General features: G+C 41.5%; 46 protein-coding genes (1 of these 46 running past the window's edge). 17 read left to right on the top strand and 29 right to left on the bottom strand.

Annotation, left to right across the window (positions count from 1 at the left end):
• From CWB85_RS13610 to CWB85_RS13600, 3 genes are all read right to left on the bottom strand, one after another.
• Positions 1–1,188, bottom strand: partial view of a TonB-dependent receptor gene (locus CWB85_RS13610; protein ID WP_138555182.1) — the start only. The gene continues 1,812 nt to the left of window position 1, outside the view; the window shows 1,188 of its 3,000 coding nt (coding positions 1–1,188); its start codon is at positions 1,186–1,188; its stop codon lies off the left edge, out of view.
• Between the two features lie 156 nt (positions 1,189–1,344).
• Positions 1,345–1,674 (bottom strand): Bor/Iss family lipoprotein, encoded by a 330-nt coding sequence (locus CWB85_RS13605; protein ID WP_138555181.1) that lies wholly within the window; start codon positions 1,672–1,674, stop codon positions 1,345–1,347.
• The gene (locus CWB85_RS13600; protein WP_016710186.1) at positions 1,671–1,985 is read right to left on the bottom strand and encodes a Bor family protein; all 315 of its coding nucleotides are present in this window, start codon (positions 1,983–1,985) and stop codon (positions 1,671–1,673) included. Before CWB85_RS13600 ends, CWB85_RS13605 begins: the two co-directional genes overlap by 4 nt.
• A gap of 194 nt (positions 1,986–2,179) precedes the next feature.
• Here CWB85_RS13600 and CWB85_RS13595 point away from each other — a divergent pair, with 194 nt between their 5' ends.
• Together CWB85_RS13595 and CWB85_RS13590 are read left to right on the top strand one after the other, a co-directional pair.
• Complete coding sequence (locus CWB85_RS13595; protein WP_138555180.1) at positions 2,180–3,055, top strand: endonuclease/exonuclease/phosphatase family protein; 876 nt, start codon at positions 2,180–2,182, stop codon at positions 3,053–3,055.
• Positions 3,036–3,410 (top strand): YfeK family protein, encoded by a 375-nt coding sequence (locus tag CWB85_RS13590; protein ID WP_016710184.1) that lies wholly within the window; start codon positions 3,036–3,038, stop codon positions 3,408–3,410. Before CWB85_RS13595 ends, CWB85_RS13590 begins: the two co-directional genes overlap by 20 nt.
• Before the next feature lie 37 nt (positions 3,411–3,447).
• Here CWB85_RS13590 and CWB85_RS13585 read toward each other — a convergent pair whose 3' ends face one another.
• The 3 genes from CWB85_RS13585 to CWB85_RS13575 all read right to left on the bottom strand — a co-directional run bounded on the left by CWB85_RS13585 (position 3,448) and on the right by CWB85_RS13575 (position 8,563).
• On the bottom strand, positions 3,448–7,026 hold the full coding sequence (locus CWB85_RS13585; protein WP_138555179.1) for an ABC transporter permease/M1 family aminopeptidase: 3,579 nt from the start codon (positions 7,024–7,026) through the stop codon (positions 3,448–3,450).
• Positions 7,027–7,035: 9 nt separating this feature from the next.
• Positions 7,036–7,917, bottom strand: a complete 882-nt coding sequence (locus tag CWB85_RS13580) for an ABC transporter ATP-binding protein (RefSeq protein WP_138555178.1) — start codon at positions 7,915–7,917, stop codon at positions 7,036–7,038.
• 193 nt (positions 7,918–8,110) lie between these two features.
• Positions 8,111–8,563: a hypothetical protein gene (locus CWB85_RS13575; protein WP_016710181.1), complete on the bottom strand. Its 453-nt coding sequence runs from the start codon at positions 8,561–8,563 to the stop codon at positions 8,111–8,113.
• A 180-nt stretch (positions 8,564–8,743) separates the two neighbouring features.
• Here CWB85_RS13575 and CWB85_RS13570 point away from each other — a divergent pair, with 180 nt between their 5' ends.
• Complete coding sequence (locus CWB85_RS13570) at positions 8,744–9,421, top strand: nitroreductase family protein (protein WP_016710180.1); 678 nt, start codon at positions 8,744–8,746, stop codon at positions 9,419–9,421.
• Here the strand turns inward: CWB85_RS13570 and CWB85_RS13565 are convergent.
• Positions 9,414–9,722: an ArsR/SmtB family transcription factor gene (locus CWB85_RS13565; RefSeq protein WP_138555177.1), complete on the bottom strand. Its 309-nt coding sequence runs from the start codon at positions 9,720–9,722 to the stop codon at positions 9,414–9,416. The two genes, CWB85_RS13570 and CWB85_RS13565, sit on opposite strands and share 8 nt — an antisense overlap.
• Positions 9,723–9,819: 97 nt before the next feature.
• Here CWB85_RS13565 and CWB85_RS13560 point away from each other — a divergent pair, with 97 nt between their 5' ends.
• The 3 genes from CWB85_RS13560 to CWB85_RS13550 all read left to right on the top strand — a co-directional run bounded on the left by CWB85_RS13560 (position 9,820) and on the right by CWB85_RS13550 (position 12,213).
• Positions 9,820–10,008, top strand: coding sequence for a YgaP family membrane protein (locus CWB85_RS13560; protein ID WP_064668485.1), 189 nt, complete (start codon positions 9,820–9,822; stop codon positions 10,006–10,008).
• Positions 10,008–10,352 carry a rhodanese-like domain-containing protein gene (locus CWB85_RS13555; protein WP_016710175.1) on the top strand — a complete coding sequence of 115 codons (345 nt, stop codon included), beginning with the start codon at positions 10,008–10,010 and terminating at the stop codon, positions 10,350–10,352. The genes CWB85_RS13560 and CWB85_RS13555 overlap by 1 nt, the downstream gene beginning before the upstream one ends.
• A 79-nt stretch (positions 10,353–10,431) precedes the next feature.
• A complete protein-coding gene (locus tag CWB85_RS13550) occupies positions 10,432–12,213 on the top strand; it encodes an alkaline phosphatase D family protein (RefSeq protein ID WP_138555176.1) in 1,782 nt (593 codons plus the stop codon).
• A 295-nt stretch (positions 12,214–12,508) separates the two neighbouring features.
• Here the strand turns inward: CWB85_RS13550 and CWB85_RS13545 are convergent, their stop codons facing one another.
• The 5 genes from CWB85_RS13545 to CWB85_RS13525 all read right to left on the bottom strand — a co-directional run bounded on the left by CWB85_RS13545 (position 12,509) and on the right by CWB85_RS13525 (position 21,420).
• Positions 12,509–13,051: a PH domain-containing protein gene (locus CWB85_RS13545; RefSeq protein ID WP_138555175.1), complete on the bottom strand. Its 543-nt coding sequence runs from the start codon at positions 13,049–13,051 to the stop codon at positions 12,509–12,511.
• A gap of 124 nt (positions 13,052–13,175) precedes the next feature.
• Positions 13,176–17,486 carry a pullulanase-type alpha-1,6-glucosidase gene (pulA, locus tag CWB85_RS13540; RefSeq protein ID WP_138555174.1) on the bottom strand — a complete coding sequence of 1,437 codons (4,311 nt, stop codon included), beginning with the start codon at positions 17,484–17,486 and terminating at the stop codon, positions 13,176–13,178.
• Positions 17,487–17,507: 21 nt separating this feature from the next.
• Complete coding sequence (locus CWB85_RS13535; protein WP_138555173.1) at positions 17,508–20,390, bottom strand: TonB-dependent receptor; 2,883 nt, start codon at positions 20,388–20,390, stop codon at positions 17,508–17,510.
• Positions 20,391–20,827: 437 nt separating this feature from the next.
• Positions 20,828–21,010, bottom strand: coding sequence for a hypothetical protein (locus CWB85_RS13530; RefSeq protein WP_016710167.1), 183 nt, complete (start codon positions 21,008–21,010; stop codon positions 20,828–20,830).
• An 11-nt stretch (positions 21,011–21,021) separates the two neighbouring features.
• A complete protein-coding gene (locus CWB85_RS13525; protein ID WP_016710165.1) occupies positions 21,022–21,420 on the bottom strand; it encodes a DUF3224 domain-containing protein in 399 nt (132 codons plus the stop codon).
• Positions 21,421–21,509: 89 nt separating this feature from the next.
• On the opposite strand from CWB85_RS13525, the gene CWB85_RS13520 reads away from it, so the two are divergent.
• The gene (locus CWB85_RS13520) at positions 21,510–23,291 is read left to right on the top strand and encodes an ABC transporter transmembrane domain-containing protein (RefSeq protein ID WP_138555172.1); all 1,782 of its coding nucleotides are present in this window, start codon (positions 21,510–21,512) and stop codon (positions 23,289–23,291) included.
• 73 nt (positions 23,292–23,364) lie between these two features.
• Here CWB85_RS13520 and CWB85_RS13515 read toward each other — a convergent pair whose 3' ends face one another.
• Positions 23,365–23,997, bottom strand: a complete 633-nt coding sequence (locus CWB85_RS13515; protein WP_138555171.1) for a YiaD family glycine zipper/OmpA-like lipoprotein — start codon at positions 23,995–23,997, stop codon at positions 23,365–23,367.
• Positions 23,998–24,233: 236 nt separating this feature from the next.
• Between CWB85_RS13515 and chrA the strand changes: the two genes are divergently transcribed.
• The gene (gene chrA / locus CWB85_RS13510) at positions 24,234–25,382 is read left to right on the top strand and encodes a chromate efflux transporter (RefSeq protein ID WP_016710162.1); all 1,149 of its coding nucleotides are present in this window, start codon (positions 24,234–24,236) and stop codon (positions 25,380–25,382) included.
• On the opposite strand, the gene CWB85_RS13505 is transcribed toward chrA, so the two are convergent.
• The 4 genes from CWB85_RS13505 to speA all read right to left on the bottom strand — a co-directional run bounded on the left by CWB85_RS13505 (position 25,345) and on the right by speA (position 30,363).
• Positions 25,345–26,553, bottom strand: coding sequence for a mechanosensitive ion channel family protein (locus CWB85_RS13505; RefSeq protein WP_050901605.1), 1,209 nt, complete (start codon positions 26,551–26,553; stop codon positions 25,345–25,347). The genes chrA and CWB85_RS13505 overlap by 38 nt on opposite strands.
• A gap of 47 nt (positions 26,554–26,600) precedes the next feature.
• The gene (gene yihG / locus CWB85_RS13500) at positions 26,601–27,524 is read right to left on the bottom strand and encodes a 1-acylglycerol-3-phosphate O-acyltransferase, YihG family (protein WP_016710160.1); all 924 of its coding nucleotides are present in this window, start codon (positions 27,522–27,524) and stop codon (positions 26,601–26,603) included.
• A gap of 19 nt (positions 27,525–27,543) precedes the next feature.
• Positions 27,544–28,422, bottom strand: a complete 879-nt coding sequence (yihG, locus tag CWB85_RS13495; RefSeq protein WP_016710159.1) for a 1-acylglycerol-3-phosphate O-acyltransferase, YihG family — start codon at positions 28,420–28,422, stop codon at positions 27,544–27,546.
• Between the two features lie 63 nt (positions 28,423–28,485).
• The gene (speA, locus tag CWB85_RS13490; protein ID WP_138555170.1) at positions 28,486–30,363 is read right to left on the bottom strand and encodes a biosynthetic arginine decarboxylase; all 1,878 of its coding nucleotides are present in this window, start codon (positions 30,361–30,363) and stop codon (positions 28,486–28,488) included.
• A gap of 202 nt (positions 30,364–30,565) precedes the next feature.
• On the opposite strand from speA, the gene speE reads away from it, so the two are divergent.
• On the top strand, positions 30,566–31,429 hold the full coding sequence (gene speE, locus CWB85_RS13485) for a polyamine aminopropyltransferase (RefSeq protein WP_016710157.1): 864 nt from the start codon (positions 30,566–30,568) through the stop codon (positions 31,427–31,429).
• 70 nt (positions 31,430–31,499) lie between these two features.
• Here the strand turns inward: speE and CWB85_RS13480 are convergent, their stop codons facing one another.
• The 3 genes from CWB85_RS13480 to CWB85_RS13470 all read right to left on the bottom strand — a co-directional run bounded on the left by CWB85_RS13480 (position 31,500) and on the right by CWB85_RS13470 (position 35,015).
• Positions 31,500–33,101 (bottom strand): methyl-accepting chemotaxis protein, encoded by a 1,602-nt coding sequence (locus CWB85_RS13480; RefSeq protein ID WP_016710156.1) that lies wholly within the window; start codon positions 33,099–33,101, stop codon positions 31,500–31,502.
• A gap of 68 nt (positions 33,102–33,169) precedes the next feature.
• Positions 33,170–34,399, bottom strand: coding sequence for a hypothetical protein (locus CWB85_RS13475; RefSeq protein WP_138555169.1), 1,230 nt, complete (start codon positions 34,397–34,399; stop codon positions 33,170–33,172).
• Positions 34,386–35,015 (bottom strand): methylamine utilization protein, encoded by a 630-nt coding sequence (locus CWB85_RS13470; RefSeq protein ID WP_016710154.1) that lies wholly within the window; start codon positions 35,013–35,015, stop codon positions 34,386–34,388. Before CWB85_RS13470 ends, CWB85_RS13475 begins: the two co-directional genes overlap by 14 nt.
• A 188-nt stretch (positions 35,016–35,203) precedes the next feature.
• Here CWB85_RS13470 and CWB85_RS13465 point away from each other — a divergent pair, with 188 nt between their 5' ends.
• A complete protein-coding gene (locus CWB85_RS13465; protein ID WP_138555168.1) occupies positions 35,204–37,246 on the top strand; it encodes a glycoside hydrolase family 97 protein in 2,043 nt (680 codons plus the stop codon).
• A gap of 51 nt (positions 37,247–37,297) precedes the next feature.
• Here the strand turns inward: CWB85_RS13465 and envZ are convergent, their stop codons facing one another.
• Together envZ and ompR are read right to left on the bottom strand one after the other, a co-directional pair.
• Positions 37,298–38,593, bottom strand: coding sequence for a two-component system sensor histidine kinase EnvZ (gene envZ, locus CWB85_RS13460; protein WP_016710152.1), 1,296 nt, complete (start codon positions 38,591–38,593; stop codon positions 37,298–37,300).
• A 6-nt stretch (positions 38,594–38,599) separates the two neighbouring features.
• Positions 38,600–39,319, bottom strand: coding sequence for an osmolarity response regulator transcription factor OmpR (gene ompR, locus CWB85_RS13455; protein WP_029216262.1), 720 nt, complete (start codon positions 39,317–39,319; stop codon positions 38,600–38,602).
• A gap of 196 nt (positions 39,320–39,515) precedes the next feature.
• Here ompR and greB point away from each other — a divergent pair, with 196 nt between their 5' ends.
• The 4 genes from greB to CWB85_RS13435 all read left to right on the top strand — a co-directional run bounded on the left by greB (position 39,516) and on the right by CWB85_RS13435 (position 43,577).
• Positions 39,516–39,992: a transcription elongation factor GreB gene (greB, locus tag CWB85_RS13450; protein ID WP_138555167.1), complete on the top strand. Its 477-nt coding sequence runs from the start codon at positions 39,516–39,518 to the stop codon at positions 39,990–39,992.
• 147 nt (positions 39,993–40,139) lie between these two features.
• A complete protein-coding gene (locus tag CWB85_RS13445; protein WP_138555166.1) occupies positions 40,140–40,451 on the top strand; it encodes a hypothetical protein in 312 nt (103 codons plus the stop codon).
• Positions 40,452–40,500: 49 nt separating this feature from the next.
• The gene (locus CWB85_RS13440) at positions 40,501–41,082 is read left to right on the top strand and encodes a CBS domain-containing protein (protein ID WP_016710148.1); all 582 of its coding nucleotides are present in this window, start codon (positions 40,501–40,503) and stop codon (positions 41,080–41,082) included.
• A gap of 164 nt (positions 41,083–41,246) precedes the next feature.
• Positions 41,247–43,577: a Tex family protein gene (locus tag CWB85_RS13435; RefSeq protein ID WP_138555165.1), complete on the top strand. Its 2,331-nt coding sequence runs from the start codon at positions 41,247–41,249 to the stop codon at positions 43,575–43,577.
• Between the two features lie 56 nt (positions 43,578–43,633).
• Here CWB85_RS13435 and CWB85_RS13430 read toward each other — a convergent pair whose 3' ends face one another.
• From CWB85_RS13430 to bioH, 6 genes are all read right to left on the bottom strand, one after another.
• The gene (locus CWB85_RS13430) at positions 43,634–44,416 is read right to left on the bottom strand and encodes an outer membrane beta-barrel protein (protein WP_016710146.1); all 783 of its coding nucleotides are present in this window, start codon (positions 44,414–44,416) and stop codon (positions 43,634–43,636) included.
• A 68-nt stretch (positions 44,417–44,484) separates the two neighbouring features.
• A complete protein-coding gene (locus CWB85_RS13425; protein WP_016710145.1) occupies positions 44,485–45,213 on the bottom strand; it encodes an outer membrane beta-barrel protein in 729 nt (242 codons plus the stop codon).
• A 141-nt stretch (positions 45,214–45,354) separates the two neighbouring features.
• On the bottom strand, positions 45,355–50,901 hold the full coding sequence (locus tag CWB85_RS22975) for a S8 family serine peptidase (RefSeq protein ID WP_138555164.1): 5,547 nt from the start codon (positions 50,899–50,901) through the stop codon (positions 45,355–45,357).
• Positions 50,902–51,319: 418 nt separating this feature from the next.
• The gene (locus CWB85_RS13415) at positions 51,320–52,180 is read right to left on the bottom strand and encodes a putative metalloprotease CJM1_0395 family protein (protein ID WP_138555163.1); all 861 of its coding nucleotides are present in this window, start codon (positions 52,178–52,180) and stop codon (positions 51,320–51,322) included.
• 6 nt (positions 52,181–52,186) lie between these two features.
• The gene (locus tag CWB85_RS13410; protein WP_016710141.1) at positions 52,187–52,495 is read right to left on the bottom strand and encodes a hypothetical protein; all 309 of its coding nucleotides are present in this window, start codon (positions 52,493–52,495) and stop codon (positions 52,187–52,189) included.
• Positions 52,496–52,595: 100 nt separating this feature from the next.
• Positions 52,596–53,333, bottom strand: coding sequence for a pimeloyl-ACP methyl ester esterase BioH (gene bioH, locus CWB85_RS13405; RefSeq protein ID WP_138555162.1), 738 nt, complete (start codon positions 53,331–53,333; stop codon positions 52,596–52,598).
• 58 nt (positions 53,334–53,391) lie between these two features.
• Between bioH and CWB85_RS13400 the strand changes: the two genes are divergently transcribed.
• Positions 53,392–54,099, top strand: a complete 708-nt coding sequence (locus tag CWB85_RS13400) for a ComF family protein (RefSeq protein ID WP_138555161.1) — start codon at positions 53,392–53,394, stop codon at positions 54,097–54,099.
• Here CWB85_RS13400 and CWB85_RS13395 read toward each other — a convergent pair.
• Entirely contained in the window at positions 54,096–56,648 is a 2,553-nt protein-coding gene (locus tag CWB85_RS13395; RefSeq protein WP_016710138.1) for a M14 metallopeptidase family protein, read from the bottom strand. The genes CWB85_RS13400 and CWB85_RS13395 overlap by 4 nt on opposite strands.
• A gap of 144 nt (positions 56,649–56,792) precedes the next feature.
• Between CWB85_RS13395 and nfuA the strand changes: the two genes are divergently transcribed.
• Entirely contained in the window at positions 56,793–57,368 is a 576-nt protein-coding gene (gene nfuA / locus CWB85_RS13390) for a Fe-S biogenesis protein NfuA (protein WP_138555160.1), read from the top strand.
• Between the two features lie 12 nt (positions 57,369–57,380).
• Positions 57,381–57,653 (top strand): hypothetical protein, encoded by a 273-nt coding sequence (locus tag CWB85_RS13385; protein ID WP_138555159.1) that lies wholly within the window; start codon positions 57,381–57,383, stop codon positions 57,651–57,653.
• Positions 57,654–57,671 lie beyond the last annotated feature (18 nt).

The raw sequence follows: 57,671 nt of genomic DNA, 5'->3' as shown, positions 1-57,671 counted from the left end.
CACTTCATAACCTGGTCGTTGACGGTGCGCTAGAGAACGCGGATTCATTTTAGTAATATTGAACTCTTGGTCATTAGGCTGATTATAAAACTCTGATTTTTTTGTTCCACTAAAGTAGTTACCCTTATTGCGATATGCATAGGCGGCGAGTAATTCATAGTTATCTTGACGCGTAGCTAGCGCCAAACGATAGGCGTAGTCTTCACCTGACAAAGGATTTTTTTCCTTATCACTACTCATTTCCTGCCATAATGACGGATCTCCATAAGCAAAATTTGGCGTCATTTGCGGGAAACCTTCTACTTCTTTGTAATCTTGCCCGGTGAATAAAGTTGGCAACTTAGGATCAACGGCGTTATTACTACTCTCAACAACAATGCCACCGCCAAAAGACTCGCCTTCAAGTAGCACATCGGTTGCCGCAATTGTACTGATCAACACCCCACCACCAACAGAAGTATGCGCATTTGGAGTAAGTGAAGGGCCTTTTATTGCTTTAATGCTGCCAATTAAATTTGGATCAACATAATTACGGTTTGAAACGCCTCGATAACCTCGCCATACTGTTATTGCCTGCTCTGTCCCATCGATTGATAATGGCACTCGCCCTGGACCTTGTACGCCACGAATACTTGGGTCAACACCACCACCATTTCGTGCATCGCCGCTGTATATATTGAGCATACCTTTGAATAAATCAGCAGCATCCTTCCCTTTGTATCTTTCGATTTCATCTATTGACGTATATACCGTTGATATATCATCATCATATACAGCATGCTTACCTGCTTCGTCTCTCGTAATACCATGCTCACTGTGCCCCGCTACATTAATTGTATTTAATGTCATACCGTTGGCACTTGTTAAAATACGATAAGAACCATCAGCTTGAATAACACTATAAAGCCCGCTATTCGCGAGTAACATATTTAATGCTTGTGCTGAATTGTAGCTACCTTGGAGTAAAGGGCTTTGACGGTTTTGAGATAAACTCGCGTCTAAATGCAGCTCTATACCAGCAATAGTTGCAAGCTTATTTAAGCTATCATCTAATTTTCCTGCTGGGATATTAAAAGAAAATACATCCGTTGTGGCTGCGTATGAGATTATAGGTGCTGCTAAAGTAGCTACTCCTAGATGAGCGCTGAGTAATAGCGTGAGTAATTTAGGCTTTGATAAAAACTGCATGTCGGCTTCCTTTCGTTTTAATTGTGTATCAACTAAGCGATACACCGAATGAAAGTGACAAATCCTCAATATAGTTCTATTTATTTTTGCATTGTTTATATTTTAGAAAACAGGTCACAAGCAACATTATTAACTGCGTGTAACCTATTCAACTACTTAACGTACGACCATAGGCACCTTTGCACAGCTAACTTCAACTGTTTTAGGATACCAAATAGGGCCTACTTCATTTACAACCAGCTCGGCTAAGCCATTAGTAAACGATTTGTATGTGTGGACACTTTGCCACTGCGTATCTGGGCAAATAGCTGATAAATCAACTGCGTCGGAGCCCTCATAAAGAGCGGCGGCAAAGTTGTGATGCCACTGCTCACTTTTATGATTATTAGCTAAATCATCATATTCACCATTATCAAAGTGAATATTTGTGCAACCCGTTAAAATCATCATGAATATACACATTATTAAAAAGCTTAAGCTCTTCATATTTCAGCTCCTTTAACTTGTTGTTCATTACACCACACGCTAATGGTATGGGGAGCATAAATGCCTAATGTTACTAATCCTAACGCGCCGTCGGTAAATGTTTGCTGAGACTGCATTTGCACTACAGCTTGCTCGCCACAGACTTTTTTCACATCAACACGTTGCTCACCAACCAGTCCCCACATAAAAAATGGCCGACTATCTTGATAAGTCGGTTTTGAGTTTAGTTTAGCTATTTTTTGTGGTTGAATTGTTACGGCCGAACAACCTGCAAGCACTAAAAATAACAAACCAGCTATAAATATTCGCATTACTTCATCCTAATTAATTTATTGATACGAAGTGTAAAATAAATGCGTACTAAAAAAAGTAAGAAACTGTATTGAAAATGTAGACAGCAAGCAGTATTCACTAGCTTGGCAAGCTCTTATAGGAACTTTATCGTATTTATGGTGCCTAATATGTAGATAACACTCTTTTTAGCCACATTGCTTTAAGGTAATTGATGCAGATAAAATCACTTTTTCTTGTTACTTGTGTTACTTCTGTAATTGTTTTGCTAAGCATCACAGCTTTGGCCAGCACACCACAATCAGATGAAGACAAGGGCTTTACTGAAACAGCACATACACCCACGCAATGCGCCCAACAGCTTCATGCCAGCAGGCAACAAACATATAGTAAAAAATACATTATCCCTGAACAGCTTAACCTGCTGAGTTGGAATATTTATAAAGCGCAAAATAAAGGGCTTTATCAAGATCTGGCACAGTTAAATGAGCAGGCCGATATGGTGTTGCTGCAAGAGGCGATTGCAGATTCACAACTAAGTACACTCAAACCATACTGGCGCTTTTCACCCGGTTACAAAAGTGGCGTTCAACAATCAGGCGTGATGACATTAAGCCGCTGGCCTGCAACCGTGCATTGTACATTTACTCATACTGAGCCTTGGTTACGCAGCCCTAAAGCAACCAATATCGTTGAATATGCAATGGCAGGTCAACAACGCTTATTAAGTGTAAATTTGCATGGCATAAATTTCACGCTAGGTACTGAGAACTACCAACAACAAATCGAGGCTGCCGTACAAGTGATGCAGCAACACCAAGGGCCGATTATTTTTGCAGGTGATCTCAATGCATGGAGCGATGCGAGACAAGCTGTGGTGGTAAATGCTTTAAGCAAACTCGGGTTATCTGAAACGCTCTACCTAGACGATAAACGCACTAAAGCGTTTGGCTTAGCCCTTGATCAAGTGTGGACTCGTGGTGTAACCATCAGCACAACTCGCGTACCGCAATATCAAAGTTCGGACCACAACCCAATACAGGTAACACTTCACCTAGACGAGGCTGAAAATGAAACATCTATCCCGTAATATACACATTCTTATCGGCTGTCTTTTACTCTGTATTAGTCAGCTAAGTATTGCCGCAAGCGCAGAACAAGAAGTGAATCACTTAATTAGTTTTATTGAGCAAAGTCAGGCCACCTTTATTCGTAATGGCGATGAACATACCAGCACAGAAGCCGCTGAACACTTAGCCATGAAATACCGCAGAGCCGGGCGCTATGCAAAAACAGCTGATGATTTTATTGACAACCTTGCCAGTAAAAGCTCATGGAGTGGTAAGCCTTACACTGTGATCCTAGCTAATGGCACTACAGTTACCGCCAATAAGTGGTTAACCGATGAATTAACACGTTTTAGAAATACAACAAAGCCGCAATAAGTGCGGCCTTGTTGTTTTTAAAAACCAGTCAACTAACCTAAAACTTAGCTAGGTTATCAACACTGTCTTTATCAATTAACTTAACAAAGGGATCAACCCCCGCGAATAGCGGCTTTTCTTTCACCTTTAATTCAATTGTATTGGTGCCTGTTACAAGCCGATGCTTTTGTGAATAAATCACAAAGTCTTCTGCTAGTAGGTTTTCAGGATCATCGTTGAATAATGCAATATCAATCATTTCATCAAGTGGCTGGTCTGTTTCTTCCCCTTGACCATCAGCACGCTTTTTAGCAGCTTCAACAGTGAGTGTTACCGTATATAAACCGTCACTATCAACCTCATCAGATACTTTCGCTTCTTTCATGGTGAGCTCATATAAAGTGATATACATAAACTGATCATCAATAAACGCTTGCTCTGCGGGAGTCGCATCACGCTTTAAATAGCTAAGTAAATCAAGCGTAGTAGGATAAGGATTATTTTGATACTTAAAGTCACTAACAAACTCTTTTAAGATACGATTCAAACGTTCCTCACCAAACAGATCATGCATGGCCATCATCACCACTGAACCTTTTTGGTAATAAATATGCGCTTGAGTTTCTACTTTATACAACGGCATTTCTTGATACGCTTCAACCGAGCGACCTTGTAAATACTTATCAAGCTCATACTTTAAGAATTTACGTAGCTTTTGCTCCCCGTATTTTTTCTTAAGCACCATAATTGCGCTGTATTGCGATAGGCTTTCTGACAATACCGCTGCACCTTGTACATTAGCGCCGGTAACCTGATGCCCCCACCACTGGTGCGCCACTTCATGCGCTGTAACATAATACGGCACATCAATCTTACTGCTATCTCGGTTATCAGTAATAAAACCAATTTGCTCAGAATAAGGTACGGTATTTGCAAAACTTTGTGCAAATGACTGATAGCCAGGGAACTCAATAATACGCATTTGCTTATGTTGATAAGGACCAAATTCAGCAGAAAAATAATCAATTGAATCAGTAACCGACTCAATCATACGATCTACGTTCCACGGATGGTCTTGATGGTAATAAACTTCAACATTGACTCCGTTATGCGTTATTTTTTTAGACTCTAAACGAGCAGATAAAATGGCATAAAAGTTTATTATTGGTGAATCCATTTCATAACGGAACGTACGTCGCCCATCAGTCACGGTTTCACTTTTTAAATAACCAGGGGCAATTGCAAATTGCGACTCATCGGTAGTAATGGTTGCAGCAAAGTTGATAAAACCGCCATTCGCGCCAAACATGCTTTGCTTATAATACTGAGTGTCTTCAAGTTTATTAGCGCGCTGTAACTCAGGTAAGCCTCGTTTACGGCGCTCATGTTTATCCGTTAATTGATAACTGTCGTTATAACCAAAGCGTGGGAATAAGCGCCAATTATCAATAAAGGTACCATTAGCAACAAGCTTAGTATCTGTAATGTTATCCGCAAAACCTTGGTGGCTGCGCTCAACTGAAATCTCACCTTTGCGCACTTCACCAGGCATTAACGGCTGGGTAAATTCAAACCACGCTGAATTATAGTCAGGTAATTGTTCAACAATTTCGCCACCGGCAATTTTAACGCCCCACTGTGGGCTGCTATCCGGTTTACTTACCAAAAAGCGCTTAATCGCTTGGTCACTGGTATTGGTAATAAGTACATTGGCTGTGGCGAGCATTTTACGTTGCTGCGGATATATCTCCACATTAAGTTCAACATCAGTGATTATCGGCAGTGGATCATTTTCATACTGTACAAACTTCTGCTCATATTCAACTTGCAAGTTTTCTAACTGATCTTCTGTGTAAAAATCATTCAGCACTCGTGTGTTGTAATAAATTTGTGCACCTGCAGCGACAAATACCACTAAGCCAAGCACGGTTATAGCCTGCCCTTTGCGACCTAAATTATACTGTAACTGCGCCAAACGATTGCGTAAGCTTTGCGACGGACCACGGTGCCACAATGCAAGCCCAATAACGGCTAGCACCACACTCAAACCACCCCAATAAAGTGTGTACCATGCCACCCCAGTTAAGTAATGACCATAGCCATTAATATCAGAATAAGGAGCTGGACTTGACTGAGCGAAATGAAACATATTATGACTAAAACCATAATTACTCAGTACAATTGAAACTAAATAATACAGTGCAAATAATCCCATCCCGATATATTTATTGGCACTCACTATTTGCAAAAAGAACGCCATAATAGCGAGCATCACAAAAGGTAAGAAAGAAAAATAACCCAACCTAAACAGATATTGCCCAAGCTCTAAATTAAACTGCCCTTTAACTAACTGCACAACAATGGTCAGTATCATGCTAAAAACATAAAGCAAGCCAATAACACTTACTAAAGCCAATAATTTAGAAACCCAAAACACGCTATTGTGTACAGGGAAGCTATCGACAATATCGCCCATCCCGCTGTTACGTTCACGCCAGACTAATTCAGCACTGTAGTACACTATAACAATGGTGATTAATAATCCGATTGCGTTTTGAATGATCCCTACCATATTTTGGGTAACAGGCCAGTTAACTGTGCCATACCAACCAATCGGTGCGAATAAAGGCACAATTAATACGGCTAAAGTAATAAGGCCTAAAATTAAAAATGGCGCACTGATCACGACATGCTTAAATTCAAAGACGCAGCGTAATAATAGTTGCTGTTTGAACGAGCTTGCGCTTGCTTTGTGATTCACCGAAGAGGCAATCAATGCAGCCTCTTTTTGTTTAGTAAAATTAGACGCTGCGAGTTTTTTCTTCTCACGTTTAATAACAATACGTGACGACAGTTTTCCAGACGCAAAAAATATAATAATAGCAAGGGCAATCCATAACACCCGGTTAAAAAGTAAAACACCCGTCAGTTCTAACGTTTGGCTATTTTTATCACTTGCAGTCCAATAACGAGTCACATCAAGTAATGAGCCACTAGCAAAAGGATCGGCATAGCCTACAATCCAACGAAACGCTAAATCATCGAAGTAAACAGATATCGTTGAATAGGCAATTAAAAAAGCCACAGCGGTAAGATATACCGCCATCATTGAACGAAAATATGTGGCCACACCATTAAAAATAGCCGCTAAAACAAACAGACTAGGCACTGCGATATAGAAATAAGCAGTTAAATAATAATGTAGCTTATTAGCCCCGACGAGCTCAGGATCTAGCCAGCCAACCAGTAAACCAAAGCCTGAGCCCAAATATATTCCCAGCGGTACAAACGCAAAAATAAGCGCAACAACACAGTACGCACCTAAAAAGCGCCCTAATTGATACATTAATGGCTTGAAGGGCTTGCTAAAAACAAGCTCTGACATATTAGTTTCATCATTACGAATCGCAGAACCAGCAACAAAGTTTACCACCAGAAAAATAGCAAACTGCAGTAAGCCACTCATTAGCATCAAAATACTAAATGGTGAGTTTACATTGACATTACTGCCACCTAGCAAGAAGTTATCACTGCTACTTGCAAAGAAAGCCGCTAAAAAGAAAATTAGCGTGGTCACATAAAATGAAGGCTGACGTATAAAATAACGCAGCTCAAAGGTAAGCATATTCAAAAACATGATATTCCCCTACGCTGCACTGGTATTACGATGCTGATGCAAAGTAGAAAAATACACATCTTCTAAGTTGGCTTGGCTTGCAGAAAACCCTTCTGGGGCTTGCTCACTATATACATTTAAAATTGTTTGCCCTGCAAACAAACGCTTAGAAATAACAGGTAGATGCTGCTCTAGCTCTTGCGCTTCAGTTTGGCTCATTGTTTTGTGCCAAATTTTACCTTGCAGCTTATCGGTCAGCGCAATAGGATTGCCTTCAAGTAAGATTTTACCGCTAGCGAGGACCGCCATGTTAGGGCAAAGCTCTGCCACATCTTCAACGATATGAGTTGATAATATAACTACTTTCTTCTCGCCCAAGCTTACTAGCAAGTTATGAAAGCGATTACGTTCTTCAGGATCAAGACCTGCTGTAGGCTCATCAACAATTAATAAATCAGGATCGCCAAGTAATGCTTGCGCAATACCAAAACGTTGGCGCATACCACCAGAAAAACCACTTACCGCTTTATTACGGTGTTGATATAAATTAGTGTGAGCCAACAAACCTTCCACTGACTCCTTGCGCTGCGCTTTGTTGTCTAGTCCTTTTAAAACCGCCATGTGATCCAATAAATCATAGGCAGAAACACGAGGATAAACACCAAAGTCTTGTGGTAAGTAGCCTAGTCGCTCCCGTAGTTTCTGTGGCTCTTTGAAAACATCAATACTATTAAAAGTAATGCTGCCCGAATCAGCCGATTGTAAAGTGGCAATACTACGCATTAACGATGATTTACCCGCGCCATTTGGCCCGAGCAATCCAAACATACCTTTTTCAATATTTAAATCAACACCTTGCAAGGCATGCACGCCATTGTCATAGGTTTTCGAGAGCCCTTTAATAGATAGCATTATTACTTCCTAGTATTTAATTATAGTAATTATTTAAGTTCATTAACTTACATTACCAGTAGGTTAGTAACAATAGCGCCAAGTTATAATTTTGTAACAGAATGAAAACAGAAAAGCCGCATAAATGCGGCTTGGTTTCACTCTTTAGGAGAGGTGACTTAATTCTGATATATCACTTAACTAAAATTAATGATTAATATTGTAGTAAATTATTTTCATCTTGCTCATCATCTTGATCGATAGAATCAATCATGATGTCAGCAATTTCATTGGTTTGTTCAATATTATCTTTAGCTAAATACGCATTACGTACGGTATCGTTGTTTTTTGCTAAATACGCTTCACCGATCGAAAAATTATCATCAGTAAAGTTATCAACGGCATCAGCTTTGGCTAATGATTTTTGAATATCTAAATATTGCTGAACCTTGTTGTTAATCGGCTGCTCTATTTGACCAATTGCAGGTACTTCTGGTGTGATAGGCTGAGCATTCAAAGCCCGTGCTTGTGCTGATATTTGAATCACATCAGTCTTAGCGGTTTTCTCTACAGGCGTAGTTTGCGCTGTTGCAACCTGTTTATTTGCATCACTTAAACGCGTGTTAAGTTGATATTGATTAACTTGATTAGCGGCTTGAATGTTCATGATCTCTCTCCATCTAGATCGACACTATATGCAAAGATAGCTGAATATTTTGTGAACACAACGTTCAATAAACAAACAACCCAATCTAAAAAAGCAAAAGTGTAAAGTAGATAGTACTTGCACCTGTTCTCGCCACTAGGTATAAAAATAGCACACACACTTTATAAGAAGCGAAAAGCCATGCAGCAACATGATAATCAGCCACTTAATGATTTTACCGAATACCCTGAAGATGTAATGCTCGAACGGGCAACGGAATTTTTAACCACCAGCCAGCGCCGTCATAGCATTCGTAGTTTTAGCGATCGCCCTGTGCCAAAAGCCATCATAGAAACCTGCATTAAAGCCGCAGGCACAGCACCAAGTGGGGCGAACCACCAGCCGTGGCATTTTGTGGCGATTCATTCTAGTGACGTTAAAAAACAAATTCGTGAAGCAGCTGAAAAACTAGAACGCTCTTTTTATGAAGGCCGCGCAGGCGAAGAGTGGCTTGATGCGTTAAAACCCCTTGGCACAGATGCTAACAAGCCCTATTTAGAACATGCACCGTGGTTAATTGCCGTATTTAGTCAAAAGAAAGGTGGGTTAAATGCTGATGATAAAAACACTAACTATTACGTGCATGAATCGGTCGGCCTTGCAACAGGCTTTTTAATTCAGGCACTGCATAGAGCTGGCCTTGCAACACTCACGCATACACCAAAGCCAATGAGTTTTTTAACCGATATATGCGGTCGTGATAAAGACAACGAGCGCCCTTATATGCTTTTGGTAGCAGGTTACCCCAGTGATGAGGCAACCGTACCTAATCATGCCTTAGTGAAAAAATCGCTGGATGAAATTGCTACGTTTATTTAGCGCCTTCCTCTTTGCAAAACCACTGATACAGCATTGCAATGATCGACTCAACTTTTGGGTCGGTCAAATAGTAATAAATTGTTTGTCCATCACGGCGTGTAGCCACCATCTCGGCTTTACGTAAGCTCGCCAAATGTTGCGACAGCGCAGATTGCGCTAACGGCACACGCTCATTTAACTGCCCTACACTTAACTCATTGTTTAATAGGCTACATAAAATCATTAACCGATTTTTATTCGCCATCAGTTTTAAAAACTGTTCAGCCTGCTGTGCATTATTCGCTAATTGCTCAATATTCATAACGATCCCACTAAAACGTTCTAAGCAAAGTATAGATTTTTACATTAGTAAAATCTAATATAAATAATATTAGGAAAAACTAATATAAGGTATAAATATGAAAGTTAGTGACGGTATTCTTTTACTTGCAGGTAGTATGGTGACAATTTCAGTCATATTAAGCTACTTTGTAGATAGCCGTTTTATGTGGTTAACATTATTTATAGGAGTAAACCTGATCCAAACAGCGTTTACTAAATGGTGCCCACTTATAAATTTTTTGCGCAAACGAGGGTTTACAGACTAATGCTTACTTCAATCCCAGATCTAATGAAAATAATTACCCCCAACCAGCGCCGTATTGATGCTGAGCAAGCAAAGCAAGAGCTTGAGCAAAATCACGGCCTACTAATTGACGTCAGAGAGCCCGCAGAGCATGCAACTAAAGCAGCCACTGGCGCTATTAATATTCCTCGCGGCTTGCTGGAAATGAAGTTAATGGAAATTGAAAAAGACCCTACACGACCGATTTACCTTCATTGTGCCAGTGGCGCGCGGGCAACTTTAAGTGCGGAAGCATTAACCCGTGTAGGGTATGAAAACGTCACTGTGATTACTTGTAACGCAGATACTATTTGCCAAGTATTTTAAAATAACTGGCATCACATCTTCACATAAAAGTCATACTGGTCGGATAAGCTCGTTGTTTTATTTTTAACGGTATAGAGCAATGACGTTTACACGGAGAAGTTTTTTAAAAGCATCGGCAGCGGGTTTTGGCGCTGCCGTTTTATCATTAGGCATCACAGGGTGTACATTTGATAACGATGATGATGAAATCATTGAGGTTAGCTTTGAACACGGTGTAGCCAGTGGCGATCCGCTTAGTGACAGCCTAATTTTATGGACTCGTGTAACGCCTCTTGACTCTGCAACCACCAGCATCAAAGTACAATGGCAAGCAGCAACCGACAGTAACTTTAACAATATAGTTCATGACGGTGAAACCGAAGTAACGACTGCCAGCGACTTTACTCTAAAAGTCGACTTACAAGGCCTAGACGCCAACACCACATACTATTACCGCTTTATTTCAAACGGTAAAACATCACCTACGGGTGCAGGTAAAACATTACCTACAGGCAGTATTGATAAAGTGAAATTTGCTGTTGTGTCGTGCGCTAACTACCCTGCTGGCTTTTTTCATGTGTACGGCGAAATAGCTAAGCAAACAGATTTAGACGCCGTTTTACATTTGGGTGACTATATTTATGAATACGGTAATGGTGGTTATGCTTCACAAGACGCCGCTCTGCTAGGGCGCTTACTACCTGAAGATAATAGCGAAGAAATCATCAGCCTAACTGATTACCGTAAACGTTACGCCCACTATCGTAAAGATAGCAACTTACAAGCCGCTCACGGTAATTGCGCCTTTATAACAGTATGGGATGACCATGAGGTTACAAATGATACCTGGCGTGAAGGGGCAGAAAACCATAATGACGGTGAAGGTGAATTTAACGCGCGTAAAATGCACGCTTTGCAAGCCTACTTTGAGTGGATGCCGATACGTAATGTAGCTGATAAAGAACGTATTTACCGTCGTTTTGAATTTGGTGATTTAGTCTCGCTGTATATGCTTGATACTCGAGTACTCGCTCGCGATGAACAACTAAGCTATGGTGATTTTGATTTAACCAGCGCACAAGGACAAAGCGATTTTGTTAGTGCTGTTAGCTCGCCAACACGCGCATTACTGGGTAGTGAACAACTAACCTGGCTCACCGATAGTATGGCCACCTCAAGTTCAAAATGGCAAGTACTTGGCCAACAAGTGTTAATGACCAAGATGCACCTGCCGTTTGAAGTGCTACAGCTTTTAGTAAGCCTACAAGTAAGCCAAGCTAACGGCGCGGATACAAATGCCTTATTAGCCCAAGCATCAGGGTTATTTGCTGAGCTGGCACAAATTAAAGGCCGTATTCTAGCCGGTGATCCAACGGTAACTGATGCTGAGCGCGCCCGTGTTGATACCACTGCACCTTACAATCTAGATGCGTGGGACGGCTACGCCTACGAACGCGAAGTACTGCTAGGTACGGCAATTGCCACACAAAAGAATTTAGTCGTTCTAGCCGGTGATACCCATAATGCATGGGCTGGGCAATTGACTACTGATGCCAGTAACCCAATTGCCGCCTCACAAAATGCAGGAGTGGAATTTGCCACTTCATCGGTGTCTTCGCCAGGTCTGGAAGAATACTTAGCATTGAACACCCAAGGACCAGAAGCCACAGCGCAAATGGAACAAGTGATCCCATTACTAGTCAATGATTTAGTTTATAACAACCTCGTAGATCGTGGTTATTTAACCGTTACTTTTACCCCAGAGCAAGCCGCTGCCAAGTGGAACTACGTAAGCAGTATTAAAACCGCGTCTTACGCCATGCAAACTGAGCGCAGCAAAGAACTACGTATGCTAGCAGGTCAGCCAGTAATTCAAGGGTAAAGATTTTAGGTGCTAGGGAAAAGGTTCTAGGTGAAAGATTAAAGCAGCCCGGCGATCAGCTGATCGCCGGAGTTATTTGAGTGCAACGAAGCTCCGCGAAAGAGCCCTTTGCGGTAACGAACTCCAGATGCTGGGATCTTCGTAGGACGTGCTTTAGCGCGTTAATTACACTACTGTCGCCATAAATGACGACCTACATGCTCAGTTGATCTGGTCAATTGATTTAATTTTCGACCCTCATTCACTTCTCATTTTCTTCTCTTTGTGCAAAACGTAGTACAATAATAAGTTAACTTTACTTTCTCTCGTCCAGTAGCGAGACCATCATTTGCTCGATGTTTTTCACACTGTAGGTGAGTGCGCGGAGTAATTCGACTTGGCTTTGTGGCTCATCAACTTTAACCTTGCTTGGTTTTGTTTCGGCTAGGTTATCTTTTTGCGTTAAGATTGCCTCGCGAAACTCGCTGGCATCGACTACGCCAAGCAGTGACACGAGAGCGCCATGGCCAGATTGCCCTGCGGTTTCAAAACTCAAGCGATACAAACCAAATAAGCGCATCAGTGGCCCTTGGCTTAATCCAACGTCGGTGATTTTTTCAAGCGGGATGGACTTTTCTTCTTTAAAAAATACACCACGTTTAACCACCAGCTTACGCTCGAGTAATTGAGCCGACATAGCAGCCAAGATTCTGCCACTGACAATCCAAACAAGCAGCAAAATCACGGGAATTAAAGGAATAGTCACAATCCCTAATGTACTGACACACACAGCAAAGACTAGCCAATACGACTTAATTTTAGGATCAAAGGAGGCACTTTTTAAAATAACTTCTGACATCTTAGCTACTCATAGTTGGATTATGATTATAAAATACGCGAACTTTGTTTTAGCTGCAATTTGATCATAAAAAACCGAGCATCTAGGATGCTCGGTTCTATTTGCTTATAAGGTGTATCAATGCTTAGTTCTTATTGATCAGTACCTGCATATTGTCACGATTAGGGCCAATCACCGTAAAGGTATAATTACCTGCATCTGTAATGGCTACATTAATATTTGCCCCCACAGCTTCAAGTAAACTTTGTTCGCCAACCATAACAATTGGCGATTCACCAACTCCACCATAATCAACAGTACTCCAATCTTCAGACGCAATTTTGAACTCATAGTCTCCAGGCTCTAAATCAAGTGATGTACTATAAATAGCATTAGCTTGATAGATTAATGGGTTATCTGTGCCCCAACCATTTAAGCTGCCGCGTAAATAAACTTGCGTGTCTGCAAACATTTGCGCATTAAATACATTCAGCGTGGGTGCATTCAAATCACTGGCATCAAAAATAAACTGATATTCGCCCTCGGTTGCAATATCCATCGTCATATTAGCGCCTTTAACAGCTAATAACTTATCTTCGGCAACGGTTACGGTTGCATCCGCTTCACCAGAACCATAATCAATGGTATCCCAATCTTCAGAAGCTATTTTAAATTCATAGCTACCGGCATTAAGAAAAGTCGAAAAGCTATATATTCCTTTGCCTTGATAGATTAACTCATCACTGGTGCCCCATTCATTCAAGCTGCCACGAACAAATACAGGCGTACCTACAAATGGTTCTTCGTTATAAATTTCCAGCTGTGGACTTTCTTTATCACTAGCATCAAACGAGAATACATAAGTTGCATCAATTGCAGCATTAAAGGTCATATTAGCGCCACTGCGTGTGAGTGCTTCGGCTTGATTTTCCAACACCTCTTTATCAGCGTCTGATAGCGCACCAAAATCCACACTCGACCAATCTTCAGAGGCAATTTTAAATTCATAGTCTCCCGCAGCTAAAGTAATAGCGACACGGTATTCACCATTGCCTACATATTCAAAGCTGTCAGCTGTGCCCCAATCATTTAAACTGCCACGCACATACACTGTTGTGCTACCAAAAGGCACCACATCTGGCGCGCCCACTGTTGCATTAGCACTCAAACCAATGCCTTGCGCTTCGCCTTGTGGTTTAATAAACACAGCTATGCTGTAAGCAGGAACATTGAACGTGCCTTCGGTTTCATTAGCACTAAAACTTACTCCAGACATACTGCTATCGGTGCTGTTTTTAAGTATTGGATGTAATTCAAACCCAGCAGCGGTTGGTACTGTATGTGAAAGCGCATGCTCAGTTGCATTAATTACTACTACGAGCGCATCTACTTGGTTATCTAAATCAGCAAGACCTTGACCATCATCAATGCTCATTACAATCAAACCATGTTGCTGGTTTTTACCGACATTGTGAAAACCTACACGGTCAATAACATCTTGCTCTGTGGTTAATCTAAATAAAGGGCTGCTACTACGAATAGCTAAAAACTCTTGGAACACATCCCCTGCGTACGCTATATCTTGCGGCTGTGCAGCAGCTTGTGGATTACCTGAGACCTTAATGATCTCAGGCCATTTCTCTTGGTTTTTCTCCGCATTAGGTAAACCAATATTCCAATTATTATTTTCTTTCGTTAAATCTACCGCATTAAACCAATCCCCTGCATTATAGCTGTCACGATCCATTGATTTTGAGCGTAGTAAATCAGCCCCAAGTTGCATAAACGGGATACCTTGGCTTACCAATGGAATTGCTAATGCCATATTATGGGCACGCACGCGCTGCTCAATACTCATACTTGTTGCATGCTTATATTGCAGTTGATCCCATAAGGTTTCGTTATCGTGCTTTGATACGTAGTTAATGCTGTCAGCAGGGTCTAAAGCATAAGCCGTCGGCTGAGTATTCCAGCTAAAGCTATTACCTTTTGCCGAATTACCTTTAAAGTCCTTAAGAATATAGTTTTGTAAATTACCCGCCAGCGATAAACGTAAGGTATCTTGGTCTGCTAAATTACCATCGGTCGGGTTATTACTAAACATAGCCCCACCGCGAACAGCCTCACGGATGCGGTCATTGAATGTGCCCACTTCGGAGCCTGCCATATCAGCTTGCTTAGCTTGAGTGAACAAGCGGTTATTAGCGACTTCACCAAAATCCCAGCCTTCGCCATAAAAGTAGTTGTCAGGGTCAACAGCTTGCACTGCTTCACGCGCTGCTAAAATTGATGATTTAGGCATGTGCCCCATAACATCAAAGCGGAAGCTGTCGTAACCAAAGTCGCGAGCAAGAATAACCAGTGAATCGCTAACAAACTTGTCCATCATCACATGTTCAGTCGCGGTGTTTTCACAACAGGTTGAACGCTCAATCTCACCGGTTATTTCACTGTATCTGTGGTAATAACCCGGCACGAGTTTATCAAATACTGATTTTTCCCAAATGCCTGATGACGTTGTATGGTTGTATACCACATCAAGAACCACACGAAGGCCGACCTCTTGTAGTGACTGTACCATGGCGCGTGTCTCTTTAACCCGAGCAATGCCCTCGCTACTTGAAGCATACGAACCTTCTGGGGCAATAAAATGATGCGGATCATAACCCCAGTTAAAACCGTCTAAATCACGCATGGCGCTGGCAAGTGCTTGAGCGTCATCAGAGCCAGGCAAGTAGCTTTGCATTAAATCAGCAATGATGCTGTTTTTATCTTCGATTTTACAGGCATCTGCTTCTTCGTTAATACGCTCACATAATTTACCTAAGGTATCGGTGATTTCAACACGTTGCTCTGTATCTTCTTCAATGGTGCCAATGTCTGTTACAGGGAGTAAATGAAAATGCGTTAAGCCTTTATCTGCCAGTTGTTTAAGGTGCTGCATTGGCACGCTTTCAAGTTCCGTAAACGCGAGGTACTTACCACGATTTACTTCACTTACTGACGTATCACGAACACTAAAATCACGTACATGACCTTCATAGATAATAGCATCTTCAGGGTTAGTGATTGTTGGCACAATGCGCTCATCCCAGCCCTCTGGTTTGGTATCGTCATCATTTAAGTTGATCAACTGCGAATACAGGCCATTGCTTGATACATTGAGTGAGTAAGGGTCTGTACTCCATAAACTTTCAATCGCTTGAGTAGTGGGATGGTAAACATCAAACGCAAAGCGGTAATAATGACGGTCGTATTGGCTGTCTAAGCTGGCTGACCAAATACCGGTATTGTTGTCTAACGTCATGGCTGTGCTATGCACTTGCGCTTTTTCGGCATCAAACACGTTGATCATCATATTGCTAGCAGTTGGTGCCCACACTGATACATCTATTGCATTGTTATTATATTGCACACCCAGCATGGCTTCGTTCGCGTCGTTTTCACCTTGGGTGTATAGAGCATCGAGGGCTTTTGCTGTTTGTACAAAGCTTGCTTCAAGTAGCTTGCCGTCGGCGTCGTAGCCCGCCACAACCAGCTGTTGTTTTATAAGTTGTTTTGCAGTAGCGGCATCCCAATTGCCTTGATAAGCAGTCCAATCTGCGAGGTGCGGCACTTTGGCTGCTTGTTCATCGGTTAAATTTGTGGCGATGAGTTCAACTGTTTCACCATTTAAGCCCGCATCTAAATCAACAGCCAAATCGGCGGCAGCTGATGAATGCAGCTTAATAATCTGCGTAAGCTCATTGCCGGGCTTATACAAAACCGTATTTAAATCTATCCAATGCGCTGATGCACCATCAATTGCAACTGGGCGTTCACCAAGGCTCGCAACTGGGTATTCAAATACTGTTGGCTCTCCATCAAAGGTAAAGTTCATACGCACAAAACGTTCATCGTCTTGCATCAGTGGCATGGTTAAATCCACATCACCATGGGCCTTACCGGTGCCCTCGGTGCCTATGTGAATAATAAAATTAGCGCACTCGGTATAACCGTCTTTTAGCGCAACTATCCAATAAGCCCCATAGTTTGGATCCACACCATCATACTCATGGCCATTAGGCCAATCGGTAGCATCAAATGGCGGCGCGTAAGCGTCACAACCGTCGGTATTCCAAGAGTGTAAACGGTAGCCTTCGTATCCTTCATTTTTATTGCGTTTATAAAATAATACGGCTTCATTTTCCCCTGCAAATACCACAGGATCTGGTAAGTCAGGGTTATAGCCATTAATACAGCTCTCATTATTTGCATCTGGAAACAACGGTGCATCGCAAGAAATAGGCTCAGGATCAACACACTGAGTCCCTTCACTGTTAGGCACTTGCGGTACATCACAAGCCAATAAGGCTTGGCCTGCTTTTACGTCACTACTGCCTGAACCACCACAGCCAAACAGTAGTGTTAAGCTCACTGCAAATAGCAAATGAGTCAATTTAGTTATTTTATTCATTATTTATGCTCCAATTTGCTATTAGTGACTATAGGTAAAACCTAAATAAACCTGACGACCAAAGTACTGGGTCGTACCGGTGATATTTTCATTGCCAAAGTAACTTTGGGTTGGTTCATCGGTAAGGTTATTAACCTGTAGCAACATGCCAAATGAGTCAGTAAATTGATAAGAGGTTTGAAAGTCGACCACTGTCTCAGCATCAAAGTTAACTATCTGTTCATTGATAGCTACTTGCTCTGAAACAAAGTCTGAGCGATAACGCACATTAAGGCGGGTTTCAAAATTATCTAGGCTGTAAAACAAGGTGCCATTTAATACATTTTTAGACAAACCAGGCAAACCTTGCGTTACCGTTTCACCGCCTAAGCTGGTGATAGATTCAACTTCGCTCTCGGTGTATGAATAGCTACCGTTAAACCCAAGACCATCAAACGGCGCGGGTAGAAAAGAAAATACTTGCGTGTAGGCAAGTTCAATACCGCGAATATAACCACCATTAGCGTTATTAACTGCAGTGGTATAAGTACCGTTAGTCGTTGCTACCTGCTCGCCACTGACTGGGTTTTCAATATAGTCAGGAACGTTAAAGCCATTACCTTTAAAATCAAATCCTTCTATGGCGATGGTATCGATAAACGAATCGATGTTTTTATAAAAACCAGCGATCACAAGCGCACCATCTGATTCATCAAAATAATGCTCGTAAGAGATATCGTATTGGTCGGCATAAAATGGTTTTAAGAATGGATTATTGGTACTTGAGCCGTTAATTTTACCGGTGGTTTTATCGGCCTGCGCACTGGCGTCCCCTGCCAGTCGGTTGATTGGTGGACGCGACATCACTTTAGCCGCCGCAAAACGTAATTGCGTGTTATCCGTTAGCTGAAAGTTTAAATTAAGGGATGGCAGATAATCAGTATAAGTTGTGCCAAGTACATTAGGTAAATAGTTTTTATTTACGATACCAATACTGTCGGTAATGTTTTGGGCACCCAGTGCCAAATCACCATTAACGTTTTCTAAAATAGTGGCCGATTGGTCAGTATCAACACGGCGAATACCAATATTACCTAACACTGGCATATTGCCGATCTCAGCATTAATATTAAGCATGGCGTACGCTGAAAGCACTTCCTCATACACTGAGCCACTTTGTAACATGGTCCACGAATAGTTAGTGGTGTAACCTTGTGGGTCGACTACCCCATCTGCATTACCCCAAGTTTTAACTGGCTGTGGCGCCCCTTCTGGAAACCAAGCATTAAGCGCCTTATCTAAATCAATCGCCAAATATGATGGAAAATAACTAAAATCACCTTCCCAATCTACGACGTTTACCATGTCATTGGTTAAACGCAGTGGCGGCTCACTCACTGAAAAATCACCATCATTACCGTATTCAAACACTGAACGATTGTTACTGTATTCGCGATCAGAGTAACGAGCACCAAATTCAACTGAGCTAAACCAGCTGTTATCCAACTCGTATTTAAAATCAAGGCGATAAGCGCTTACTTCATCTTCATTCTGATAAGGGTAAATACCGTACTTACTCACCATTACCCGTTCGATATCGCTAAATGCCGCCGCTTGATTAAAGCCAACATCCGGTAAATTCAAACCATTGAGCTGATAGTTTATTGATACATTTTTATCTAAAACTGGTTCTTGCGCTGTAGCATCTTCGGCAACCAACGCCCACAATAAACCATTGCGGAAATTACTTTTAGCCCGTGATAGCGACACATCAACATTAACGTTTAAACGTTCTGTCACTTGCCAATCGGCGTTAATGCCATAGCTGTCTACTTCGTCAAAGTCTTGGTTATCATCATTTACAATTTCAATACGAGTGTAGCCTTTTGAAGTACGATTAACAGAGGCACCAACCACCGAATTTCCCTCTAGCTGAGCGTTTGTATAAGTGGCCGTTGGGCCGCCTAATTTCACTCGTAAACCACGGGCAAATGATTCTGTATCAAAGCGTGATAAAAACACGTCCCCTTTTAATTTAAAATTATCCACCGGCACCCACTCAATTGCCGCCATATAACCGTTACGGGTTTCTTCACCGCCTAAATGCTGAAGCTCAAAGCCTTCGCTGATGTATTCGTTTTCTGGTTTTACCTCAGGGCCATTAGTATCATTAGCAACACCGTCGACATCTTTATGATCGTTATACGCAAGACCAATGAATTGCGTTGCTACACTAGGTTGAAATAAGCGAGCATAACCAAGTGCAACACCTAAAGTATCGTCAAGGTACTTGCCTTGGTAAGAAAAACTAATGCGGTCGCCAAATTCAGTGGCATCGTTCACCTCTGACGCGCGATCGTTGTACATACCTCTGGCGTTAACCACAAACTTATGCTGCTGATCATTATCTAGCGGACTGGCTGTTTGCAGTTCTACAGTCCCTGCCACACCGCCTTCAATAAGCGAGGCTTTCGGGGATTTATACACGGCTGCAGAGCTAATTAATTCTGATGGATACTGATCAAACTCAATACTACGACTGCCGCTGGTTGATACTTGTTCGCGACCATTTAAGGTGGAAAATACAAACCCACCAGACATACCACGAATGTTGATTTCCGCGGCTTGTCCGCCAGTTCGTACCGCTGATATCCCCGGTAATCGAGTCAATGCATCAGCCATAGAGACATCAGGCAATGCCCCTAAGTCATCTGCCGATAACTGCTCTGATACTGTATCAGTAAAACGTTTTTGATTAAGTGATTGAATTAAACTGCGACTAAACCCAGTCACTTCAATAACTTCAAGTTCCTCACCTAATTGCGGTTTTTCAGCATTATTTTGTGCATCATTTTCAACCGCGCCTAACGCACTACTCGCTGCAAACATTGCGAGCATTAGTGCACTCAGTTTGAATTTCCCCATGAGCTTCCTACCCTATTAACTTTATAGTTGTGTGTTGTATTTTTTAAAAAGGTGTGCCGTTTATTTTTAAATTGTGGATAAAATAAAACCAATAAAGTGTAACTAAAAAGTAAATTAAGTGTGATGAATACGTATGCATTAGCAAAGACAATAGCTTGCGGGGAAAGGAACTTAGTTACGAAGTGCTGCGATCGTGTAGATAACGTGAAATAAATCGATATGCGAGCAGAAAGCTCGCTTTATGCCACGATCTCGCGGGGAAATTACAAATTACTAGAAACAACTTTTAAGGTAAGCGGTAAAGATTAATAAAATTTAATAACCTACATCATAAGCACAGCTCTTATTGCTAGTCCTATAAAAACCACAGCCAACCTTAGCCCAGGTGACATCGCACCCACCATCCAAATGGCGACTAAACTTAGCGATAACGTCATTTACAATTCCGTATTTTCGATAAGTAACGCATAACCATTCGCTTCGCCGAAAAAACCTGTAATCGAACTTACCGTTATCACTTTCCAACCATCTTGGTTTAATTGATAAATTTTTTCGTTTAGTGCCTCGATGTTTACGCCACCGAAAAAGCGTGTTTTTTTAAATTCTATTATTTTTTGCATAGCTTTAGCCTTTACAGTTGATATTCAAAGTCATAAAAGTGAATGCCTTGTTCAATGCGGATTGCCATATCACCAGTTAATCCTTCTAGCTCACCGCTTGCTGAATCAGGCACAACTTGTAAGATTAGACTGTCTTTGCCTTTATTCATTTGCCCATAGTGCTGAAGCACAAAACTGCCTTTTTTGCCTGATAAACTCCCCGTTACTTGCTCAATGGCGACATAACCGGCACTACCTTGCGTGGCTGTCATTGCACTGAGCATTTCGCCCGTGCTGGTTGCATCAAGCTCACCGGTAAAGGTTTTATCAATTGACATACGCCCCAAATTTACGCCATCAACGCCTTTCGCATAACCTTCAATGGGGTTGAGTTTAACGTTAAATTCGCCCGTTACTTTTTGAGTCGCCATAGCTAGTCCCTTCGTTGTTATAGAGTTAGTTATTGAAATTATGATTTATGTAACCATATCTATACCTTATCCACCAAAAAGAATCCAGCATGAGCACCAGCAAACCCGAGCCAAAAGAAAAAGCTGCTTTTAGTAGTTTAATTCCAATTTTTCAGTTTATTAAACCTTACAAATGGGTGGTTTTTTCTGCACTTGCAGCGCTACTAGTAACCGCGGGAGTTAACTTATCACTCGGTCAAGGGGTTAAATTTGTCATCGATCACGGCTTTATTGCAGGCTCTCAAGAGCAGCTAAAACAAGCCGTGTTAGTGCTCATTGGGTTGATCAGCTTACTAGCCATTGGCACCTTTAGCCGTTTTTATTTAATGTCGTGGATTGGTGAACGTGTTAGTAATGATATTCGTAAAGCGGTGTTTGACCGCATTGTTACCCTTCATCCGAGTTATTTTGAAGAAAACCGCAGTGGCGAATTAATGTCACGACTCACCACTGATACCACCTTACTGCAATCTATTATTGGCTCGTCATTTTCTATGGCGCTGCGAAGCGCACTAATGTTGGTGGGTGGTTTAGCTATGCTATTAATCACTAACTTAAAACTCACTTTGGTGGTGGTTGCTTGTGTACCGTTGGTTTTAGTGCCGATGATGGTATTTGGCAAAAAAGTACGTAAGCTTGCCAGCTCCAGCCAAGATGCGATTGCCGATATAAGCACGTATGCTGGCGAAATTATTCAAAACATCAAAGTGGTACAAAGCTATAGTCATGAACAGCGTGAGCAGCACGCCTTTGCACTCGAGACCGAAAAAGCCTTTAAGGTTGCCAAAAGCCGCATTAAGCAACGCTCGTTTTTAATTGCCGCAGTGATATTTTTAACCTTTAGTGCCATAAGCGTGATGCTTTGGGTTGGCGGCAGCGATGTACTCGCAGGCACCATGACCGGTGGTGAGCTAGGCGCGTTTGTGTTTTACGCCATTATGGTGGCTATGTCAGTGGCAACCGTGGCCGAAGTATATGGTGAATTACAGCGTGCGGCTGGTGCCGCAGCACGACTGCTTGAGCTGTTAGCGGTAAAAAGTGAAATTGTAAACCCTGAAGCACCACTTGATGAACAGTTGCAGTTAAACAATAAATCAGCGGCCATTGAGCTCAATAACATTACTTTTAATTACCCATCACGTCCTGATGTAAGTGCACTGAGAAATGTAACGCTTAATATAAAACAAGGCCAAACAGTGGCGATTGTCGGCCCATCTGGTGCAGGTAAAACCACTCTTTTTGAACTATTACAACGCTTTTACGACCCCGCCCATGGCGACATTAAATTTCATGGCATAAATATTAAAGATCTGTCACTCAATACGCTGCGCAATAGCATGGGTATGGTGGCACAAAACCCAATTTTATTTAGCTCGGATGTCATGCACAACATTCGCTATGGCAACCCCGATGCCACTGACGAGCAAGTATATGCTGCCGCTAAGCATGCTCATGCCGATGAGTTTATAGCGCAATTACCAAATGGCTATGAAAGCTTTTTAGGTGAGCAAGGTGTGCGTTTATCCGGCGGGCAAAAACAGCGCATTGTATTAGCAAGAGCCATACTAAAAGACCCTGAAATACTGCTATTAGATGAAGCAACTAGCGCCTTAGATGCACAAAGTGAACACCACGTACAAGCCGCGCTTGAACATTTAATGCTAGACAGAACAACCTTGATCATTGCTCACCGCTTAGCAACCGTAAAACATGCCGATGTAATTGTAGTGATGGAGCAAGGTGAAATTATTGCAACGGGGACTCACCAACAATTAATAGAGTCTAATCCGCTGTATAAACAATTATGTGAGCTGCAGTTTAATAGAGATTGAGGGAGCGGTCAGCGGTAAATAATCTCAATCACCAGCTAATAAACAAGTGATTGAGATAAATAAATGCAAATAACTAACCTTCGGTGTTTGGTACGATTTGAATTTCTACACGGCGGTTTTGTGCGCGGCCGTTAGCGCTGTCGTTACTGGCAATTGGCCGAGTTTCCCCGTAGCCGCGTGTACTAATACGCCCAGCTAGGATCTGTTGGTTCACTAAGTAGCTTTTTACGCTTTGTGCGCGCTGCTCAGATAACGTCATGTTGTAGCTGTCTTTACCTGTGCTATCAGTATGGCCTTCAATACTTAAAAATGTTTTTTCGTATTTATTCATAACTTTAGCAATAGCATCTAAGGTGTTATGAAAACCCGATGAAATATACGATTGATCAGTGGCAAAAGTAATATTAGATGGCATAACTAAGCGTAAGTTATCACCTTCACGCACAACCTCGACGCCAGAACCCGCAAGTTCATCACGAAAAGCCGCTTCTTGTTTGTCCATGTAGTCACCGACAGCGGCGCCAGCTAGTGCACCAATAGCAGCACCAATAAAGATACGTTTATCATCGTGGTCACCGGTTGCTTTACCTAGCACAGCGCCGGTTGCGGCACCAATACCCGCTCCCACACCTGTGTTGGTGGTTTCACACCCAGTCAGTAGTACACCTACGATTGCTGCTGTTAGTAATGGTTTAGTTAACGTCATGGTAACTCCTTACCTATAAATTCTCATTTGCCAGCAAGTATGCAAAGTTATCCATGAACAAACGATGAAGACTCAGTTAAAAGCCCATCGCCTTGTGAGCAACTGTTGAATTTTCGGTTAAGAACCGAGGTATTTCGTTATCTAAGCTAAATAGGTACATCAATTAAAAACCATAAAACTGTCACTAAAATTTGTCATAATGAAATATAAAAGTGGTAAAGGAAAATACATTCATTATGTTACTCGCTATATTTAAACAGTTTTTTTTACTCGGTTGTATGAGCTTTGGCGGGCCAGCGGCACACTTGGGCTACTTTAAACGCCATTTTGTTGATAACCTTAAGTGGTTAACTACCCAACGTTATGCGCAATTAATTAGTTTAAGCCAAGCACTACCGGGGCCAGGCTCAAGCCAAGTGGGATTTGCCATAGGAGTTGAACGCGGTGGATTACTCGGTGGTATTGCGGCATTTATTGGCTTTACACTGCCATCCTTGTTGATCATGATATTACTTGCGATTAGTACCCATCAGTTTGATGCCATTTACTTTGCGATTATTGCAGGATTAAAGCTGTTCGCTGTGGTTATTGTCGCCGATGCCACTCTCAGTATGGCGAAAAGCTTTTGCACTAATTGGATATTAAAAATATTGGCCGTAGCAAGTACCATATTGCTTATATTAATACCAAATCTAACCAGTCAAATAGCTGTTTTAGTAATAGCTGCCAGTGTTGGTGCTATTTGGCCAATGCTCAACTTAAATAATGATGAGAGTAAAACCACAACTAAAGCGGGAATTAACTGGTTTGCTTTACTGCTATTTGCCTTACTACTGGCTTTAAGCTTTATTCCCCTAAATGAAAGTATCGCGTTATTTGCGCCTTTTTATCAAGCGGGTGCAATGGTGTTTGGTGGTGGGCATGTCGTGTTACCCATTCTGCAAGCAGGTTTGCCTACCCTTAGTACGGAACAATTTCTAACAGCTTATGCCAGCGCTCAAGCAGTACCTGGGCCTATGTTCACTATTGCGAGTTATTTAGGTGCGCAATTTGAGGGGATTCAGCCTGTTGTAGGTGCATTAATTGCTACCATTTTAATTTTTTTACCTGGGTTGTTACTAATGTTTGCTTTGCAAAACAGTTGGCTACAATTAGCCAAACGCCCTCGTTTTGCAAGTAGTATTGCTGCTCTCAACGCTGCCGTGGTGGGATTTTTAGCAGCGGCGTTGTATTCACCAATCTGGACATCTGCGGTCCACTCTATTTGGCATAGTGTGATTGTTGCCGTTGCATTTGCATGGTTAAGACTTGCTAAGCCACCTATTTGGTGGCTGTTGATAGCCTTTATTAGTATGGGTCTTCTTCAGTATTATTTGCCACTTTAATTGTGGGCTTAATACCTGTTGGGTTAATGGAAGCAGGACTAAATTGTCCTGTAACACTTTGGTAAGGACGCAAATCAAAAATAGGCAATACAGCAAGCAGATGGTCCATGATCTCTGCTTGCAGATGCTCATAAGATATCCAACGTTTGTCTTCACTAAAACAGTAAAATTCAATAGGTAAGCCGTGATTAAGCGGCTGTAGCTCACGCACCATTAATGTCAGTGAGGTATTGATCTTACTGTGCTGTTTTAAATAACCTTCAGCATAACGACGGAACAAGCCGAGATTCGATACCGGATCTGGTAGCGTATTCATCTTGATATATTCTTTTAAAGCGATAGTTTGACCTATCGTTTTGGTCAATTCATCATCGGCTAAACGTATACTATTCATATCAATATTAAGGGAGCGCTTGATACGACGTCCGCCAGACTCTTGCATACCGCGCCAATTTTTAAATGATCCCGCTACCAACATATAAGTAGGGATCGTGGTGATTGTATTATCCCAGTTTCGTACTTTTACCGTATTTAAACCCAGATCAATCACTTCACCATCTGCGCCATAGTTATCTACCTGGATCCAATCTCCGTAGGTTACCAAGCGATTTGCGGCTATTTGAATGCTGGCAACAAATCCTAAAATAGTGTCTTTAAATACTAATAAAGTCACGGCGGCAATCGCGCCAAAGCCCGAAAGAATATAAGTGGGTGATTTTTCCAGTACGATACTCACAATTAGGATCGCACAAATCATAAAGGTGATCAGCTTTACGACTTGGATCAACCCTTGAATAGGCACTTCTCGGGCAAATTCAAGCTGGTTATAAATACCACCCGCAATACTTACAATACTACTGATAATAAAACCGACATGAATAATCAACAACGTTTGGCCGATCGTTTTAAACACTTCGGCTACAAACTCACTTACAGGGTAGACACTATCAAACGTGGCTAAAAATAAAACGCAACACAACATCCCTGCAAAACGACGGTTTAACTTTGTTAGCATGGGGGCTAACACACCAATGCGCTCTGGTGAAAGTTTTGTCACCACTTTTTGAATACCAGGCAGCATTAACCTACGAGTAAATAAATACACGACCAAGAGTGAGAAAACTCCAATTGCGGTAGCAGTAAGAGAGCTAAACAATGCCGTATCTGGCATACCTTCAAACCAAGGTGTCACCAATTGTTGTAGACGCGTCTGTGTAGTCACGGTAGTTTAATCTCCTTATTGTTGATTAGGACAGCTTCAGCGTTGCGCTGTGCATATGCCATAGCCAATTCGCTATCTTTAGCTAACCATAATTGGTTAATCGACGCTTGGAAGCGAGCTCTAAACTGACTATCTTGCTGGTAGTTACCAAGTAACTCAGAACTGACTGGCACTAAAGTAATATTTATTGTAACTTCACTTAAGCGCCCTCGCAGAAAGCTCGCACAAATATGATTGCTTTGTGCTTGGTACATCAAGGTTGTATTAAGAATGGCATCAAACTGCTCACCCAGCACCTCTAATGCAAATGCAACACCACCCGCTTTCGGCTTTAATAAATGTTTAAATGGGCTTTGCTGAGCTTGATGTTTTGCAGCAGTAAAACGCGTCCCTTCAACAAAATTAATGATGGTGGTTGGGTGGCTACGAAAGTTTCGGCAACTGTGCTTAGTGCGCTCAACATCAAGACCTTTGAGCTTTGGGTTTTTCGCCACTTGCGCCTTACTGATGCGCTTCATGAATGGCATACCCATCGCCCACGCACCAGAGCCAATCAGCGGCACATATTTTAGCTCATCTTTTAGAAAAAATTTCGGCGCTGGTAATACGTCAATTGCACTTAGCACCACAATATCGAGCCAGCTAAAATGATTCGATATCAATAAATACCAACCCAGCTTATTAACATCACCATTAATCACTGTTGTCACTTTGGCATTACTGAATTTTAAGCCAAGCCGATTCCCACTACACCAGCCTTGATAAGCGCTATGTAGTAAGTTACTTACCCAAGCCATGGGTAATACTAACTTTATTAGACCGAGTATTAACACAATGCAGCCCCACAGCAAGGTATTACTAAAAAGCAGTGTACCTACTGCAAGGCCATTTAGCCATTTAGGGATGATATTTTTTAGCATACATACTCGCTTGTACAGATCACTTAGCTTGTTGCTCAAGCTTAACTAACTGTTGCTCTTTTTCTTGCCATAGGCGGTTTAATTCAGACTGAAAGCCAACCCTAAATTCAGAGTCTCCCGTGTAATCACCTATTAACTCGGGGCTTACAGGCCGCACTTCTATGTGTACATTTATGTTCTTAACGCGACCACTTGCAAAGTCGACAAAGCTAGGAATGCCATCTGGGTAATGGATAGTCACATTAACTACCTTAGAGATCTGCTCGCCCATCGCTTGCATTACAAATGCTACTCCACCCGCTTTTGGTTTCAATAAATGTGGGAAAGGGCTGTTCTGACGAGCGTGTTTTTGTGCTGTAAAACGTGTACCTTCAACAAAGTTAACAATACTTACCGGCATCTCTTTGAACTTTTCACAGGCTTTACGTGTTGTTTCTAAGTCTTTGCCTCGCAGTTTAGGGTTCTTTTTTAATTGGCTTTTGCTTGTGCGCGTCATAAATGGGAAATCCAGTGCCCACCATGCCAAGCCTAAAAATGGCACATAAATAAGCTCTTTCTTTAAAAAGAAGTTTAAAAATGGGATGCGGCGATTAAGTACACGCTGCATCACTAAAATATCCACCCAACTTTGGTGGTTGGCAATAACTAAATACCAGTCTTTTAGCTTTATTTCTTCAAGCCCAGTGACATTTAGCTGATGAGGAGTAAAAATATTTTGATTAATCGAATTGCAAGACACCCAAATACTGGCACACTTTTTAGCCGACCAACTCATGGCTTTTTGCAATGGTTTAATCGGCAGTAATTTAATTAAGCCACAAATAAAAATAGGCACAAACCAAATTATCGTATTTAGGGTGTAGAAAAAGATGCTAAAAATACAACGGATCAAAGACATTACTACTTAATTCCTTTCATTAAAACTGTTAGGCAATTGATTAAGCCATACCCAATATTGCAATTAATCTTCAAAATAGGTATACCCTTCAAGACCTGCATTGAGCTCTGCTAAATATTGTTGCTTAATTGGCTCACTGATATCTAACTGCTGCACTGTGCTAGTAAAGTTGTCCGAAAAAATATCGCTATCATAATCAACAAACTTTAATACATCCTCAACACTATCACCCTTAATTGCATTCGTAAGCTGGTAACCTTGCTCGGTAAGCTCTACGTGTACAGAATCAGTATCACCAAACAAATTATGCAGATCACCTAATATCTCTTGGTACGCCCCGACCATAAACATAGCAATGTGATACTGCTGTCCAGGAACATATTGTGGGATAGGTAGGCTAGTTTCAATTCCCGCACCTTCTACATACTCACGAATTTGCCCATCAGAATCACAGGTAATATCTTGAATAATAGCGCGTTGTGTTAGTGGTTTGTCGAGATTTTCAATCGGCATCACCGGAAATAACTGCTGAATCCCCCAGACATCTGGCAGCGACTGAAATAAAGAAAAGTTCACAAACAGTTTATCAGCTAATTTTTCGTTTAGGTCATCAAGCACTTCACGGTGAGCACGGGCATTGCTTAAAGAAGCACGAACGCGATGCAAAATAGTAAAATAAAGCTGTTCTATCTTAGCCCATTCCAACATGCTTACTAGGCCGTGTACATATTGATCGTGTGCCTCGCTGAATAAGTGCATGGCATCATGGTAAATTTCCAGTGCCATACGTGGATTTAAACGCTGTAAACATTGCCACATATCATCAAGTACTAAGGCACTATTCGGCTCCGGGGCACTTGGGTTGCTGTGATTTGGTGCTTGTTCAACATCAATAACATCGGTGATCAATACCGCATGATGCGCAGTGAGTGCGCGGCCTGATTCAGTAATAATGGCAGGGTGTGGTAAATCATGCTGCTCACATACTTCAGCAAACGCATTAACCACATTACGCGCGTATTCTTCAACTGTATAATTCATTGAACAAGCACTGCGTGAACCCGAACCTTCGTAATCAACCCCTAAACCACCACCCACATCCACGGTATTCAGTGGTACACCTAATTGGCTTAATTCAGCAAAGTGACGGGAACATTCACGTAAAGCACGGTGAATATCACGAATATTGGCAATTTGTGAACCAATATGAAAATGCACCATTTGCATTAAATGCAGTTTGTCATGTTTTTTAAGGACTTCAACAGCCGCTAATACTTGCCCTGCTGTTAAACCAAACTTACCTTTTTCACCACCGGTATTTTGCCATTTACCTTTGCCCACTGAATTTAAACGGATACGAATACCAATGGCAGGCTCAATGCCTAAATCTTCAATTTCTGCGAGTAAGGTTGTTAATTCGGAGAGTTTTTCAACCACGATTTTAACTTTGTGCCCCATTGCTTGGCCAATACACGCTAAACGTAAAAACTCGCTATCTTTATAGCCATTACAAACGATAGTTATTGGCTGTTTAGCTACACCTAAAATAGCCATTAACTCAGGTTTTGAGCCTGCCTCTAAACCGACTAAACCACTGGGGTGGGCTAATAACTTACTGACCACTGAGCGCTGTTGGTTTACTTTTATTGGGTATACACAAGTATATTGCCCCTGATAGGTACGAGCATTACGTGCACTGCGAAAAGCATTGGTGAGAGTATCAACGCGGTTTTGTAAAATATCAGTAAAACGTACTAGTACAGGTAGCGTTAACCCTTGTTTTTTGAATTGCTCAGTCAACTCAGTTAATGAAATAGCGGCTTTAGTTTGATCGCCATCTGGGTAAGCGACTAACTCACCTTGGCTATTAATGTCAAAGTAACCATCGCTCCAATGTGCGACGTTATATGTAGAGCGTGCTGTGTCTAAACCCCAAGTCATGGCAAATTCTTCTCTAGTTAACAAGTTTCGCGGAATCGGTTATTTTAATACGTCATAACGCCCTAAGCTAACAAAAAATAACCTTTAAACCAAAGCTAAGATAAAATATTCGCTATACTGGTTAAAATTTCATTGAGCAAAACGCCAAGCACTGGCAAAATTGCCCCTTTTTCATACTCAACTCAAAAGTGTAACTAGCGACATGGCAAATTTAGAGCAAAGCAAATGGTTTACCGAAATCAGTGAACGTGACGGCAGTGCGTTCTCTCTACGCATCAATAAAAAGTTAGATGAGCAGCAATCACCTTTCCAAAAAGTCGAAATGTATGAAACTACCGACTTTGGTAACCTAATGATTATTGATGGTTGTACTATGGTAAGTAGTCGCGAGAACTTTTTTTACCATGAAATGATCAGCCACCCAGCATTGCTTGCTCACCCAAACCCGAAAAATGTAGTCATTATCGGCGGTGGTGATTGCGGCACCTTACGTGAAGTGCTCAAACACCCTAGCGTTGAATCTGTTACACAGATTGATATTGACGAAGTTGTGACACAAATGTCATTAAAATACTTCCCTGAATTATGTGAAGCGAACCAAGATCCACGTGCCACTGTCATGTTTGACGATGGTATCAAGTACATGCGTGAACTTGCTGCGGAGTCAATTGATGTGGTTATTGTTGATGGTACTGATCCGGTAGGCCCTGGTGAAGGCTTGTTCAACCATGCTTTTTACACGAGCTGTTTAAACGCGCTTCGCCCTGGCGGTATTATGGTGCAACAAAGTGAATCACCCCTTATGCATATGCCATTATTAGTAGAAATGCGTGATGCAATGACAGATGTTGGCTTTAACGATTTGCAAACACTGCCATTCCCACAGCCAATTTACCCAAGTGGTTTATGGTCAGTGACGCTTGCTCGTAAAGATGAAGCATTTGCAGGATTTAGAGAAGATGCTGCTGCAGACATCGCACAAGGTACAGAATACTACAACAGTGGTATTCACCACGGCGCGCTAGCAACACCTAATTATATGAAACGCGCTTTTGAGAAAAAGTAAACGTTGTAGTAAAAATTGATATGTAAAAGGGTTCGTACGAACCCTTTTTATTGCCTGTATTTAAGATTAACTAAACCTTAAAACGTTGCACTAAACGACTCAGCTCATCGGTTAACTGGTTCATCCTTACAGCCACCTCTTCAGTAGAATGTGCAAGCTCACCACCTTGCACGGTTTGATCATTTAATGACGATAAATTATGGCTAATTTCTTCAGCAACGGCGGTTTGCTCATCGGTTGCTTGCGCTGTTTGCATCGCCATATCATTCACTTTTATCGATGATTGCTGCATAGCATTAAGCACATCATTAGTTTGCGCAAATGAAGCAACAGCTTCATCAGCAAAGCGCTTGCCACCATTAATTGCCGCTAATGATTGCTCTACACTATTAGCAAATTGCTCCACCATAGTTTGTATATCATTAGTGCTTTCTTGAGTGCGAGTTGCCAAAGTGCGCACTTCATCAGCCACCACCGCAAAACCTCGACCTTGCTCACCGGCGCGCGCAGCTTCTATCGCCGCATTCAACGCCAGTAGATTAGTTTGTTCTGCAATTGCACGGATCACATCTAGCACTTTCGCTATATTCTCGGAGTTTTCCTGTAGCTCGGTTGATTTATTACTCGCGTGTTCCATATTATCAGATAACGCAACTATTTTATCACTGGAATTAGCCACCGCCGCTAACCCCTGCTTAGCAAATTGTTGTGAGTTATCTGCTTCTTTAGATGACTGCTGCGCAACATTGGCCACTTCACGACTAGCAACACTCATCTCATGCACAGCACTGACAATTGACTCGGATGCTTGGCTGAGTTTTTGGTTGACCTGATTATTTTGCTTGGCGAACTGATTAAGATCGATACCTAAGTGATTTAACTCTTTTGCTTGTTCTAAAATATCACGGATCAATTGCTGTAAATTATCCAAAAAACGATTAAAGGCTGTCGCTAACTCAGAAAATTCATCTTGGCTTTTGACGGCGATCCTGCCCGTTAAATCACCGTCACCGGAGGCAATATCATTGATCCGTGCAGTCACATAATGCATCTGTTTAGTTAACTGACGTGGAATGATATAACTGAACCAACCAGAAATGGCTAACAGTACTACCACCATAACCAATAAGAATCCTTTTGTAGTGCTAATTTTTTCAAGCAGCTTTTGTTTTTCATCTTTCGATGTCAGCTCCGCTTGCTCACCTGCCTTATCTAAAATGCCACGCAGTGCAGCAAACTCTCTATCAGCTTGAAGATTTTTTTGTCGGTTTTGTGGGTCATCAATATAGGCATTTGATGCCGATAGCCATTTATCAAATGCGTTGTTAAAGCCACTAAATTGTGCAGTAACTTGTGGATAGACAGATAAGTACTGCAAATACTGCTTAAATCGCTCAGCCACTTGTTGGGCGTTTTCTTGATGCTCTTGCAACTCTTCAGCATTGCCGATTTTATTCGTGACTAAATGCAACTCTGCAACTTTGGCTTGGTAGAGATCACGATCGCCATTAACAACTACTGAGATAGCATTAAGGAATCGCTCAGACTGTGTATCTAAAGCCACTTTTTGTAAATTAATCAAATGGCTGTAACCTGTGATCAATACAATTATTGCAATCCCAAGTAACATGATTGGAATGGAGCTTTTCACACGAATACTCTGTAATTTCATGTTTTACCTTTACAAAAAATGCTGTATCAATAGTTACTTAAAGATAGTTCAAATGAATAAAATTACCATTAATAGCGCCACTGCACATTTAAGTTCAGCTGCTGTTGCGATAATTTTCTGGCAATGCCCATCGCTTCACGGTTGTCAGCTTGACTATGCAAAGCTGACCCCTCGATCCCTAACTGCCATTGTGGTGAAAGCTGGTAGCGCCAAGTAGCTGTGATCCCTTCGCCATGACTGGCATTTGGGTCAAACGTCCAATCATCTTTGTCAGTAACTTCAAAGTAGTCATAGCGAATAGACAACCTATGCGCTGCCTTTTTGTGGCTTAATAGGATAAAGTGACTATAAAAGTCATTATCAACACCACGGCTCTCGCCCATCGCCGTGTTGCCAGACATAGCTTGTACTATCAGGCGAGTTTGAGCTGTAAATTTATACAACCATGCAACACTTGAAAACCGCGTATCCCACGCATATTGCCCTGTGCTGTAATTTAATGCCGCTGGATCGCCATTATTATCATAATAATAAAAACGAAACTGTGACTTTTTAAGATAGTCCCAATGAATGCCACCATAATAACCAAAGCGACCATCAACTTCTTCAAAAGGCAAAACCTGATTTGCTTGATGTTGCAGCTGAGGTGTATTAAGTGATGCAACGGGTGCAAATGCAACCGCTTCATTAAAGGTTGTTTGTCGGTCATGCATTGCAAATCCACGCCACGCTAAAAGCGTACCTGCGGGATCATTCCCTTTAAATGTTGCACCAACAAACGCAAAGCTATGTTTACTGTTAAAACTGCGACCAGGGCGTTTGATAGTTGCTTCAACCCCCACAGTACGAACCTCCTCACCAATCCAAGAATTAATAGCAGAGTTGGTGTAATTATAAGGAGAGATCCAACCCATATCCGGGTTTTCCAGTGATAATAACGGGTAAAATCCCCCCGCTCTAACATGCCATTTATACTTGCTACTCGTTAGTGGCTGATATTGAAAATAGGCTTGGCTAAAACCTAACGAGGCTTGCGGATCTTGATAAGCATTAACAACCCCATGCGCCGACCAATTAGTACTTAAATCAACCCTAAAATCGATAAGACCCTGCGAAAGTACAATACCATCGTTGTCACTATCGTAACGGTAAAGTCCAACGCCACCTTCTTGCCAACTAAGTTGCGGGTCACCATTTACAGCAGTCAATTGCAGTAATCCCTTAACCTGTGCCAGTGCATTAAAGCTAAATGCTAGCCCTAGTAGGATAAAAGCTAAACTAACCTTATTCATAGTCATCAAATTCATCTACACCAATCGTAATGCGAGGAACAATAACCTGCTTTATTTGATAAACAACCGCTGCGCTACCAAGCGCGATAGTTTTACTTTCGGTTTGACTAATATCGCTAAATCCTTCATGCCATACATTAAGTTCATACTCACCGTGTTGTGGAGTCAGCGCTATTTGTCCTTGAGTATTTGTGATGCCATAAAATGGACTATCAACCACTACTATATAACCCAACATCCAATCATGAATATTACAACCTAGCTCAACAACTCCCGTTTGCTCAAAGCGGATCGGAGCTTGCGGTTGCTCACGGTAAAGCTTTAGTTCAAATGATTTAGCGTTTGAAAACGAATAAACATGATGCATGATTGAATCAGCATTGGGGAATTCAACCTGCGCATTTTGCGGTACCACTAAAACATGAGGAGTAAATTGCCGGTCTTTTTGCGTCATCGTAAAGAGTGAACTCACAGGCAGTGTTTGTAGGGTATGATCAGTTGCAGTTAGCCATACTACCGCATTTGCGAGCGGTTGCTGGTTTTGATCATGAATAGTGATGGTTGCAGCATAGCTTTTACAGCCCATAAAAATGAATAAAGCAGTAATAAATAGTTTGAACATCTGAATGTCTTATTATTTTATTTTTATTCATTATAGACCGATTCAATTGATACTTTGTTAATTTTATTACCAAGATTTAGTTTCAGCTTAGCTGACAATAAATTGAATACGTATGCAACCATCTCGTAATAAAAGCACTGGCGTTTTATGCTAAATGATTCAATTAGGTTACACCTCAAGGAACAGCTATGCGATTACCTTTGCTACTTCTATTAGGATTTTCAAGCGCTTGCTTTGCTAAAGACGCGACAATTCAATCTCCGAATGGAAATATAAAAATAACCATTTCAGATCAGCAAATAATGCCAAGCTATAAAATCAGCTTTAACGGCAAAGATATCATCGAAAACTCAGTGCTTGGTTTTGAATTTAAACAGCAAGCCGCCTTTGCTGAAGGGTTTAAAATCATCGACGTACAAAACACCCAACATGATAGCCAATGGCAACAACCTTGGGGAGAACGCGAAACCGTTATTGATCAGCATAATGAAGTGGCCGTTACTTTTAGCAAATCGGCCCCACACGCAGCTACTTACACCGTACGCTTTAGAGCATTTGATGATGGCGTAGGTTTTCGCTACGAAGTACCTAAACAAGTAGGTTTTGAAAACATAGAAATCACCAAAGAGCTTACTGAGTTTGCAATTGCCGGTGCTGATAAAACCACTGCATGGTGGATCCCGGCGCGTGGCTGGAATCGCTATGAATACGTATATAACACCACGCCATTACACGATGCCGCGTTGGTACACACACCATTTACTTTTAAAAATGCCGATGGAGTGCATGTCAGTATTCACGAAGCAGCGCTAGTTGATTACGCCGCTATGGTGTTAAATCAACGTCGCCCAGGTACTTTACAAGCCGATTTAACTCCTTGGTCTGATGGCATCGCTGTAAAAAAACACGGCGCGTTTAATACACCGTGGCGTACCATTCAAATTGGTGCAAAAGCCGTTGATTTGATCAACTCAGATATTATTTTAAACCTCAATGAACCCAATAAACTCGGTGATGTGTCATGGGTTAAACCAGGGAAGTATGTCGGTATTTGGTGGGGCATGCACATCAATGAAAATACTTGGGGGAGCGGTGAAAAACACGGCGCCACTACCAGCGAGACAAAGCGTTACATGGATTTTGCCGCTAAATACGGTTTTGATGGTGTGTTAGTGGAAGGCTGGAATATTGGCTGGGATGGCGACTGGTTCTTTAATGGCGATGTATTTAGCTTTACCAAACCTTACGATGATTTTGATATTGCTGAACTTACTCGTTACGGTAAACAAAAAGGTGTACAACTGATTGGCCACCACGAAACATCTGGTAACGTTACAAACTACCGCAAGCAAATGGAAGATGCCTACGCACTCTATGAAAAATCCAACGTTAGCCAAGTGAAGACAGGATACGTTGCTGATGGCGGTAATATCAAACGCATTGACGACAATGGTATTGTTCGAAAAGAATGGCATGACGGCCAATTTATGGTTAACGAGTACCTTCACAGTATCAAACTAGCCGCTAAACATAAGCTCAGCATTAATACCCATGAGCCAATTAAAGACACCGGCCTGCGCCGTACGTATCCAAATTGGATCGCTCGTGAAGGTGCTCGCGGCCAAGAATTTAATGCTTGGAGCACACCACCTAATCCACCTGAACATATTCCAATGCTTGCCTTCACTCGTATGCTGGCAGGGCCGATGGATTTTACTCCGGGTATTTTTGATATGAGTTTTAATGGTTTAGGCGCTGATACTAATCGCCCACAAACCACTTTAGCGAAGCAACTGGCTTTATATGTTGTAATGTATAGCCCAATTCAAATGGCCGCTGACTTACCGCGTAACTATTTGGCCAAGCCTGATGCCTTCCAGTTTATTCAAGACGTACCCACTGATTGGCAACAAAGTATCGCTATCGCAGGGGAAGTTGGCGACTACGTAGTATTTGCTCGTAAAGAGCGCAAACGTGATCACTATTCAGGTAACGATTGGTACTTAGGCGCAGTCACCGATGAGCAAGCCCGTAGCATAGAAGTTGAACTCGACTTTTTAGAGCAAGGTAAAAAGTTTGAAGCACACATTTACCGTGATGGTGACAAAGCCGAGTGGAAGAACAACCCTTACGATTTAAAAATCGAAAAACGCGTTGTTACAGCAACAGATAAGCTAACGCTGAAACTTGCCACCAGCGGCGGCACAGCAATTAGATTTAAAGCGCTTTAAAGGTAGCCATAAGTTTTAAGCCGTAAGCTTTAAGTTGCTTACGGCTAAAGGCTACTTAGGTAAATAAATTTGTGCACTTAAACCACCTTCTGGGCGGTTTACTAATTTTACCTTACCACCGTGCATATCGATTATTCGTTTGATAATTGCCAAACCTAAGCCGCTACCTTCACTGCCTCTGGCTGCATCACCTTGTTTAAAGGGTTCAAATACAGTTTCTAGTTCACTCTCAGGAATACCGGGGCCATGATCATTTACCATCACCACAGCGTATTTTTTATCACTGCTGATCGCCGTTTCAACTTCAATATCGCCATCCGAATAACGTATCGCATTTTCAATCATGTTGGTAACAACGCGTTTAATTGCCACCATACTTAAAGGGATATTACTAATACTAGGGTTTTCGCGAAAGGTGATAGTACGTTGATGTTTTTGCTCTGAGTGCACCACTTCTGAAACAATCGCATTAAGATCTTCAAGCGCGAGCTCTTCACGTTTGTGGTGGCGCAAATACTCAATAAATTGATCGATAATGGCATTCATATCTTCAATGTCGTAGATGATCCCTTCTCGCAGGTAGTCTTCTTCATCCGACATCATTTCGGTGGCTAAGCGAATGCGTGTCAGTGGCGTACGTAAATCATGAGACACACCCGCCATCAATAATCGACGGTCATTTTCAAGTGCAGCAATCCCTCGTGACATTTGATTAAATGCCCGTGTTACCTCAATCACTTCAGTTGAACCATGTTCTTCAAGTTTAGTGGAAAAGTCACCAACACCTACTTTAACAGCCGCTTGCTGCAATGCTTTTAATGGTCGATTTAAGTGACGAGCAAAAAGCCAGCCACCAAGCACACTTAAAAAACCGATACTGGATAAATAGAAGGTCAAAAATTCGAGGTTGTTTTCTTTAAAACCAGTCAGAGGAACTTTAACCCAGTAACCAGGGGCTTGCGGTGCTTCAACCCAATATACTAACGGATCTGTTTGGCTTATACGCACTCGGGCAGAGCCATTTAATTGCTCAGACATACTGCGTGATAGCATTGAATACTCACGAGTTTGGCCAAGTCCCTCGCTCATCGCTTGGCGCTGAGTCATGACTTCGATACCCGTTATTTCAAAAAACTTATTCGATACTTCATCGCTGATCTCAACGCCATCTTCCCAATCTATAAACACGGTTTTGATCTGCTTGGCTAAAATCAGATTAACTTGTTCAATGGTCGGTTTAACTACGTATAGACTCACAGTGATGTAAGATACTACTTGGTTGATCAACAATAATGCTGCTACCAAAAACACTGTTTGTCCAAATGCACTCTTGGGAAACATACTCATAGCAGACTATTTTTCACCATCAGGTACAAATACGTAGCCTAAGCCCCACACGGTTTGAATATAGCGAGGATTAGCCGCATCGACTTCAATCATCCGACGCAAACGCGATACTTGTACATCGATACTACGCTCTAGCGCACTGTAATCACGCCCTCTAGCTAAATTCATTAACTTATCACGGCTTAGCGGCTCTCGTGGGTGAGTCACCAACGCTTTTAATACCGCAAACTCGCCACTGGTTAACGACATGGTCTTGTCACCTTGGCTCATTTCTCGCGTGGCTAAATTAAGTGAGAATTCCCCGAACGTAATTTCATTTTCTTCTGCAGCAGGCGCCCCAGGTACTTCTTTTGCGCGACGGCGCAAAATGGCTTTAATACGAGCTAATAATTCGCGTGGATTAAATGGCTTTGGAATGTAGTCATCTGCGCCAAGTTCTAAACCAATAATTCGATCAACTTCATCACCTTTAGCGGTCAGCATTACAATGGGGATTTCATTTTCTTTTTGACGTAAGCGCTGGCAAATAGATAAGCCATCTTCGCCCGGAAGCATTAAATCGAGCACCATTAAGTGAAAGTTTTCACGTTCTAGTAAGCGATCCATTTGTTCTGAGTTGCCCGCTGTACGTACAATAAATCCTTGTTCTACCAAGTAGCGCTCTAACAAGCCGCGTAAGCGCATATCATCATCAACGACTAATACTTTTGTAGTTTCATGTCCCATTAATTTCATTCTTATTGTTTTTACTGTTACTGATTAATATAAATGAAAAACTTGATAATAAAAAACTAATTAGCTCACTAGATTGTTACTGAACATTTCAAGGCACCATAAATATAAAGGATCGTAAAAATCAGCTCGACAAGGCAACGAGATTTTTATACCTTGCGTACGTGTTTCCCAAAGTAAAAATTGCAACGTGAAAACTAATTTAGTCACCCGCGAAGGGTATTTACAACTACAACAAGAACATGATCACTTATGGAATGTTAAGCGTCCTGAAGTCACTAAAATAGTGAGCTGGGCAGCAAGTTTGGGGGATCGCTCTGAAAATGCAGACTATCAATACAATAAGCGTTTACTACGACAAATAGACCGCCGTGTTCGGTATTTGCGTAAACGTATGCCAGATCTAAAAATAATTGATTACTCACCACAACAAGCTGGTAAAGTGTTTTTTGGTGCTTGGGTGGAAATTGAAAATGAGCAAGGTGAAGTGCTTAAATTTAGAATTGTCGGCCCTGATGAGATTTATGACCGCAAAGATTATATTTCCATTGATTCTCCAATGGCACGTGCACTATTAAACAAGCAAGTTGATGATGAATTTTATGTCACAACCCCACAAGGAAAGAAAGAGTGGTACGTTAACAGTATTTACTACCCAGGCTCTTAAAACGTGTAAGACAGAGCAAGCAACACATTCGATTTATTATTCAGATAAGATTAATTATTGGTTGTCTAAAGTGAATTTGTAGACTATAACTAAAGATACTCAAGTCAAGCATTTCGCACTTGAGTTCAGAATTGGAAGGTCGTTGTCATGTCAAACGCAATACATCGCATAATTAGTAATGCCATGTTATTCACACTTTTAGTAAGTGTGAGTTTGACTTCATTTGCGCATGACGTTACCAATTCTAAAGAATTAGCTTCTCCAACCCCACACTACTTTGTTTGTGACACAGCAGAGCAAACTACCCCTGACGTTGACCTAGATACACACGTTGACGGACTCTCTATCAGGGTGCTTCAACCACTCCCTGAGAATACTTTATCACTTTATGTGAGCACTACTTTAACACAACCTTTTAGCCAAGCTTACCAGCGTGGTCCACCAAGTTATTTGATTTAATTTACTGCTTAAAACTTTATTAAATTTAATAACATAATTGGTGATTACTATGACTAACTTTAAAGAGCTTCGTACTCAAAATATTTCTGAAGGCGTTTTATCTCACACTTACCGTGAAACTCAGCCGTTAATTGATTTAACTTCTCCGGCTTTAACTATGGTTAATAATTTCACTCAAAAAGATCCGCTTCGCGCGCATTATGAAACCACCATTGTTGATGCACTAAAACAAATAACCAGTCAACATACCGGTTTTATTTTAGTAATTGATGACCAAGAGAAATTACTAGGGATCGCATCTAGTGCTGATCTACAAAGCTCAAAAGTAATGATTTTAGCACAGCGTTTGAATATTTCTCGTGCTGAAATCAGCTTGCGTCACGTGATGACGCCACTTAGCCACTTAACAGGTGTCAGTATGCAAAGCTTAAGCTATGCATGTGTTGGTGATGCATTACAAACAATGGAGCAAGCCGGTGTTATGTTTTTATTAGTTACTAGTGTACATAATGAAATTTGTGGCTTGATCTCTGCTCGTGAGATTGCAAAAACATTGCAAATCCCTGTTCATATTAGCCCTATCGCCCACTCTTTTAGTGAAGTAATGGAGCATATTGAGCACCCACATTAATTTTTAACTATTTACGTATTTCGTAAGTAGTCATTATCTTTACAGCAAAGGCCTTAAAGCATACTTTAAGGCCTTTTTATTGTGCGTTGCTGTGATATTATTCAGGCAATTCATTACGCCAAAACTCTCGTTCTGGTCTTCAAATTGTTTAATAAGGTTTTTGCATGAGCAATATCTCTGCACGTTTAGCCACTGAGCTGAACGCCCAAGAGCAACAAATTATAGCTGCTACAAAATTACTCGATGAAGGTTCAACCGTGCCTTTTATCGCTCGCTACCGCAAAGAAGTAACGGGCGGATTAGACGATACTCAATTACGTTTACTCGAACAGCGTTTATCATATTTACGTGAACTAGAAGAACGTAGAGCTTTTATTTTAGCAACCATTGAATCTCAAGATAAGCTCACGGCAAGCTTAGCTGCTGATATCAACAATGCAGACAGCAAAACTGAGTTAGAAGATCTATATTTACCTTATAAGGCAAAACGTCGTACTAAAGGGCAGATAGCAATTGAAGCTGGAATTGAACCGCTGGCTGATGCGCTTTTCAACGATGCAACATTAGACCCTGCGCAACAAGCAGCGCGCTACTTAAACCCAGAAGCAGGTTTTGCTGACGAAAAAGCGGTACTTGATGGTGCTAAATTCATTTTGATGGAACGTTTTGCTGAAGATGCAAAATTACTCGCTAAATTTCGTAGTCACATAAGTCAACATGGTCAAATAGAAGCAAGCTTGATCAAAGGTCAAGAACAAGCAGGCACTAAATATCGTGATTACTTTGAGCATCAAGAAGCGCTTAAGAAAATTCCTTCACATCGAGCGCTTGCGATGCTTCGTGCTCGTAATGAAGGTATTTTACAGCTGAGTATTAACCCTGAGCCAAGTTCAGAAAACCCCGCTCAGCTATGTGCAGTAATGATTGCTGATCACTATCGCCTTGATATTAATAACCAAGCAGCTAGCCCATGGTTGCTCACCGTTGTGCAATGGGCTTGGAAAATTAAACTAAGCCTACATCTAGAAAACGAGTTTTTAGCAGCTATGCGCGAAAAAGCCGAAACCGGTGCAATTGATGTATTTGCGAAAAATTTAAAAGACTTATTAATGGCAGCACCTGCTGGCGCACGCACTACACTTGGCCTTGATCCTGGCCTACGTACAGGCTGTAAAATCGCAGTCGTCGATAGCACTGGTAAATTATTGGCGACACAAACAATATTCCCACATGCGCCACAAAATCATTGGGATAAATCAATACGTACGCTAGAACAATTATGTCGCCAGCACAAAGTTGAGCTGATTGCTATTGGTAACGGCACGGCCTCTCGTGAGTCAGACAAACTCGTTGCTGAACTCATCAAAGCGAATAGCGAGCTTAAACTAAATAAGATTATGGTCAGCGAAGCTGGGGCGTCTGTATACTCGGCGTCAGAATTTGCAGCCAATGAATTCCCCGATTTAGATGTATCGTTACGTGGCGCTGTGTCTATTGCACGTCGCTTGCAAGACCCACTCGCAGAGCTTGTTAAAGTAGAGCCAAAATCAATTGGTGTAGGCCAATATCAACATGATGTATCGCAAAGTCAGCTAGGTCAAACGCTCACATCGGTTGTTGAAGATTGTGTTAACTTAGTCGGTGTAGATTTAAACATGGCCTCAGTGCCTTTACTTGCTCGCGTATCCGGTTTGAACAAAACTTTAGCGCAAAACATTGTTAATTATCGCGATGCTAACGGTTCATTCGCTAAACGCTCAGAGCTTAAGAAAGTAGAACGTTTAGGGCCAAAAGCATTTGAGCAAGCCGCGGGCTTCTTAAAAATCAGCAATGGCAGCGATCCACTTGATAAGTCATCGGTTCACCCTGAAGCTTATCCTGTTGTTAAACGTATCTGTGAGAAAAATAACCTTGATGTTACTCAACTTATAGGTAATTCTGAGCTCCTTAATAAGTTAGTCGCTAACGACTACACTGATGAGAAATTTGGCTTACCGACTGTCACCGATATCATCAGTGAGCTTGATAAGCCCGGCCGCGATCCTCGTCCTGATTTTAAAACCGCCGAATTTAAAGCAGGCGTAGAAACCATCAATGACTTGAAGCCTGGGATGATTTTAGAAGGGGTAGTGTCTAACGTTGCTAACTTTGGTGCGTTCGTTGATGTGGGTGTACACCAAGATGGCCTAGTGCATATTTCAGCAATTACTAATAAGTTTATTTCTGATCCGCGCGAAGTGGTTAAAGCTGGCGATATTGTGAAAGTTAAAGTGGTGGAAGTAGATGCCGCTCGTAAACGTATTAGTTTTACCATGCGTTTAGATGATGATATTGATACCAGCAATAAATCAACGCCATCAGTTAACCAAAAGTCGCAAAATAATCGTGGTAATGCTCAGCAACCTCGCGCTGCAAAACCAAAACGCGATACCGGTAATGCGATGATGGGCAATGCCTTTGCAGACGCCTTCGCCAATGCCAAAGTGAAAAAATAGCTCGTAAACAAAAACGCCACAAACTTAGTTTGTGGCGTTTTCAATTTAAATCAGATTTAAAAGTAATAACGTAAAGTCGCTGCTGCGATGTCAGCGTATTCACCTGTGTAACTGTAGGAAGCAGCAAACGTTATTTTTTCAGTAACTGCGTAACTTAAACCTACTTTTAACAGGAGGTTATTTTCACTTTCTTCATCATGTAAGCGTACATAACCAGCACCTACACCATGCAAACGCTCATAACCAAAGCCTGCATTTACTTCAAATTGTTCGGTCAATAAATGTCTAATTTGTGCAGTTATTTCAAAGGAGTCAGCTGTTTCTGAATCTTCATAGTATTTTTTTGAAACATCAAAAACATTACCATCAGATTCAAGTCTATGTATAAGTGTTTCCTCAGTCTTAATCTTACTTTTCCCATATTTCAAGGCATAGTCAACAGAAGTTTCTCTTGAAAAATGCTGAATATACCCAAAGCCAAGGCTATAACGTGTTAGCTCCATATCGATGACACTGCTATATGTATCGATAACATCGCTTGAATAAGTCCCATCAGGCAAAGGTGAAGACAAGTTTTTAGCAACGTATGAATAGTCAGCGCTACTTTGAGAGTACGAGCCTGTAAAATACCAATTTTCAGAAAATTGTTTACTGAGGTTTATAATATACCCACCATAACTAGGCGCACCTGAGCGGTCTACATCCGTTTTATCATAGCTCTTGATGTCCGTTTTTGCATAGCCTACTTCAACATAATCGTAGCTTAAAAGTGATGTTTGGTTTGCCGCAGCGGTGATTGAAAAAAGAGATAAAGCACCTGCGATTACTGCATATTTCATTTAATTGTCTTCCATACTAAAATCGCCACAAAATCTATTTGCAGCGATTGTAATTTTTTATTTCAAGATTAAAAGTAATAACGTAAAGTCGCTGCGATATCTGCATATTCATCAACATAACGGTATGAAGCACCCAAAGTTGCTTTTTCAGTTAAGGTGTAATTAACACCCGCTTTTAACACTAGATTATTATCACTTTCTTCATCATGTAAACGCTCATAGCCAACCCCTGCATTTACTTCAAATTTGTCCGTTAATAAATGTCTAATTTGTATATTGGCTGAAAGAATATCTGCACTATCTGAATCTGAATAACCTTCTTCAGAAGATGAAAACACTTGACCATTAAATCTTTCTTCAACGGTGAAATCAAAATCGGTACTATATTTAAGTTTACCTAAATTAATACTGTAATCTATATTAGTAACTGCCGATAAGCGTTGAATATAACCTGCGCCGAGTTCGATCCGAGTAAATTCAGCGTCGAGTGTCCCTTGTGTATTAAGGGTTGATGTTCCTACATATTCACCATTTTGATAAATATCACGATAATCCTCAGAGACACTATTTGACATCTCATCTGATGTACTCGCATACATACCGGTCAAGTACCAATTATCACTAAGCTGTTTACTGATCTTAACGGCATAACCGTCAAAACTGAGATCATCTAAATCATCTACGTCCATTTTTGCATAGCCAACTTCGACATAGTCGTAACTTAAGCCTGATGTTTGGTTTGCCGCAGCGGTGATTGAAAAAAGCGATAAAGCTCCTGCGATTACTGCATATTTCATTTAATTGTCTTCCATAGTAAAAATCGCAGCAAAAGTAACAGCTTCTTTTTGTTTCTACAACAGAAAAAGCCGCGAATTCACACTCGCGGCTTTTTATCTGATATATGATCAGCTTTCACTGACCGAGCTATTCAATAATCATTATTTACGACGACGCACATTAAGCAGTGGTAGTAGTAACAACATCAAATAACCAAACGAACCACTGTCTTCTTCATCCTCGACTTCAGGATAAATACAGCTACCATCATCGCTATTAGCGTCAGGATCAAAGTTAGTCGCTTCTGGATACGTACAACCCAACTCAATACCATCAGAAATAACCGATAAGGTGAACTCTGTAGTCAACGATTTTGCACCGCTGGTTAATGTCACCATTACTGGAATATTACCGAAGAAATGGGCGGTAGGCTCAATACTAAATGACATACCATCGACAACTACTGCTGCATTTTGCGCCGTAACAGACAGAGTAAACTCTTCGTCAGTCTCACGCGATAATGCAACGTTAATGCCTTCTAGCTTGCCATTTTCGATCACTGTCATATCTGCAAGTTCCACAATCGCAAGATCGCTTGGCGTTACTGTAACCATAAACTCAGTGGTTAACACGTTCTCAGTACCAGTAAGTGTCACAACAACGGGGATTTCACCATAGAAACCAGCATCTGGTTTAAGGCTAAACTCCATACCATTTATTGTCGTTGTTGCATTATCGGCCGCTACAGAAAGAGTAAACTCTTCATCGGTTTCACGTGATAGTGCAACTGTGATTGCTTCAAGTACGCCATCTTCCATAACTGTTTTGTCAGCAATCTCAACAATTTTTGCAGGCGCATCGATGCCATCAGAAATAACCGTTAGCATAAACTCAGTGCTTACTTTATCAGTTGGGTCAGCTTTATCTTGCACGGTTACAGTGACATACGTTTCACCAAAGAAATGTGGATCAGGGATCAGGTTAAATGACATGCCATTTACTTCTGCTGAAATACCTTCACCTGTGATTACAAGCTCATTAGGTGATTGATCAGCATCCAGTACCATCACTTCAATACCGTCAATACGACCATTTTCAGCCACTGTCATATCGTCAAGTGCTGATATTTTCAGGTTGCTTGGTACTGAAACTGAGTGTGTAATTGTTTCAGTGGCACCATTGGCTAATTGATAATCTAGCGTAATATCTTGTAATGTACCTTTCGCTTCAGGCTGTACTGCAACTTTAAAGCTAAGGCTAACTTCACTTTGTTCAGGACCGACATAGTCAAAACACACCACAAGATCATCATGAAGTAATTTATCAAGGTCGTTATAGCCTAGCATTTCAAATAAATTGCCATTTTTAAAACCGGCATTTTTAGAGTACTTACCTTCGCCACCTTCAACAAAAATTGCTCCTTCGGCAACACCTGCACCCAAGTTATCGTATGCAAAAATCATTTCATGCATACCTGGATGGTCATCAATGCCACTACGCAAAATTACTTCATAGTCAAATGTTTCAGAAGTATTACTATCTGTAACATTGTCGAACTCAAGGAACACAAGGTCACCTAAATCAGGACGTTCACTTGCATATTGAGAAGCAAGCGTTAAACCTTTTGGATCTGTTGGATGACGTAAATATTCAACTTCAAACGAACCACGCCAGAACGGTGCTAAGGCTTCTAATAAGAACCCAGGGCCACGATGTTGATCCATTATCCAAGAGTAAGGCGTTAATTGTAAGACACCAACCGCATGCATACGGATTTCATTCATATTAGCTTGGTTGTACAAGTTGAACTTAGCATTATCAAGCCAGAATAACCAATCAGTTGGGACATCAAAGTAATCCTTTGAGCTACCCAAATACCAATCAGCATTAGGCTGCATACCAAACTCTCCATGTAAGTCTATATAACCACCTGTAGAATACTCATCAATCAGTGGAGTGTGACACATTGAATCCGTTACATTCGTTGTAACTTTATATTCTCGCTCCACATTACGAGTATTTAACTGCTCCCCTTTAATCGTAAGTTTATTACCATCAACCGAGATTAATTCATCAACTTCTGGATTGTTACTTTTTAATGTATCACTCGCAAGGCGCAGACCTTCAGGTATATTAACAGTTAAGTCGTAAGCCCTTGGGTGTGATTCTGCATTTGCTTTGAGCTTAACATTTACATCAATAACATCCATGCTACGCGCTTTATCAGCGCTAACATCTAATGTGATCGCATCTTCATCACGGTGTAAATCTAAAGATGTAAACCCTAAGGTTCCTTCAGCTCCTGGCATATCTCCAAGGTCAAAACCACCGTAGTAAATATCACCTTGCTGTGCATCAGCAATATCCCAATTAATGTCTAAGCTATAATTACCATTACCGTCATGAGATGCAGGACCTGACACTGATAAATTGCCAGTATCTGAATCATCCATTACTAACGCATAATGCATTGTGGCTTTGTAGTTTTCACCACGTAAGCCGCCTAGATTAGTCGTTACAACCCAGTATTTACCTGGTACAGGATCAATAATGTTACAATAATTAGCTTCTGAATTACTTGATGAGTAACAAACCATCTCATCATAGAGCGCATTTTTTATTGCACCTGGGTTAGAATCAATTTCCTCTTGTGAAGGGATAAAGCCACCACTATTATTGCGATCAGCACCTATCATTAAGTGCGCATAGCTGCGTTGAAAACGTGGGTCTTGAATATCACCTAATGAAGTCAATTGCTCTGTATCAGTAACCTTTGCAACCAGTCGCTTTGTGCCTTCTGGTACATCAATAAATTGAATATTCCAACCTGTTTCAATGCGATCTAAAGTTACAAAAGGTGCAACCGCTTCGATTTCAAATGAAGATTCTGTTGGCTGTACTAAACCATAATAACGTGGGGTAAATTGACTGTAACTATCAGTATTTACAATTATTGTCTCACTGGCTTTATTTCTCGCCATATGAATTTCTGCTGATAATGGCAGCTCATCTAAGTTATTACTTGCCACAATTGGTAAATGTGCATCTGGTGCAGCGCCATTTATTTCCTTTAACACTACCTTACCATTAAAGGAAGCACCTAAATTTTGAACTATATCCCACGGCTCACCAGCATCAACGGGATCAAGCTTATGTTCAACTACATTAGGCAATGTCATCGTCACCAAAATATCTTGTGACTCGCCCGCTTTAAGATCAAATTGGCTTGGTGTAACAGTTGCAAATACGCCGGCTTCTTCGCGACGACCATCGGCAGTCCATGCTAAGGCTTCTGCATTCCAGCTACCATCTTGGGTTGCTGTCACAGTACGCATCCAACTACACGTTAACTCACAATCCATTTCTACCATTGAAGGTAAGTTCAACCAGTTTGCTATACCGCCATTATTAGGATTAGCAGCTTCATAATCCTCAAGCGGCACATCCATGATCAAGCCTGATTTAGCCGCGTCAGCTACATTAATCGCACCGGCACCCGCCATAAAGTTATAGTAAGGGTCAATCAAACCTGAGTTAGTCATAATCTTTACATTATGTGCAGTCATCATCAGTGCTGATTGCACTTCTGCAGGCGTCCAATCTGGATGAAGTTGCATTAACAATGTCATAGCACCTGTAACATGTGGCGCAGCCATTGAGGTACCACTCATAAATGTCCAATCAGACGCCCGTGGATTTGCTGTAAATGGTTGTTCATCCGCATTTGCAGCGTAAATATCAACACCGGGAGCGGTTAAATCAGGTACTAAGGTATTATTCGTTCTGCTAGGCCCCATTGAGCTAAAGATTGCCAGTTCATTCCCAGCCTCAGGATCAAATGTATATGTATTTACAGCATCAGAAATTGTTGCAATTGCTTCCCCTGTCGGATTAGCCTTTACCCAATTTCTTAATTGTGAACGAACGTTCGCAGCCAAGTGAATACCAGGTATTACATAATTATCAGTCGCAATATCATTCGCTGAATAACTAATATTCTGTAAAATGAAGCCACCAGCACCACCGGCGGCAACATTTTTCGCTTTTTCTACACGTGGTGCATCACCTCGTTCACAAATAACAATTTGATCCGCTGTAAATGTTCCAGCTGGAAATGGTACGTTACATGATGCGGCTGTATAGCTATCTGTCTCATCAGGATCTGCGTAGCTTTCCGCAAGTACTACGGGACCGGTTAAGCCACCTGAAAAACTTTTACCTTCCATGACAGCAGTGCTAGGCGCTTTCTCGCCTTGAAAACCACTTAATGACTTGTCACCAAATGATGAAACACGGTCATGTGTTGATGCACCGACAGTCGTTACCCAAGGTGAAGCATGATCAGCTGTATAGTATGAAGGACCTGAGTTACCAGCAGCGGCAGCAACTGAAATTCCAGCTTTACGTGCATTTAAAAAAGCCAATTCCATAGGATCTTCCCATGGGAATCCCTCAGCACCACCAATTGAGAAGTTAATCGCATCTACGCCATCAGCAATGGCATCCTCAAAAGCAGAAAGAATCGCGGATTCAGGGCAACCAGAATAGGGATCACCCGCATTACCCGCCCAACAGACTTGATAAGCGATAATATGAGCACGCGGAGCCACACCGCTTGTTTGCTCAAAAGAAAATGGCATATTTTCACCATCGCTTACTTTATCACCTGTTGCAGCTTGCAGGGGTGTATCCACTAAAGTGTTACCTGCAGCGGTACTAGCGGTATGTGAGCCATGACCATTATAATCTTCACCATTTTCTGGACGGCGATCATTTCGATCAAAAATATAGTCACTGTTTGCAGCTGTAATTTCAGGGTATGAACGTACGCCTATCAACTTATCGTTACATAGAGTTTCATCCACTTCGCAATCACCGACAAAGTTACCTGCACCAAACGGATTCATCTTGGCGTACTCTGCGTCGCTAGCAAAGGCTGGATGGTCAGTATTGATACCGGTATCTATAATACCCACAACCATGCCTTCACCCTTTGCTGCAACGCCGCCGATATCATTATTGCCTTGCCAAATTTGCTCAGCACCAATGAATTCAGGTCCGCGATCTGTGCGCAGTTCAAAAATGCGGTTAGGGGTAATACGTTTCACACCACTTTGCTGCGCAAGTAACATTGCGTCTTGCTGTGTCATTTCAACAACTGCGGCATTATTTGCCAATGTAAATTGTTTCTTAACTTCTATACTTGCACCCTGACCTCGAGCGTTACTTAAGATAGAGGTTTGGCGTTGTTTCAAATAATTTTGATAAGAGCGAACATCTTTTGAAGCAAGATTTACTCGTTCTTTCACCATAACTGAACGTGTTTGTTTAACGGCGGTCGCAGCATAACCTTGTAATTCACCGTTATAACTTGTAACGGGTGCGTCATCTAATTGCACAATATAAGTCTGCAATCCTGTAACACCGTCTTGTGGCTGAAAAACATTTTCTGGCTGCTGGCTTTGATATTGTTGGTTTAATCGACCAACACTGCCTCGTAATAGACCTGTGTTTGGGTTTGCTTCTTTTTGCGCTTTATAATTTGCGATATCTTCAGCTGTAAATGTAGGTTCATATAAACTTGTATTCGGCACTTTCTTAAAACCTGGCTCTGCTGCCGCATAACCAGTGGCTCCCACATAAATTGCAGTCAAAATTGCGAGAGAGCTTTTCTTTAAGTGCATTTTCTTATTATTGCACGGTTGCATATTCATCCTATTAAATTCGTTTGTTAGGCAGATATCCTGCTTTGAATTATTCCTGTTAATGCTAAATACATTTAGCAAGGATCAGATATACAGAGGGTTGTTTTAACGGTCAATTTTACAAAGCACCGAAAAACACACAAAATTAACAAACCAACAACAACAAAGTCACACCCGGCGCAGTTTTCGTGCAAATATATAACAAATGTATCTTTTTGTATCTATATAACCTAGTTATTTAAAAAAGTAATTTAGTATTAAAAAGAGTTATATAAAGAAGGATTCGCAGATTAAGTTTGCTCGCAAACCCTTTTAAAATAACTAAAACTTAATGTTGCGGATACTATTGAGAAACACTGGAGGTTACTGGTTTATTTTAATTTCACTTTTTAAGATTCAAAGGCAGGTATTACAAGAAAGTTTATATAGTCGCAGAAAAGCCTGATTGTCCATAAGGTGAGATCGCCGCTTGATAAAACTGTGCAATGCGTACCGCACGCTGATCAACCTCACTATCACGTTTAGTGATTTCTGATGTCGTAGACTCTACGGGCTCATCTATTTCCAATGCGTCTTCGGTCTTGAGTGACGCAGCTTGAGTATTATTTTCCCCTTCTGTATTTGTTAACTCAGCCTGCGCTGCAGCAAGCTTTTGCGTTGCATCAGCAGCAATTGCGCGATCAGCGCCAGAAGGTTCTGCTGGTGCGAGTGCCGCGGCACGAACCGTTTGCATTTTTTCTATCGTGGCTTGTGGATCACCTTCAATTTCAGCAACGTCTATTTGTACTTCACCACCAACAGCGTAATTAGTACCATCGGGGCCACGCTGATATTCATAGCTAGGAGAGCCGGCGTATTGACCACCAACAGAGGCATGCGCTTGTTCATGAATCCGCACTTCTGTATCACGCGCTTTAAGCTCTTTTATTTGCTCAGCATCTTGCTGTTCTTGTTGTGCCGTTTGCTCTTGTTGTTGCGCTTCTTTTTTAGCGTCTTGCTGCTCTTCACTTTGCTCAGGATCTTGCTGTGCATCACTTTGCTGACGCTCTTGAATTACCTTTTCGTCAGCAAGTTTCCCTTTAGCATCATATGTGGCGTTTTCGTTAGTGCCAGGCTGCTTTGCTTTTTCATTATCGCCAAGGGCTTTATTTTCAGCATTACTTGGTTTTGTAGCGGCTGGAGGCGGAATAACTTCACGCAGCTGATTGTCACGCCTAGCCGTTTCTGTATAAACATTTGCGGTGTTTATATTAATACTTGGAAATGGCGTGACAATATTCATGGTTAGTTAAACTCGCACATCAATTAAAGTGCCCAACACTTCATCGGCGGTTTGAATTGATTGCGTATTGGCTTTGGCATTAAACTCTTCAACTTTTAAGTTTACCAAAGCCTCGTCTATACGGGCAGGCTGCGATACCGGCGCAGTTACGGCCTCTTCTGGGCGAGCGGCTTGTAGTTGACGCTGCTGAGCCAGCTGAGCATCATCTTGTTGTTCAATGCTGGCGCGATTTATTTCGGCGCTGGCTTTTTCAATACCCTGACTGGCACGATTAAAGCCTTCAACACCGTTATTAAATACAGATCCGATTGGCATGCTACACCTCCACCAATTGTAGATTGATTAATTATCGCTCATAAAACAGCCAAAATAAAGCTTTCCTACGGAGTTTTTCGAGCCTTTCTAGAGTTACTTTTTAAAGCATTGATTTGATGGCGGATAAAAATTCTCTTTTATGAGAGATAAAAGGTGCGTGGGATGCTTTATCTATCACTTCGTACTCAAAGTCACTGTTTAATGCCTGCATTTTAGCTACAGCGCGGTATGGAACCAACGCATCTAAGCGACCAAACACAGCGCGAATTGGCACCGGGCAACTGGCAAAAGCCTCACGTAAATCATCACGCTGCAAAATATCTAAACCACCACTTAAGGCACTTCCTTGCGGGGCTGGGTATTCATTTAACAGCTTTTTCAGTTGTCTTATATCATCACGAGCACTGTCACTGCCCATAGCTTGGATCGCCAAAAACCGTTCTATGGTTTTTTCACGATGCGTGACTAACTGCTCTTTAAAAGCAGCTAATACATTAGTTTTGATGCCAGGCCAATCATCACTCTCTGCAAAAAATGGGGTTGACGCAATTAAGAGTACTTTGGCTACTTTTTCAGGCCAATGTTTCGCAATATACATTGCAAATAAGCCCCCCAGTGACCAACCCATTAGCGTCGAATTGGCCTGCAACTGCTCACTTAACTGCTTTGCGGCATCATGTAAATTGTAAGGGAGCGGACATTGGTGGTTATTCCCATACCCAGGTAAATCTAAACACCGTACAGTCCCGCTGTGTAAAAACTCTAACTCAGGTAAAATCACTTGCCACACACCTTGGTTCATTCCCCAACCATGTAATAGCACTAACTCATTTTGCATTTTAGCAAACCCTCATCCAAACTTAGGGCCCATAATAGCGTTTAAAGGAATGAATGCAATGACTGCTTGTAAGCAATATATTCGACAGTTAGGTGATTGGTTTTTCCCTTCCTTTTGCGTGCAATGCCAGCACGTTGTTAACAGTGATTCTAGCCTATGTGAGCAATGCTTAGCAGACTTGCCACTACTCGATTTACGTAAACATCCGAATTTATTGTATCGCCCTGATATAGTCGAGCTGTTCCCAGATTGCCAGTTCGATCATCTATTTGCTTGTGCTTGGTATCGTTCTCCATTTGATAGCTGGCTTACACAACTAAAATTCAGTAATCAAATCCATTATAAAAAAGCATTATCGTTAATTATTAGCCTACAACTAGCCATTAGTAAGCAGCATTGTGAGGTGTGGCCTGAGCTTTTTATTATTTTACCTTTGCATCAGCAACGCTTTTTAAAGCGAGGTTTTAACCAAGTTGCACAATGTTGGCTGCCATGTTTAGTTGATGAAAACATTGATAGCCATAGTTTACAGCGCACGAAAAAAACACAAGCACAGTCATCTCTCAGTAAGACCAAGCGGATTAAAAACTTACAGGAGGCATTTATGTGTAATACCGATATGACAGGAAAAACCGTTGCTATTATTGATGATGTGATGACGACAGGAGCCACACTTAATGCCGCTACTGTCGCACTTAAAAATGCTGGAGCTAAGCAAGTTTGGGCTTTTGTAACCTGCTTAACACCATTAGGATCTAATACTTAATCAGCATTCGCTCTAAATGTATGACCAAAGAACAATGCATTGCTCAATAATCGGCTAGTACCATACCAATACCCTCTAAATACAGGATTATCTGTCATACCTATTACATTGCCGCGCCCATAAGAGTGAGCGACCAAACCTGCTGCACCAGCAACTTGCTCCACATTTACGTCATCGGTGAAACCAGCAAGTAACGGATTCTGTGTGTACTGCAATACATTTACAAACGGTGCAGATGACATTTCCAATAACCAGGTACTATTTTTAAATACTGGTAAAGTGTCACGCTGTAATGAAAAAGTGAGTGGGTGAGTTAAATCAACTTTTGTATTAAAGATTGCCCCAGCGATACGCTGGCGCCCTGCTAGGTGATCTTTATCGCCATAATGCAAGCCATCCGTTTTGAAGGCGCTGGCAACATCCCGGCGTGATAAATAAGAGGTTTTTAAAAGTTGTTGATCGACTAAGAACTTCGCTCCGCCTTTATGTCCCCAGATAACGCCACCTTTACGCACCCAAGTTTTAAGTGCCACTTTGTCAGCATCTGACAACTGATTATAGTTACCATGCGCCAAAACAATATGACTGTAGTCACTAAGCTCTAAATTACCCAAGCGCTCCATTTCAACTATGGTAGGCGCTACACCTACAAAGCGGTCTAAGTAATACCATACTTCACCGACTTCATATTGGCTCGTTCCTTGTCCGCCGACCAATAACACTTTAGGTGCTTTAACTACCGCAAGTGTTCGTGATCCTAAATCGGCTCCTTGTGAGGTCAAGCCTGAAGTAATTGGCGTAATAGCAATACCAAACTCAGTTTGAGCACTGTTTAATAACGACACCCATTGTGGATTTGTTTGGATCCCTGCAGGAACAATAATACTGCCCGCAGCAAACTCTTCTGTGCTTGTAAGCGACTTAGCCGATAATGGACTTAATGCAACACGTGCTTGTACACCTTGCTGCAATAACTTATTAAGCATTTTTGGTGCTAAGTAATTATCCCACTTAAAGCCAAACGCATACTGCGCATTCAAGACTGGAAATTGCGGTTGTTGTGGTTGCTGCCATGCATCATTGCTAACATCCAAGCCCCAACCACTTTTTATCGCCGCAAACTCTAAGTTAAAAGCATGAGCCAAGGTCCAACCTGAAACGTCATAAAATGTATTATCAACAAAGCGTTTTTGTTCACTAAAAATGGCTTTTACTAAACGAAATTGTGGCTGTGCAAGTGGGACAAAATAGCTTGATGCTGAAAAACTCTTACCATCTGCTTTTACTGCTTTATTAAGAGGGTATGCCTGAATTTGATGCTGTTTTAGTAAGTCTAAAAACAACGCCATGCGCGCAGTATCAGCACCACCTTGAACTACGTACCCTTTATAATCTTCATCATTGGCAAGCTCGATAGCATGATTATAAAAACTGGCTTGATAATCAAGTAATGCCTGACGGTTATCTATCGCGGCCTGAAATGTAGATAGACTGGTAAGCAGCTGATTCTTAATTGTGAAAGGGAAAGTTAAAGTACCGTTTTGTGTTTCCTGTACATGACCCCGCGAGCTAGCTTGTTCAAATAAAATGCCCACACCGCCGTTTACATCTGGATAGGTAGAGCCTTTGCCATAGTAAAAGTCATCAAAGCTTTCTTCAGTAAAATATAACGCATTATGTTCATCTAATGTTTTTGCATGGTAGTTACCGATCGCTTTAGTGAGGCTCACATTTTCATCCGGCGTAATTGGGTGTTTGCGCGATGGGATGCCTGGCTGAAAGAAAAAAGTGCTGTTTGGCCCCATTTCATGAAAATCAGTTAAAATATTAGGCTTCCAATGATGAAATTTGGCAATTCGTGCCCGTGATTCAGGGTGTTGTAATAACAACCAGTCACGATTTAAATCAAACCAATAGTGGTTAGTACGGCTACTAGGCCAACTTTCAATATGCTCTCTAGTTTGTGGATCAGACGATAAGTTCATGCCTCGGTTACTATTCGCCCAATTCGCAAAGCGTGCTAAACCATCGGGGTTTAATGAAGGATCGAGTAAAATAACCGTATTATTTAATAATGTATCAATTTCTTTACCTTGTGCAGCAGCTAAATAATACGCCACCAACAAGGCTGAATTACTACCTGATGATTCATTACCATGGACGCTATACCCCATCCATACTACCGCAGGTTGATCGGTCTCTTTGGCTTTTTCTGAGTCAACTAAACGCGCTAAATGCGCCTGACGTAGTTGCTCTACATTTGCTAACTTATTAGCAGCAGTGATAGTAAGCATCACCAATGGACGCTGTTCATGAGTACGGCCAATCACTTCAAAGTTAATTCGGTCACTCTTGTCTGCCAATATCTCCATATAACGTACAAGTTGATCATGACGTACGTGCCACTGCCCGACTTCATAACCTAAAACCTGCTCTGGGGTAGGAATTGTTGGATCAAATTTCACATCATTATTAAAATAATAGGAAAGCGGTTGCGCTAAACAAGAAAAGCTCAGCAATAGTGTAAAGATTGTTATTATCAAACGCATAGAAAACACTCAGTTAATGATCAATGTTTGCACGCTACCATTGCTTAAAATAGATGCCAAATTTTTACGCTCAACACTGGCGACAACGCGATGAGCGGAGTATGATACTCAGTATCTAGTCAAGAATAGTCTGAATTCCGTTTTATGATATCTATTTCCGAAACCGCACAATCACATTTTGCAAAATTATTAGCTGACCAAGCTGAGCAAACAAATATTCGTGTATTTGTTGTAAACCCTGGCACATCACAAGCGGAATGTGGTGTTTCGTATTGCCCTGAAGATGCAGTAGAAGCCACTGACATTCGCCTTCCTTTTAACGGTTTTGATGCTGTTGTTGACGCTGAAAGCGCGCCATTTTTGGAAGAAGCTGAAATTGATTTCGTTACCGATAAAATGGGCACGCAGTTAACACTTAAAGCCCCAAATGCCAAAGCCCGTAAAATAGGTGATGACGCAAGCCTGAACGAGCGTATTCAACACATGCTCGAAACTGAAGTGAATCCTCAGCTTGCTAATCATGGTGGTCAAGTAAGTCTTGTTGAAGTAACGGCTGAAGGTATTGCTGTTCTACAATTTGGCGGTGGCTGTAATGGTTGTTCAATGATCGACGTTACGCTAAAAGAAGGCATTGAAAAAGAGATGGTAGCAAAGTTTGATGAAATCACAGGTGTTGCTGATATCACAGACCACAAAGCTGGTGACCATTCTTACTATTAATCGCCCATCATAATGTTAAAGCAGCTGATATATCGCTTAGGCTCTGAACCTAAGCTCAGCTTAAAGCGCTTTTTACGCGGCCTAGCACTGTTTGTGCTGGCCGTGTTATTTATTGCCCTCGGCTATTATAGCCACTACAGCTTACAAATCATCGGCTTAGTAATTTTAATCATCGCACTGTTCTTCGCAGCGTGGGGTTACCTTGGTATTTTTGCTAATCGATTCTCGCAGGTTCTAGATAGGCAAAATTCACGCCCAGAAGAAGATCCTGATCTTTGGAAGTAGGTTCTAGGTTCTATGTTC

This window comes from Pseudoalteromonas sp. S1727, from assembly GCF_005886375.1.
Taxonomy (GTDB): Bacteria; Pseudomonadota; Gammaproteobacteria; order Enterobacterales; family Alteromonadaceae; genus Pseudoalteromonas; species Pseudoalteromonas haloplanktis.
The sequence above is the reverse complement of the archived record's forward strand: the minus strand, read 5'-3'. Positions and strand labels throughout refer to the sequence as shown.

Coding starts and splice junctions, on each gene's coding strand:
- CWB85_RS13525 (WP_016710165.1), bottom strand. CDS start 21,420: ATGGCGACTCAAAAAGTAACGGGCGAATTTAACGTTAAACTCAACCCC.
- CWB85_RS13515 (WP_138555171.1), bottom strand. CDS start 23,997: ATGACGTTAACTAAACCATTACTAACAGCAGCAATCGTAGGTGTACTA.
- CWB85_RS13400 (WP_138555161.1), top strand. CDS start 53,392: ATGACTGCTTGTAAGCAATATATTCGACAGTTAGGTGATTGGTTTTTC.
- CWB85_RS13530 (WP_016710167.1), bottom strand. CDS start 21,010: ATGCAAAAAATAATAGAATTTAAAAAAACACGCTTTTTCGGTGGCGTA.
- envZ (WP_016710152.1), bottom strand. CDS start 38,593: ATGAGTATGTTTCCCAAGAGTGCATTTGGACAAACAGTGTTTTTGGTA.
- CWB85_RS13605 (WP_138555181.1), bottom strand. CDS start 1,674: ATGAAGAGCTTAAGCTTTTTAATAATGTGTATATTCATGATGATTTTA.
- CWB85_RS13570 (WP_016710180.1), top strand. CDS start 8,744: ATGCAGCAACATGATAATCAGCCACTTAATGATTTTACCGAATACCCT.
- bioH (WP_138555162.1), bottom strand. CDS start 53,333: ATGCAAAATGAGTTAGTGCTATTACATGGTTGGGGAATGAACCAAGGT.
- CWB85_RS13440 (WP_016710148.1), top strand. CDS start 40,501: ATGACTAACTTTAAAGAGCTTCGTACTCAAAATATTTCTGAAGGCGTT.
- CWB85_RS22975 (WP_138555164.1), bottom strand. CDS start 50,901: ATGCAACCGTGCAATAATAAGAAAATGCACTTAAAGAAAAGCTCTCTC.
- CWB85_RS13430 (WP_016710146.1), bottom strand. CDS start 44,416: ATGAAATATGCAGTAATCGCAGGTGCTTTATCTCTTTTTTCAATCACC.
- CWB85_RS13505 (WP_050901605.1), bottom strand. CDS start 26,553: ATGCCAGATACGGCATTGTTTAGCTCTCTTACTGCTACCGCAATTGGA.
- CWB85_RS13385 (WP_138555159.1), top strand. CDS start 57,381: ATGTTAAAGCAGCTGATATATCGCTTAGGCTCTGAACCTAAGCTCAGC.
- CWB85_RS13435 (WP_138555165.1), top strand. CDS start 41,247: ATGAGCAATATCTCTGCACGTTTAGCCACTGAGCTGAACGCCCAAGAG.
- CWB85_RS13575 (WP_016710181.1), bottom strand. CDS start 8,563: ATGAACATTCAAGCCGCTAATCAAGTTAATCAATATCAACTTAACACG.
- CWB85_RS13560 (WP_064668485.1), top strand. CDS start 9,820: ATGAAAGTTAGTGACGGTATTCTTTTACTTGCAGGTAGTATGGTGACA.
- yihG (WP_016710160.1), bottom strand. CDS start 27,524: ATGCTAAAAAATATCATCCCTAAATGGCTAAATGGCCTTGCAGTAGGT.
- speE (WP_016710157.1), top strand. CDS start 30,566: ATGGCAAATTTAGAGCAAAGCAAATGGTTTACCGAAATCAGTGAACGT.
- CWB85_RS13520 (WP_138555172.1), top strand. CDS start 21,510: ATGAGCACCAGCAAACCCGAGCCAAAAGAAAAAGCTGCTTTTAGTAGT.
- CWB85_RS13410 (WP_016710141.1), bottom strand. CDS start 52,495: ATGCCAATCGGATCTGTATTTAATAACGGTGTTGAAGGCTTTAATCGT.
- CWB85_RS13535 (WP_138555173.1), bottom strand. CDS start 20,390: ATGGGGAAATTCAAACTGAGTGCACTAATGCTCGCAATGTTTGCAGCG.
- CWB85_RS13600 (WP_016710186.1), bottom strand. CDS start 1,985: ATGCGAATATTTATAGCTGGTTTGTTATTTTTAGTGCTTGCAGGTTGT.
- CWB85_RS13580 (WP_138555178.1), bottom strand. CDS start 7,917: ATGCTATCTATTAAAGGGCTCTCGAAAACCTATGACAATGGCGTGCAT.
- speA (WP_138555170.1), bottom strand. CDS start 30,363: ATGACTTGGGGTTTAGACACAGCACGCTCTACATATAACGTCGCACAT.
- CWB85_RS13470 (WP_016710154.1), bottom strand. CDS start 35,015: ATGTTCAAACTATTTATTACTGCTTTATTCATTTTTATGGGCTGTAAA.
- chrA (WP_016710162.1), top strand. CDS start 24,234: ATGTTACTCGCTATATTTAAACAGTTTTTTTTACTCGGTTGTATGAGC.
- CWB85_RS13590 (WP_016710184.1), top strand. CDS start 3,036: ATGAAACATCTATCCCGTAATATACACATTCTTATCGGCTGTCTTTTA.
- CWB85_RS13545 (WP_138555175.1), bottom strand. CDS start 13,051: ATGTCAGAAGTTATTTTAAAAAGTGCCTCCTTTGATCCTAAAATTAAG.
- CWB85_RS13465 (WP_138555168.1), top strand. CDS start 35,204: ATGCGATTACCTTTGCTACTTCTATTAGGATTTTCAAGCGCTTGCTTT.
- yihG (WP_016710159.1), bottom strand. CDS start 28,422: ATGTCTTTGATCCGTTGTATTTTTAGCATCTTTTTCTACACCCTAAAT.
- CWB85_RS13475 (WP_138555169.1), bottom strand. CDS start 34,399: ATGACTATGAATAAGGTTAGTTTAGCTTTTATCCTACTAGGGCTAGCA.
- nfuA (WP_138555160.1), top strand. CDS start 56,793: ATGATATCTATTTCCGAAACCGCACAATCACATTTTGCAAAATTATTA.
- ompR (WP_029216262.1), bottom strand. CDS start 39,319: ATGGGACATGAAACTACAAAAGTATTAGTCGTTGATGATGATATGCGC.
- CWB85_RS13425 (WP_016710145.1), bottom strand. CDS start 45,213: ATGAAATATGCAGTAATCGCAGGAGCTTTATCGCTTTTTTCAATCACC.
- CWB85_RS13555 (WP_016710175.1), top strand. CDS start 10,008: ATGCTTACTTCAATCCCAGATCTAATGAAAATAATTACCCCCAACCAG.
- CWB85_RS13395 (WP_016710138.1), bottom strand. CDS start 56,648: ATGCGTTTGATAATAACAATCTTTACACTATTGCTGAGCTTTTCTTGT.
- CWB85_RS13550 (WP_138555176.1), top strand. CDS start 10,432: ATGACGTTTACACGGAGAAGTTTTTTAAAAGCATCGGCAGCGGGTTTT.
- CWB85_RS13595 (WP_138555180.1), top strand. CDS start 2,180: ATGCAGATAAAATCACTTTTTCTTGTTACTTGTGTTACTTCTGTAATT.
- CWB85_RS13480 (WP_016710156.1), bottom strand. CDS start 33,101: ATGAAATTACAGAGTATTCGTGTGAAAAGCTCCATTCCAATCATGTTA.
- pulA (WP_138555174.1), bottom strand. CDS start 17,486: ATGAATAAAATAACTAAATTGACTCATTTGCTATTTGCAGTGAGCTTA.
- CWB85_RS13565 (WP_138555177.1), bottom strand. CDS start 9,722: ATGAATATTGAGCAATTAGCGAATAATGCACAGCAGGCTGAACAGTTT.
- CWB85_RS13445 (WP_138555166.1), top strand. CDS start 40,140: ATGTCAAACGCAATACATCGCATAATTAGTAATGCCATGTTATTCACA.
- CWB85_RS13415 (WP_138555163.1), bottom strand. CDS start 52,180: ATGAATATTGTCACGCCATTTCCAAGTATTAATATAAACACCGCAAAT.
- CWB85_RS13585 (WP_138555179.1), bottom strand. CDS start 7,026: ATGTTTTTGAATATGCTTACCTTTGAGCTGCGTTATTTTATACGTCAG.